Source organism: Collinsella intestinalis DSM 13280 (genome assembly GCF_000156175.1).
GTDB lineage: Bacteria > Actinomycetota > Coriobacteriia > Coriobacteriales > Coriobacteriaceae > Collinsella > Collinsella intestinalis.
This window is the reverse complement of record NZ_GG692710.1, coordinates 1,247,438-1,301,155: the sequence shown is the minus strand read 5'-3', so window position 1 is coordinate 1,301,155 and position 53,718 is coordinate 1,247,438. Positions and strand designations below refer to the sequence as shown.

The window sequence follows — 53,718 nt, the reverse complement described above, 5'->3', positions numbered from 1 at the left end:
CGTTCTGTAAACTGGTTAAGGAAAAAGTTGAACGGGGCCTGACTAAGTCAGACCTTACACAACTGTTCTTGAAAAGTACATCACTGCTGACACCTTCTAAATGGTGTCTCCACTTGTTCCGTCTCTTCGCGGTATCCGGTTCTCAAGGTACCCGCCGCGGGTCTTCCGAGCTCGTTCGCTCTCGGCCACCCGCGCGGCGAAGAGATATATTGCCAGAGTCCCGCCGCCTCGCAAAGGGTTATTTGCGTATCCATATTTTGCACATATCTTACAATCGTTGACCGTCTTCTTACACTACATATAGTGTTCTTAAGACGCTCACCGCCCTATTAGTACCGATTGCCGAAGAGGACAGCACCTCTTGGACCATTTGATTTATTTAGAACTCGTATTTGGAGGCCACTTCTGCCGCTGCGTATTAACCTCAACCTCACCTCAATAAGTCTGAACATGACACCTTCTTGAGGGCAAGTGGACTCACAAGAACGATCGAAGCATTGCGGACCGCAGTATGGCTCATCGCCACCCGCGATATCTACTTTATACATGCCCGCGGTATCTACCTATATATGTACGTATACACATGGGGCTCGCTTCAGCTTGCTATCAAAATGCCGTTCTTCCTCGACATGACAGCCTGGGCAAGTTGCTTTCCTTCAGAAGGCGCAATGTTTTGGGATGCCGATGCGGGAGGATTGGGGCAAAGTTGAGCTTTTTCGTATTCAGATCGGTACTTGGTAAGTAGCGTCGCTTTGCGACCTTTCGTCACCTGCTGTTTTGCCTGCGGCAACACCCTTTGTACTTGGCCTTTTCGAAAACGCATACGAAAAAGCTCAACGAGCCTCACTCGCCGCTGGTTCGCTACGCGCCGCGGATTCGCCATGGGTTTGCTTCATTGTTGGTTAGCTATCGTTTGCCTTAACCCATGTAAAAAAAGCCGGAGCATATGCCCCGGCTCTCTAAGTCTATGTGGTGGAGGTTAGGGGGATCGAACCCCTGACCTCAGGCTTGCAAAGCCCGCGCTCTCCCAGCTGAGCTAAACCCCCACGTAGTAATAAACACCCCAGCGGCGACTCGGCTCTCGCTGGGGTGTTTATTGCGAAAGAAGTGGTGGACCTGACAAGGTTCGAACTTGTGACCTCCCGGTTATCAGCCGGACGCTCTGACCAACTGAGCTACAGGTCCAACGCGGGGATTAATATAGCCCACAGGGGGAAGCCTCGTCAACAACTTTTTTCAAATTACTTTCGAAAGATGAGACGATAGATGGCCGAGCCCACACTCCAAGCAATGAACACGCAGGTAATAGCTGGTATGTAGCCGGATGCGTCGAGAAGCAAATCGAGCTTGTCGAAGTGTCTCGCGGGCACAAATAGCTTGTGATACTGATCTGCAAAGGAAACGCCCGCGCAAGCCATCACGCCAAGAACGTACATGAGCCACGTCCGCCAGATGCGGATGTGTCCGCGCGGGCTACGGCGATGGGCCCAGCCCGACATCCACGCCAACACGTTGAGCGCAACAACGCCGCCCATCAACGCGAATTCCACCACGTGCGCCTGCTGTCGGACCGAGAGGCCGTGATTGGAGAACTTAACCGAGAGCAACAGGATATGGGCGGCCGTCCACTTGATTGGATTCTCCTCAAAGGTGGGAAGCTGGCCGGATTGAACCAGATAGGCACCGTATTCGGCAAACGAACCGGCCTCCGAAGATAGTGCCAGGCTATCTGACGCCGACTGCTCCGTGAGATAGTAGATGGTCATCGCGCCAAAGACGAGAAGGCCCAGGCAAAGAAGGCGTGCAATCCAACGGAGCGCGGATGCGCCGCGACGAGGCTGCGCAGTCGCAGGCTGCTGAGATGCATCCCGCCGGGATGATTGACGAGCTTGGCGATCGGGTTTTGCCGGCGAGGGATCGTAGGTGTCGGGGTCGTACGGCGATACAGAATACGCGTACGGCTGCCGCCCGCGCTGCGGATACGCCGCAGGCACCGTGGAAGGATCCTGCTGCGGGGCGGCGGGGCGGCGCATCTGCACCGTTGGGACATCCTGAACGATACGAGGCTGCGGAGCGGTGCTCCCCGGCGAAGCGGGCAGATAGCCATCAGTCGGCGCGTTTCCATAGTCAAACGGGTAATCGTCATTGGGCATGTTGACCCCCTTCCAATTGCCATCATTTTCCTACGCTTTTATGCCGAACGCGGAAACTGAACGGAATGGGCATGAGAGGGGGCGGTGCCCGGCGTTGCCCTTAGGCAACCTGCTGATACTCATAACTCCGTTCATACAAGGCCTCAGGCGCGATATCAACCTCGCCATCGCACCATGTAAGGATTCCGAACTCGACCTTAAAGTCCTGCACAACCGCCTCATCTTCCAACGGCTTAAACACAGGCATGTGGAGCAGACGGGTCACATCGAACAGGCGCACTTCCCCCGTGGAGAAAGTAACGAGAATAATCGAGTTGCCCACATAGCGAGCAGATGCCACCTCGATCCCCTCAACGGGCTCTCCCGCATATGCAATTCCATCCACAACGTACATGGACCCCCCTTATGCAAGCGGCGAAATCTTGTCGAACGGCATGCCCGCAACGGCGTGGTTCCAGGCCCTGTACAGCTCATCCTCATGAAGAGCAAGCCAGCCGGAAACCATGCGAAGCTGCTTGGCGGGCAGAGAGCCAGCGAGCAATTCACCGTCTATGGCAACGGATGCCTTGTACTCTCCGTAATAAACGTGAACGTGTGGCTTGTGATGCTTTTCATCATCCATGTAAATCATCTTGATAACGATTCCAAAAAAGCGACTTAGCTCCGGCATGCAATCTCCTTTCCGTTAATCTCAGGATACCCAAAGAATGTGACGCCCATTGGACTGCACAAATGTCCACTCCGGACACCACTGGGCAACGCGTGCATCAGACAAGACGCACTCTCATCAGTCACAATATCAGTCACACCGCTCACAATATCAGTCTCAACTTGAGAGTGACACTGTGATGTGCCCGACACCACGGAAACGCGCTCGCCATCTCTTCGATTTCCTGGTGCGGGTAAACCCCTGATAGCAAGAAGCGCTTCTAAAAGAAAGAAATCGCCATTTTTTTCTTTTAGAAGCTATTTTTTTCCATTAGATGAAAGAGCACTTCCCATCTTTCATGTCCATCTCGATCGCGCGCCAGTGCTCAGCCGCGATCCGCACTGCCGAAGAAGACGATTGACGCCTTTCAGACCAGCATGAGGGTGGTGTCATCTCGGAGGGCTACGGTGACGGCGGTGTCTGCGGCGGTGTAGACCAGAGGGCCCGCAATCGCGATCGCTCCGAGGGGCGGGGAATACGAACGATTCGCGAACGTGGCGTCAGGCCGAAAACTACTCCTTGAAGTACATGAAAGCGCTGCCCTCTTTACGGCGGCGACCTCTCCCTTCTCAAATAGCGCCTTAAGCCTCTTCTGGGCGGTTCTTTTCGAAATGCCTGGGAGCATCGCCATCACATCACCGACACCAAGCTCCGCCCCGGTCGATTCAAAGCACCTCAAGACGTCATTCTCACCATGCCTGATGCGTTGTTCGTCCTCAGAGGAGCCAGAGGCAATGTCTTGGTGCGGCTCGATAGGCAGAATCAAAAGCGCCCCTGACGGACCATGGGATTCACTGATCGTTGGCGAAGCATTAAAGAAGTCGCCCCACACAGACCAGATCATCTCCATGCCGCTACCGGCCCTATCCGCTGAAAGAGCATTTTGAAAGCTCGGAGTTAAAGCATTCAGAGCGGCCAAAGCACGCGCATGTCGACAGCCGGAAATGTAGCGAGTACGACCCTGCCCATGCCAAGCCTATCCAGTAAAATCAGCCGACAACTGATATGGATAGTCGGCAACGTTGGGCTCCTCGAACTTGATTCCACCACATCCCTGTGCACGCTTAATCAGATTTTTGTCAAACGTCTGGAAGACAAGCTCATCGTCTTCACCAACCATCACTTCGCAAAACTGCAATGCAGACCCAACGTGAATCGCATCCTTTGGATCGACGTTGTAATCCCATACAGCACACCGGGCCATCGAAGCAGTCTCACGATCTACATTGATGAGCAGCACGCCGTTGTCTGGACTAAAACAGTTCTCAAGATCCTGTCGCTGTTTGCGATCAAAAACCGAAAGCTCACCTTTTTCCTTAATTCTGCATTTCACCACTTCGACCATGGTAAATACAGATGTAACCAACTTCGCTTCACCGCGCCCAACAGCCTGAACCACACCATTACGCGCATCACGGCCGTATTCTTCATCTTTCAAATAGCCGATAAAGCAATTTGAATCCCAGTAGATGTATTTCATCGCTAGGCCTCCAAAATGCCGCGCAGAGAGGAAAGGCTAGGCAGCTTTTCGGGCAGCACGACAATCTTGCGCGCGTCAATAGACACAATAGTACCATCGGACCTATAGGTTAAGATGCCAGACACCGTAGCGCGACGTTTAAAAGAAGACCGAATATCATCAAGCATCCTGTCTTGAAACTTTCCTTTGATATACCTGCCGGTCCCCTCGTCTATCATTCCGAATTTATTGCCACGCTTCGAATTAAGGGTACAAATCGCACCTGTGACAGAACCAACAACCTGATAATCCCGCGGCTCGTCGACGACTTCAAACGCACGGTAAACAGGAACCTCTTTCACAGAGCAGCCGCCGTTAATTACTTTAATATGTGCTCTAGCAGAACCTTCATCTCCCGCATCCAGAGCGGATGCGAGCTTAAGGTACCCATCCCTAGCCTTCTTAGGACACACAGCAACATCTCGACCGCTTGCCAAGCGATCAACAAATCCAGATATCACCTCAAAACAGGGCCCAAGATCATACTCTTCCTCAGTGACCAGTTCCGCGTTGAAGATCATCGATCCGCGCTCAACAGAAAAGAGCCACCTCGCAAACGGGGCAGCATCGTCCGAAAGGGCCTGAATCATTTCCGCGAAAGAGTCGACGCACTTTTTGAAGGAATCCAAATCCAGCTGCTCATCATCAATGTGCAAGCGAACTGTCTTACTATCACTATGCACGGTGCACCTCCTGTTAAACGAACAGTTTAACAGGAGGTGCACCGTGCTCCCTCGTAATCAGCAATCCAATTATCGACTCATCGGAATTTCCAATGAGCAACATACACCCTCTCTAGCCACATCGAGGAGTTCAGGCGACCCGGACTCGGGAATATCTTCGTGGCTAAGTAAGTGCCTGTCGCCCAAATGCTTCTCCTCGTCGGGCGATTGAGAACACGCCAAGACGATGGGTCCTTTCGCAATGACGGCTTCGCGCTGCAGTAACGGCAATTCCACATGACATACCGCTCGCCGAACGCATTGCTTTGATTAGCTAAACCGTTTTAGTCACATCATAATTATCAAGGTTTTTGCTCTTGCTATACGCATTCTCGATATATCTTGACGGGTTCGCAAGAAAATCGTCTTCGGAAATAAAACTAATATAGGAGCCGGTTAGACGGTCAACACTTTTACAATTCTCGCATGCGTAAACTATTGGGGTTTGATTCATGCGGTTCTCTTTAATGATGTCGGGAACCTTGTCCAAATCATATGACAGGGTGTTACAACCATCATCCTGCAAGTTTGAGGTCTTTATCCATGAATACGAGCCGTTGACCTTCTTTATCACTGCTACAATCCCATTTGCATGGGAATGCAAGTCACCTCGTTTTTGCTCCTTCAGGGAATATTCGATTTCCCAAGGAATCCACTCGCTATCCAACATGTCCGGAGAAAGCACAACGATAGTCACGGATGTGCCGTAGATCATATCCTTGAGCTTCTTCTTGATTGTCTCGGTTTTCAAGTCAGCAAGATTCGGGGAATCCGAGGTCTCACCCCGGTAGTAAGATGCATCGTACCCTAAAGATTCGATAATCCTATCGCGAACGCCACGAGCATCGCTGAATTTGTAGGATATAAAAGTCTTGCGAGCCATTTGCCCCTCCTTAAATCCATCTATTAAACAAGCAAAAGAACGGAGAGTCCGATATTCAGAAAACCCAACGAAAGATAGAACCCACCAACAGAGCAACTGAACAACGCGTCAACAACCCTAGAGCGCTCCACATGGGAAGCGGCGGGCGGCGCCATATCAAATAGTTCGATTGCACGTTTGTTATCAACTACCTCAGCATATCGAACGCGATACCTCCTTTCGAGAGAAAGGTAATATGCATCAATCATCGCAAACAGCAGAGCTGAGAGAAGAATGGCAAGGAAGGAAAAATGCACTTCGGCCACGGTGAGCTCCGCCTGCTGTAAAAGCGCCAAAAGCGCCAGCAAAAACGCACCGCATCCACCCTTGAAAGCACAGGAATAACTCGCCATGCGGCCTATGCAGCCTTGAATCATGCCCAGATAAAAGCGCAGGTCCTCGGAAACACAGATCTCAGGGTCTTCCAAAATCACCATGGTCTTCCCCATCTTCGTGAAACGCCAAAACTGATAAGAAATGGCTAAACTCGTCGGAGCAAACCCCTCGTTTAGCCCTATCGGCAATGTCAATAAAGCCGTCACTCTGACGACTGACCACGATTACGGCGAGACGCGCCCTGAATCCGCCAAGGCCACGGGTAGTCTCGGCATCATAGAACACGACGTCTGCCAATATCGGGGAGGGTCGTGCATCGCCACAAGACACCTCTTACCTTCACTTTTTATGATACTCCGAATGAAACTCACCCGGACACCGCAATCCACCCCTCATAGCAAGAAGGCGTATAGAAATGGGGGACGTGTTCGAGCCTGGCCCAGGCGAATCGCAAGAGCATCACCATGCCGTCAAAAGAGCCTAAGACCGACTCGCAGCGAGCGTAGCCCTGATGAGTCTCACTCGATAACGTACCCCCTACGTTGAATTGCTCGTTGACTGCCGAGGCTCAGCGGCATCGACCGCAGAACGGTATGGAGCGAAGGCGGGATTCGTGGCGCTTTATGGGACCCACGTCGAAAGGCAAGGAGACAACCTACGATGTGTTTCTGAAGATGCGGTCGGCATAGTCAGCGGCGGGATCCCACTCACAGGGTTATAAGGGCGGGCAGGGCATGTTCGCCCGCAACGGCGACACCAGGGAGCAACCCATACTCGACACACCAAAGCGTCTCGAATATCAAACCGACCATCTCGAGAAGGAACGATAATCAGGCAACACCCATGCGCGCCGCGCTGCCGCGGTACTACCCACACGACAAGCCTTCACCATATACGGCTTGTCGTCAGCCTCGTGACTCGAGGGCCTCGGGCGGAAGCCAATCTCGCTGCAGCCCCCTCGATCACGACTAGGACCTCATGCTGATGAGCAGTGAAGTTTCCCGCAAAACGTCAATTGCCTCGATATGAATCCGATTGCGAACGTTGAGACGGTCGCCGCGGCAACGCGGGACGCTCACCGCAGATTAGGCTCATCACCTGACACAGAACGAATTCCTTCACGAGCTGACTAGGGACCGGTTCTATCCGAGCGGATGGAAACTGTGGCCCGAGAGCTACAAGTTCGCATTCAAGTGTGCACGAGCACGTCCATCGACTCTTTTGACGAGCCGTAGGTGTTGCTCAGACGGTGCAGGTTCGGCGTCACGAGGCGCCCGAGCCGGGGGGGGTCGGAGAGCCAACGCCAAACGACCCGAACGTTGGGTCGGAGCCATTGCTATTACCGCTGCAAGACTGCCCGAACCTTTCCGACCAGCATGAGGGCCGTCTCGTCTCGGAGGGCAACTGCAACGGCGATATCTACGGCACCGTATGCCAACAGGCCCGCAATCGCGATCGCTCCGGGACCGGCGGAGAACGCGGTCGCGGACAACCATGCGCAACCCGCGGACACCGCGACGGCGACCGCGTTGGACGCCGCCATGCGCGCCAGGTCGCGCGGACGCACGAAAGACGAGAGCACGTCGCGGGCGCACCAGAGCTCGATGCACAGGACGGTAGCCTCGGTGGCCAAAAGCGCAACGCCCGCGCCCACCGCCCCGAACGGGCCGTCCAACAGCAGGTTGAGCGCCACGCTCACCGGGTCCGCCGCGATGCTCGACATTGCCATCTGCCTCTCGCGGCCCAGCGGGGACAGAATGCACATCGCCACGAAGTAGCTGACGCACGACATGAGGCTCACCGCGCCGATAATCCGCGCCGGCAAACGCCTCGCCGGACACGAACAGGACCACGGGTTCGGCGAACACCAGCAGGTAGCACATCACCGCCAGGCAGATGTTCATCGTGAAACCAAAGCCCGTGCGCACCAACCTGCGAAACCCCGCTACGCCGTCAGCCATTTGGTCGTGCGCTATCCGGGTAACGAACCCCCGTCACCGCACCGACCACACTGCATTGCACATATTCGATCTTCACCGCGAGCTGATGCAGCCCAACCTGGTAATTCCTATGCGACAACACGCCAAACATCGTGCTGTTGAACGCGAGATACACCGATTGCCCGAGCGCCAAACACCATGAGCGGTCTGATGTGACGACGGACATCCAGCTTGCCAACGCTCTTGAGATCGAGCGGCTTGTGGAGACGAATCAGGTTGAACAGGTTGTTTCCACAGGTGACGAACGCAAGGATCGCACCGTATACCAGATAGTCACCTGGACGGCGGACGGACAGATGAGCTTGGCACCATGGAATGTTGTATTTAACCGGTCTTTTTTATGCCAACGCGAACCCTTCTCTCCAGTCCGTCCCAAGCAAGACAGAAAACGATAACCGCCAGTAAGGTTAAACACATTTGCATTTCAACCGAAATTGATGGAGCTACCTTGCGGACAAGCATGAATATCAATTGATGACTCATGAAAAAAGGCAGGAGATAATGAGCGATACGAGTAAAGGGCCTTGATCCGAGCAACTGAGACAAACCACCCCTTTCCGCTGAAAACTGGACAAGACTGACAAGAAGCAGCACTACGTAATATCCACGCAGCCAAGTCGAATCGAACTTACAGACGCACCACACCACTATTAAAGCAATCAGCACTTCCCAAATCGTCCAAGATAGAATGCCGTGACAGAAACGGGGACGCTCGCAAGCAACCTCATGACCATCCCTATATTCGGAGATAATTGAGCCAGCATAGTAGGCGCTGGCAAATTCGAGCATTCTGATAAATGGATTTGCATGGAAACTCAACGTGAGCAAACCTGGATTCTCTACTGAAACAAATTCTATATATACCCTGAGCGAAAGAAATCCAATTACCAGCAAAACGAGCGGATAATACCGAAATCGCGCCCTCACGATCTTCGATATGTATGCGAGCATCGGCATCATTGCATAGCAAAATATGAGTGCTGACAGAAACCATGAGACACCATTAAAGGAGAACATAAGCTTGGGGCTCCATGCTTGCGTCAAAGTTAGATTTAACAAGACGGAGAACAGCGGCGCCGAATTTAAACTTGTCCAAGCAGCTTTCATGACAAACGATGTCAAAAACATGGCGATATGCAACGGGTAAAACATAACCAATTTCCTTTTTAGGATACTGGCCTGCTCTGCAACCGTACAATCAAATTCATCCCGATGTCGATAACCCTCCAACAATCCCGAGACCAGAAAAAACAGCTCACAGCATCGAGCCCCCAAATCGGGAAGTTGAACACCGAGAAACGCGCGCGGAGGGTATGTGTGCCAAACGAAAACGCCAATCATCGCAAGCACACGTACTCCATCGAATACACAGATTCTATCCATTCGCTCCGTCATTCTTACGCTGCACTCCATCTCATTATCCCGAAGCGATTTCAAACAGGAATCATCCAGCATCCGACATGAACCTCTTGCACATTTCTATGGAATCCTCCTTTGACATCGTTCATCTTTCCTTATCTAGAGACAGCCTTTGATCAAGGCGCAATCCAAGACTGGATGAAACGAAGGTAGAAGCGACCTTATCCCAAACCCATATCAAAAATGTTGTATACAGCAGATTTGTTAGCTGAAAATCAAAGGCAGAATGCATAGAAATCATCAGCAGGATTAAGCTTATCCACCTGTCACTTTCATACCGCATCGCTATCCAGAAAGCCAACAGGACAAGCAACAAGGTCACATAGCCCTTTGTAATTAATATGTTAAGGAATGAGCTTTCGACAATGTTGGGGTCGCCTTCTGGGTTCGTCTGTTGTTCCGTTTTATCCCTTTCCCCCATCGCAATCGTTCGGTTCGAAAACTCGATTTCCTGACCGAATGGAGCGGCACCATATTTTATAAGTGACGCGTGGTCTTGAGCTATCCGATTGCTCGTAATCTTGTTAAGCTTCCTCCATGCCTCATTCCCAGGGTCGTATGCCAGAGCTGCGATGAGCAGCAGGATTGTAAAGACGCCGAAAGAACATCGAGAAATCATTGCCAGCAAACGGTCGAGCTTTTCATTTCTCACCATCTTGAATACACAAGAGATAACCAGTGCAATCGCAACCAGTCCGCATGAATTTCTCGAATCAGTAAGAATAAAAATCAAGATATCAATGGAGAACAGCAGCAAGCACTCAGAGCAACGGATACTATCTCTTCTTACAAATAAATACAGGAGGATGATGTTTAAGTACAAGTGACTTAAGTTTGTGCTGTATAAGAACCCAAGGCCATGACGGATCGTCTCGCCCCGGCTAAATAAGTAGTCGGGTACGATGCCGATTACCGAACAAAAAACAATGGCAATCGAACCAACGCCAAGCAAGGCAAGTGAAAGTTGAGCAATCCTATCGAACTGCGTGCAGCGGGAAGCATAGAATATGAGAGCAAGATCAATAAACAGGATGTTGCCAGAATTGACTTTTATAAGTAAGCCGAATGCGCAAAACACCAAAGCGAAAATTGTTTTGCTATCAAATATTCTCAATGATATTGATGATGCGAAAAAACATAGCAGTGAGATGCCGTGCAGGATTGTGTTAACCATAGACCCTTCGGCAAATGAAAACATCGATATCGAAATTAGCTTCCATACTAACCAGACAACATAGCCGATATAGAATAAAAGGCGCGATAAATTCTCTCGATCTAAACTCGCGACATTTACTGCCCTTCCAGTCCCCTTGAAATTTGTCAATTTCATCTATCTCCCCCTCCGGCTTAGGCGGCAAAAGATTTGTTCAAATGAACTGTTTTTCGTTGCAAACCCATAAATAAAAAAACAAATAGAGAAAATGACTGCCCCGATAATTACCTCAAGGCCAAGCCCAACCACACTTGACTGCACATAGGCATGCATCACCGGAGAAAGCGTTCGTATCGCAATGAACATAAGCGTGCCCATCGCAACATAAGGAATTGAGTCACGCCAATAGACCAGCAGAGGAAGCTCCCCGCGAACGCAAATTACCTGCACGATCAAAATGCTCACCTCGGCAACAATGGTGCCGATTGCAGCACCCACCGCACCCACGCGTGGAATCAGGAGCACGTTAACAGCAACATTTAGTGCGGCACCCACAATGAGAGAGAGTGTATATTCCCGATCCCTCGAAAGCGGCAACAAATATTGCTTTCCAATCACGTTTGTCATCGATATTACAGGGATAATCACGACGAGAAACGTCATGATGCCAACGCACGGCTCGTACCCTTCACCAAGAAAAACGGGTACGAACTCGGGAGCGACCGCAGAAATGCCAAATGCCAGCGCCATTGATGCGGCGAGCATGATCCAAATCGAGTTTTTAAGCAGCCCGAGCGCCTTCTCCCGCTGCCCCTCCATGAGTAGATAGGACATCCGGGGCATCATGACCACCCCGAGCGCCTGGAGCACGCTAAGCGGCAGGCGAGAAATCCTCTCCGAATATGAGAAGAAGGCGACCTGCTCCTCTGAGGACATCACACCGAGCATGATCTTATCCAGCGTTGTGTAGACCGACACCGCGATAACGGGCACAAACAGGCCGATATTGCCCCTCAGATGGCGCTTAACCTCGCTGGCGGACGGTCGGACATAGTCAACATACCGTCTTACAAAGGGCCAAACGATGATTCCGTTCAGGAAAAAACTGCCCGATATCGCCAAAACATAGAGCCAAAGATCATCCCTCGTCTTCACGAACGCAAAGATGAATACGAGGGAAAGCAGCTTAGTCGCCGTACTACGAATAGTCGGAACCTTGAATTCCTCGCACCCAAACAGCAACCAAGACACATCCATCGCGGCAAAAATCAGCCAAAGCGACCACAGAAGCGTGATGAGCATGCCGCCTTCATGGATAAACACGGCATAGGCGACGTACACGAGGGCGGCCAGACCACCGGAAATCAACTGCGAGGCATAAGCGCCCCAAAACACCTTGGAGCGCAGCCTTCTGTCGTCACCACATTGAGCGATCGCGCGCACCCCGTAGGTCGAGATTCCCAACGTTGCGAACAGAACGAAGTAGTTTGTAATCGATTGCGTGTAGGAAAACACACCGCTCTGCTCCGGACCCAAGACGCGTGCGAGATACGGCGTGGTGACGAGCGGAGTGATGACCTGCAGCAATTGGTAAGCGGAGTTGAAGGCAAAATTCTTTTTCAAGCTTCCCTTACTCATGCGCCGATTCCTCAAGATAGGCGACGAGCCTGGTCATTGCGGTCGGCAAATCAACCCGCGGCTCCCATCCCAATGCGCGCAGCTTCTCGGAACTCAAGAACAGCTTGGCGTCTGCCGCGAAACCGCTTGCATTCGATTCGTCCACGTCGAACACGAGCTTCGCGTCGGGAGTCCCGACGGTATCGATCGCAAGTTGGGCCATTTCCGCAATCGTCATATGACAGGCCTCGTTTGCGACGTTATACGCCTCGCCCTCTTTACCGCGGAGCAAGATGGTAAGCAGCGCGCTCACTGCGTCGGAAGCATAGACGTAATTCGCCTCAGAAAGGCCCTTGGTTTTCAAGCAAACGCGCTCTCCCTTAGAAGCCGCGCGGGAGAAGGCAACCACGGCTCTATTCTCCCCGGGAAGCACGCCAGCGCCGAACGTCTGCGCGAGCCTCGCCACACGCGCGTCGACCCCGAATTCGGCACCGTAGGCAACGCACAGGTTCTCGCAGAGCCTCTTGCTTTCGGGATAGCATGAGCGAACGTTAGAAAGGTCGATGTAGCCGAGCGAACGCTCTGTCGTACGTCCACCGTCGGGCATGGTCCCATATACTTCCATCGATGAAAGATAGAGGAGCACCGCACCCTTTTCCCGCGCAAGCTCGAGCATGGCGCGTGTTCCTTGAATCGAAAGATCAATGACCTCGACGGGTCTCTCCACCATTGTTTTCGACGTCGTTACCGCCGCGCCATGGACAATAAAATCAATAGAGCCGGAATATTCAATCTCATCGGAGGCGAGATCGGCAAAGACCCACTCGATATCGCCGTAAAATCGCCCGAAAATTGAGCGAGCTTTCTCCTGATTCCGAGCAACGGCGACGAGCTCGACATTCAATCCGCCTGTCTCGCGAACATACAGAAGGTATTTGAGCAACAGGGACCCGACAAGTCCCGTAGCACCCGTCACCAGCAATGTTGTGTCGGAAAACGATTCGGCAAGCCCCTTCGGAATCGAACGGAAGTCCTCATCGAGGACCTCGCTCCAAACCACTTCCTGATCCATCTTCTTCATATCTACTCCAGGCCGTAAATCTGCTCATTTTCCCGGGCATTGAGAATCGCCTGCATGGCAAAGAAATCCCCCGGAGTGGTGATTTTCATATTCTCGTCCGGTCCAACCACCGTATGCAAAGCATTCCCCTTTGCCTGCATGAGGCTCGCCGAATCGATAAAGTCATGCCTGCCTTGGGCGCGCGCCCATTCCTGCGCATCGAGCACATCATCGAGCCAAAAGCTCTGGGGCGCCCGAGCAAGCTGGATTGAATCGCGCGGAGGTATCTCCTCGATATCACCCGAATCTCCAACGGACAGTATTGTTTCTTTGGCCCGCACGACAGTAATAGCCGAGCCATACCGCTCAACCGATTCGATGTTGTCGGTGATGGTCTCGGCCTTGATAAGAGGACGCACCCCGTCGTGAATGAGAACCACCGCGTTGGCGTCGCCAGCGACTCGCTTGGCGGCAAGCAACCCTTGGTAAATTGAATCCTGCCCGGTTTCCCCGCCCTCAACGACGGCACTCAACTTCGTTATGCCGAAATCGCGAAGAAGTGACGAGCAATGGTCGATCCAATCCTGCACGCACACGACGACGATTGCATCTATGCTGCTGTGATTTTGAAACAACTCGGCCGTCCGAACGATGATCGGCTTGCCGTGAATTTCCAGAAACTGCTTTGGAACGTCCTTCGAGCGCATACGACTGCCGACGCCTCCGGCAAAAAGCACTGCAATATTCATCATCTATTCCTTCTCTTCATTGCCAAAGCAATGAGTCTCAATTAACTTTGCTACCGTTTCGCATGCATGGCCCTTTTCAAACGACCCTAGCTGAGCGTGGTGAGTCTCCATTGCGGAGCGGAATCCCCGTTCGTCGAACTTGTCAATTGCTGCGATAAGCTCTTCGTTGCTCTCGCAAACCGGAAAACCCCACTCATGGATATCAACATCGAACCCGCGATCAACCTCGTACTTGGCAAGGTCGGGGGCAAACAGAAAGCAAGGGCGATAAGTAAATGAATAATCCCATATCACCGATGAGTAATCCGTGATGACGGCATCGGCCGCAAGTAGAAGCCCCTGCATGTCCGGGTAGTCATCAAGGTCCATGTCGAAAGAACCCTGCTGCCTGCCGGAAAAATAGTGTCCACGCTTAGCCATGACGGCATTGCTGCCGCCCAAACGCTCGAACGCCCGCTTGACCCCCCTGACATCGAGACAAGGGAGGTCATCCCCAAAGTCACGCCACGTGGGAACAAACAGCACAAAGCAATCTGACTCGGCAAGCCCAAGAGCGGTGCGAATCGACCTTCTCCCTATTTCATCGCCGTTCACAAGCCGGTCATTCCGAGGCATCCCGCATTCGAGCAGGTTTCCCGTGAAGCGGTAGTGCCCGCGTGCAACCGTTTGGGAAAAAAAGCTGCTACTCGATATGAAGTAATCGTATTGAGCGAACTGTCTCGACGTGATGAAGCGATTTACTGGGGCGCCTTCATTGAGGGCAGTTCCCACTTTTTTGTAGCAGCCCCCTCCATGCCACGTCTGTATCTTCAACTGGCTCTTTGGGAAAGGAAGCTCATTTGATCTTGGGCTATTCGTAATTAGAACATTGGCTATACAGGCATATTTCAAATGATCCGCCGAGCGAAAGCGAACGACTTCAGTGTCTTCAGAACCATATAAATCTATCCAGTCTGAAGGTCTTTCGGCAACCCAAATATACCTATACTTGCCCGGATATTCTTCTCTGAGAAAGTCATATATCGCCTTGGGATTGCAGTCGAGGCGCTTTCCCAAGAAGCTCTCGAAAAGAACGGTGTTCCCTTCAATCCCAAAGCGCGAACACGCCATTTGGGCAACGTGCGAAATGACCCTTGCTCCACAGTATTTCACTGCACGAGCGCATTGATCAAGCAGTCCGGTGCTACGCATAAAATTCTTCTCAGCCATTAGCCCTCTTCTCGACCAGAGCATAGATCGCAATCTGCAGAGTAGTCGCCCAAGTCGAACTCGTAGACGACGTGCTTCTCACGATTGCCCTCGGAGGGCGGGGTCATGTAGCCCTCCCCATAGAGAGACCTCATATACGAATCGGTGTTCTTGGGCAACGGAACCGTCAGACCACCAAAGCTCCCGTGCGACACGGGAAAGTAATCGCTGCGAGGTCGAAGCTCACCGAAATAGTGCTTGCGGCCCACCGGGACGGTCACGTGGCTGGAACTCTCGTCATGGCAGTGGGAGTTCCAGCGGTCCCATGTCCTCGTCCATGCCTCGACGGAACGGAAGGACAGCAGCTTACCGATGACGATCTTCTTTTTGAACGCGGAGGTCGCCGCGGCGTCTCCCTCGACGAGTGAGAGGTAATCGGCGGCGTACGCGGCGAACCGGCGACACGAATAGGCGAAGCCGAGCGCCATGGAGATGAATCCGTGTGCGTTTCTCAGCAAGGCGTTGGACGGCGCGTTGTCGATGATAAAGATGTCGATGTAGGCGCCGCATTCCTGATTGTCGAAGTCGTCCCGCGTCCTCACCGTAGTGCCCTTAAGGCGAAGCCTCGGGAAGGCAAGGTCGTAACCAGGGGTGCGCTCGCAATCGTGCAGCCAGTACTTTTCTTGGAGTTCGGCTCCATATGCTTCCGCAAAACGCCGGTAGCCCTCACGCGTCATATTGATATCGAGGTCATCATCCCAGGGAATGAATCCCTGGTGCCTCACGGCGCCCAGGCAGCTGCCCCCGCCGAGCGTATACGGGATGCCGTGCCTGGAGCACACGCTGTCTACATCGCGGAGCATCTGCAGAAGCACCCCCTGGAGAGCGCACAGCTTCTCCCCCGTGACCTCAATCAGGCCTTCCGAGTCGACTTGTTTGAAAACATCAAAGGTAGACAGACCCATTAAAAACTCTTCTCATACTTCTTACCGAGGAACTTCGCAGCCAAGAAGCCCTTAATCTTCGAAGGCCAATCGACCGGCTCCGGACTCACCACGGGGAGCTCCGCGTACCCTACCCCGTTGACCTCCAGCCACGGGTCGAGCAGGCGCTCGCTCACACGACCGGGCCACCTCGCCTCGAAGGACGTCATGCCGGACGCGTCGACGCGGCGGGCAAGCTCCTCTAGGACGGGGAACAGCCAGGCGCAGTAGGCGTCGAACAAATCCGCCCTCATGGCGAACATGTTGTAGATATGCGCCGAACGGGATCGCATGAGGCGATCCCACGCTGGGACGTACTCCGGGCACATGTCGGAGAGCACACCGCGACACGCGTCGAACTGCGATCCGTCGAAGGTGTGAGAGTAGTGGTCGTAGACGGTCTCTATGTAATAGTTCCGGCGCTTCGCCAGGACAACCCCTTTGGCCTCGACCAGGGACCTCAGCTCCTCCCCCGTCGCAACACGGTCGAACGGGTCCTCGGCGCGGCGGCGGGCGGGGTCCGGGCTGCCGAGCAGGCGGCGATAGTGGACGAGTCCCTTCACGTCCGCGTCGACGTTCCTCCACAGCCAGTAGAGGCCCGTGAGCTCGGAGTAGCTGGCGTTGAGTGCCGAGATGGACTCTCCCTCGTCGTCGGGCTGGAAACCGGGGCATGCCCCCGGGTTGAGCGCCGCACCGACGTGGACGGGCAGATAGGCCGCGTCCGCGGGCATGCGGTAGGGCTTATGGGCGGCAATGCCGATGACGACGTCTCGATTTAAGGCGATTCTGTCCATCACTGCCCCCTCCCCATAGCCTTAAAAGTTCTGACAAAGATGCGCATATCAAGTGCGAGGCTTGCATGCCTCACGTAGAACAACTCCAGCATCTGCCTGTCGCCGTTCTCCCATGTTGCGTTGTTTCGCTCGGTCACCTGCCACCACCCGGTAATGCCGGGCTTCACCGACAAAAACTCGTCGCGAGCGTTACCAAACTCGTACGTTTCCTCAATCGTTACCGGCCTGGGCCCAATCACAGATAAATCGCCGGTTAGCACGTTGAGAAACTGGGGCAGCTCATCCAAGCTGGTGTTACGCAGGAATCTGCCAATGCGCGTGATACGCGGATCGTCATCGACCTTCTGCTCGCGCTCCCACTGCTCCAACTGCTCGGGAGTCATATAACGCTGGGGGTTTGTATGCGCGTCCGTCACCATGGTGCGGATCTTCCAAATGCGAATCTTCTTGCCATTCAGACCTATACGCTCCTGGCGGAAGAACGGAGCACCCGGAGAATCGAGCACCACGAACAAGCACAGAACCGCGACGGGCAAGGCGAGAACCGCGCAGACCACAGCACTGAACACAATGTCGAACAAGCGCTTTACAAAACGATATCCCGCGCCGCCAGGCTTGGGCGCGGGGACCGTATCGTCAGGCGGCGGGACGCAGAAATCTCCCCGCTTTGCCACGCGGGAGCGAGTGGCTTGTTCTTCACTCATGCCCTCACCCCTCGCTAGATCTCTCGATTCGGCCACTGACCCTTCCCCCTTTGATCAATTCAAGCCCTATTTCTTGGATACAATCTCCAGCCCGACTCGAATCGCTTTATGTCGTCCAAACATGTCCATATCCACCCATGCCAGGCGCTTGTGCCGGTCTATCCGCGTAATCCGTGCCTCGTGACCCTTGAGCGGCCCACGAATCACCATCACGCAATCTCCCTCGATGACGCCCTCGCTCATCTCCATCACATGGGTGTCCACGTTTGTGATGGCGTTAATCCAGGCGACCTCGTCGGCGGTAAGGGGCAAACACGTATCGCCTGCAGATGTGAGCATGCGGGTAAATGCGGGCACGCGCCCGAGGGCCTCGCGGATTTGTTTCGGTGCGCTCGTCCGCACAAACACATAACCTGGAAACAGCTTTTCCAATATGCGATGCCACTGGCCAGACTTTCGATGCGTGACCTCACGCTTGGGGACAAAGCAGTCATCAACAGCCCCTTGCGCAATCTTGGCTATCAGCGCCGCGGCCCTGTCCTCCTGGCCACCGACCACCTGAACTACAAAAACACCCATTGCAGCAACACCATTTCCGTACGGCTGCGCCCGAGCCCGTGAAACCACAAGCTCGAACTGCCATACTGCAGCGATACATATTCAAACCCCCAACCACTCGCAGCAACGCGCTCTCAGCGACGATTACCGGCAATCGGGATATGTGTGAGAAATAGTGTAACTCATAGGGCAGTATTTCCTTTTTTTCCATCCGAGGGGGAAATATGTAACCGCGCGTCCACACATATCGTGCGAAAGCGCAGCTACATGAGCGAGTACAATGTCTGACACCTATATATCAGTGTGGAGGACTTATGCCTGTTGACAACAACATGCCTCACGGCAACCACTTTGCCTCGAATGGACCGCGTCCGGGCAGCGCGGGATCAAGCGCTAACGGCAATCGCCATACGCCTGCTCCGGATACCACCGAGGCTTTTATGATGGCGAGCCGTAGCGGTAGGACCGCCAAACCGGCTCCGGCGCAACCCGTAGCCAACCCCGGCGCGGGGGCGAGCATGGGCGGGCAGAGCTCTTATCATCAGCAAAGTAATACGTACCAGCAGCAGGGCCGCGCATACGCGACCGGCGGCTCACCGTACGGCGCCGCCCAGGCTAGTTCGACCAGAAACGCGTACTCCACCGGTGGCGACTCTGAGCCCAAGAAGGGTAAGGGCAAAATTGTCGCCCTGGTTGTGGGTCTCGTCATCCTCGCCATCGTGGCGTTTGGCGGCACCACGGGCTTTTTCCTTTATAAGGACGCGAAGAATCTTCAGGCACAGGCGGGAACACTGATCTCTGAAGTCAAATCCATGAAGGATTACCTCAAGGAAGGCGAGGGAGAGCAGCTCAACGCCACCGCTGGCACCGTTGCCGAACAGATTTCCTCCATGCGCAAGACCGTGAACGGCCCCGCATGGACCATCGCGAGTTTCATCCCCGTGTACGGCAACGACATCAAGCTCGTGCGCGGCATGATGGAGCAGGCAGATATTCTGGCGCAAGACGCCATGCTGCCGGCATGCGCCCAGCTCGAGGACTTCAAGCTTGGCAACCTACTCACCGACGGCGCCGTGAACATCGAGATGCTCAAGGGACTCATCACCACCATCCAGGACGTCGAGCCCGTTGTGGTCTCCAGCATCGACGCCATCGATGCCCTCCCCGAGCCGCATATTGGCAAGATCAAAAGCCTCATGGACAAGGTCACCGGTCCTATGGACACTGCCAAGGGTGCCCTCAAGCAGGTCAACGGCATTCTGCCGCTGCTCCCCCAGATGCTCGGCGCTGACGGCCCGCGCAATTACCTCATCACCGCGGAGAACAACTCCGAGATCCGCGCGTGCGGCGGCTTTATTGGCTCCCTCGGCGTCATGAACGTGGACAACGGCAAAATCTCCCTCGGAGATTTTGAAGGCACGCTGCGGTCGAGCAACGGCCCCAAGCCTCAGATCACCATCACCGATGAGGAGATGACGCTCTTCCAGCCCTACGAACCCACCATGAACTTCATCTCGGGCGACGCGTATTTCACGCCCGACTTCCCCAAGGGCGCGAGCAACGTGAGCACCCTGTGGTCCCTCGAGCACGGCGGTCAGCACATCGACGGCGTTGTAGCGCTCGACCCCGTGTTTCTGCAGTACCTCCTGCAGCTCTGCGGCGGCGTGACCGCTGCCGACGGTACCGTGGTTGACGGCTCGAACGCCGCCAACGAGCTGCTTTCCGGCTCCTACTGGAGATACCCCGAGGGTGGCGACGCCCAGGATGCCGTGTTCGCGTCCGTTGCCTCCGGCGCCTTCAACCAGCTGCTCGGCGGCCTAGGTGAGGTTGGCTTTACCAACCTCTTCAAGGTTATCAAGCGCGGTGGCGACGAGGGCCGCCTGCTCATGTGGATGGCCAACGAAGCCGAGGAGAACGCCGTGGTCCAGATGGGCTTTGGCGGCACCCTTAACGCCGACCCCACCAAGCCCCAGGCCGGCGTGTTCGTGAACAACTACAGCTACTCCAAGCTCGATTGGTACCTCAACCTCGACGCCGTGAAGGGCGAGGGCGTGAAGAACGCCGACGGCACGGTGTCCTACCCCATGACCGTCACCCTGACCAACGAGATGAGCGCCGCCGACGCAGCCGCACTGCCGGCCTACATCGCCGCGCACAACGGCACGGCCGACGCCCCCACTCAGGAGATGCTCCGCACGCTGCTGTACGCCCCGGCCGGTGGCACCATCACCGACGTTGTTACGAGCTCGGGCAGCATGAAGGAAGCAACGCACAACGGCCTGCAGGTGTACTACCAGGATGTTCGCCTCATGCCTGGCGAGAGCTTCCAGGTCACCTACACCGTCACCGTCTCTGCCGAGGCGGCCGAGGAACTCGACGTCCGCGTGACCCCCACGGCGCAGCATGCGCGCAAGGGCGAGATCGGCGACATCCTGGCTGACGCGGAGTAGCACTGTGATTCGCGTTGATATCGAAAGCATTGTGATGGCCGCCGGTCCCGTGCCCTCCGTTGTTGTGCTGCGCGAGCGCAAGGGCGGAGCCGGGTCGGGCGCGCCGCTGCGCGCACTGTCCATCCAGACGGGAGCGTACGAGGCAGCCGCCATTGGCGGCGGCATGGACTCCGACAAAGCCGCGCCGAGGCCCATCGCGCACGACGTGATGTTGCGCACGGTGCAGGAGCTGGGCGCCAAGATCGAGCGCGTTGAGATCAACCGCTGGGAGGCGCCCGTGTTCTACGCCGATGTGGTGCTGGACCGCGGGGGCGACTCGAGCGCTGAGGGATGCGAGGGCGATGGCGATACTGTTGAGAGCCGCGCTCGCGAGATCAAGATCGACGCGCGCCCGAGCGATGCGCTCGCCCTGGCGGCGCGCTCCAACGCCCCCATCTATGTTGAGGACGAGGTCATGAACCGCGCAGGGAGCATCTCGCTCCAGTCCGACACCGACCCGGACTCCGCAAAAGAGGAGCTCGAGCGTTTCGACGAGTTCGTGCAAGGCTTATCCCCCGATGACTTCTAAGTCTCACTTGGGGACAGGTACAAATTGAGCCGTTTTGCCGGGGCTGGGTTGCCAGCCCCGGTTTTTCTTTGGCGCAAGAGCGGCGGGCAAGGCTACTTGCGAAAGAGATTTCTCACTGCGTAGATAAATCCCGTCAGATAATGGCCGTTCAGCATCGAGACAAAACCCTTCACTGACTCCAAAGGGACGCCGCTCGTGGTAAGAGACCGCAATGGCATGTCGGCCGCCATCTCCTGCATCATCGCCTTTTGATCGCGGTTCATCTTGCTTGCTGGCTCGGCCATGACCCAATCGATGATTCGATATAGACGACGCCCCAACCAGCAGGTACCCATGTCGCTCACAGTCGAATCGATGGTAAACGGTGTGACGGGCGGACGCTCAGGGAGCGGTCGGGCATACAATTCCGCAAACGCCTGGGCGGATTCCAGCTGCGAGAAGCAGCCAGGGATCGGTTGACGATACATCTCGGGAACCTGCGGGCTTGGCATAGGAGCCTGTTCGAACATGAGCTGTTCCTCGGCGATGCTGAGGCGATGCAGCGCTTGCTCCAGATTGAACGCGGACTGACCGTCGGCGACGATGATGGACGCCGTTAGGCGAATATCGCGACTCGATGACGCCACGCGGACCTCGTACTCACCCGGATACACGCGCCAGCGGTGAAGGCTCGCGTCCCATTTCCGGAAGGCGGTCTCATCCAGGTGCAACACCACCTGGCGCTCCCCTCCGGGCTCCAACTCAATCTTGGCGAACCCGGCGAGCCATTGCACTGGGCACGGCGGTGGGACAACCTCCGATGTGGGCGCGATGTACACCTGGGCAACTTCGGCGCCGATGCGGGGACCGATGTTCCGCAACGTGAACGAGACATCGAATTCGAGAGGGCCCTCGGTCGACGCACCCTCGTGCGCTTTCACCTCGAGCCCTTCATACGCGAACTCGGTATACGACTCGCCATGACCGAACGGGAACGCCGGCTCAACGTCCACCGCATCGTAATAGCGATATCCCACGAACGGGCCCTCGCGATAGAAGACCTCGTTGTCCATATCGGGATACGTCGTGCCGAGCGCGGTCTGAGCCGAATCGACGGGCCAGGTCTCCGCAAGCTTGCCACTGGGGTTCACGTCGCCCACCAGCACGTCGACGGCAGCGCCGCCTCCCTGGCATCCGGATAGGTACATGAGCAGAATCGCGGCGGGGTTATCGCACCATGGCATTTCCATGGGCGCGCCGCCCTGCAGGACCACCACCGTGCGCGGGTTTGCAGCGCATATGCGGTCGATGAGCTCACGCATGCCGCGCGGCATGACCATGAGCTTGCGGTCGAACCCCTCGGATTCGTATCGCGCGGGAAGCCCGGCAACCACCACCGCCACATCCGAACGAGCGGCAAGCGTCTCCGCCTCGAGCAGCTGTCTTTCATCCGCATCACCCGTCGTGGGATCGCAGCCGTCGGCATACTCGGCAGCCACGCCGCGCTGCTCGAGGCGATACCAGATGTTGTCGATGATCTTTGGGTTGATGCGCGACGAACCCGAACCCTGATATCGCGGCATGCGGGCGAACGCGCCAATCACCGCGACCTTTGCATCCGGGTTCAGCGGCAGCACGCCATCGTTCTTGAGGAGGACAGCGCTTTGGACCGCTGCCTCGCGAGCCAAATCCGCGTGCGCACGGTAGAATTCCTCGTCCGTGAGAGAGGGGGCGGGGGCGCCGCCGATTGAGCCCTCGGCCTGGCAGGCCTTCACCCTGCGGGCGAGCCGCTCGATCTGCGACGCGGCCTCGCCCACGCGGCTTTCCTCCAGATCCCCCGAGCGAACAGCCTCGACAAGGGCGCGAGCATGGTCCCCGCGCGGTCCGGGCATACACAAATCGAGTCCAGCGCGAACCGACGCCACGCTCGAACTCATGGCGCCCCAGTCGCTGACAACCGCGCCGTCAAAACCCCACTCGCCACGCAGGACCTCGCGCAGCAGCCATTCGTTCTCGGAACAGTAGACGCCGTTCAACTTGTTGTACGCCGTCATCACGCTCCACGGACGGGCGCGGCGCACCACATGCTCGAACGGCGCGAGATACAGCTCGCGCAGCGTCCGCTCATCGACGACGGAGTCGGACACCATGCGTGCATGCTCCTGGCTGTTGGCGGCAAAGTGCTTGAGGCACGCGCCAACGCCGCGGCTTTGGATGCCTCGCACCATTGCCGCGCCGAGCTCGCCCGAAACAACCGGGTCCTCGCTGAAATACTCGAAGTTGCGACCGCACAGTGGGTGGCGTTTGATATTTACCCCTGGGCCGAGAACCACGTCAACGCCCTGCCGACGCGCCTCCTCGCCAATCGCGGCGCCAACACGCTCGACCAGCTCTGGATCGAACGAACAGGCAAGCGCAGAAGCCGTGGGAAAACACGTCGCCGGGCGGCTTTCCGCAATGCCCATGCAATCCTGGGCGCTCTCTTGCTTGCGCAGTCCGTGAGGTCCGTCGGAGAGAAATAGGCTCGGGATGTCCGCACTTGGGGCGGCATGGGTTTTCCAATGCGACTCGCCGGCGAGCAACTGAACCCGCTCTTCGAGCGTGAGCTCGCGAGCACGCGAATGGCCCGCCGACTGGCGATCAGTCAAGTTATCCCGTTGCCCGTCCCACGTCATCGCGCCATCTCCCAAAACTGCTGGCCGCGATATGCAGCCTGGCCCCAGCCTTATACCCGCATGAGGGCCGGAAGGCCCACGGCGCACCCGCCGAAGGCAAAAGGCGGCCCCGACCATTTGGTCGAAGCCGCCTTGTCAACGAATATGCTCCCGCGAAAAACCCTACTCCTCGAGCAGGTCCTCCAGCGCCTCGTCGCCAGAACCGATGTCCGCGCGGCCCTCATCACCAGGGACCTCCGCAACGGCGCCGTCCGGCAGGTCAGCCGGCTGTGCGGTCGGCTCCCCACCCTCGGCCTCAACGGACTCCTCGCCCTCGGCAGAATCCCCATCCTTCTTCTTGGCCGCGGTCATGCGAGCCACGGCAGTGACGCGGTCGCCCTCATCCACGCTCATCATCTTCACGCCCTGGGTGGCGCGGCCGGTCTGGGAGATCTCGGCGGTCTTCACGCGGAGGACGGTTGCGCCCTCGGTGATGATGAGCAGCTCGTGTTGAGGACCCACAACCTTCATGGCGGCCAGCGCGCCCTTGCGATCGGTCATCTGGATCGTGTACACGCCCTGACCGCCGCGATTCTGCTCGGGGTAGTCGGCAACCGGGGTGCGCTTGCCGTAACCGCGCTCGGTGATCACAAAGAGCTCGCCGCTACCGTTGGTGATCTCCATGCCCAGGACCTCGGCGTCGGCCTTCATACCAATACCGCGGACGCCGCTCGTGTCGCGGCCGGTGGCGCGCACCTGGTCCTCGCTAAACATGATGGCCTTGCCGGCGGTGGTTGCCATGATGATCTTGTCACCCGGCTTTACGCGGCGCACGCCGAGCAGGCGGTCGCCGTCCTTGATGTTGATGGCGATAATGCCATCGCGGCGGGAGCGGTCGTAGGCGGCCATGGCCGTCTTTTTCACCATGCCGTGCGCGGTGGCGAACATGAGGTACTCGTCCTCGGGGAACTCGCGGCAGGAAATCACGGATGCGATCTTCTCGCCGTCCTCGAACGGCAGCAGGTTCACGATCGCGGTGCCGCGGGCCTGGCGCGTACCCTCGGGCAGCTCATGCACCTTGAGGCGGTACACCTTGCCCTTGGTGGAGAAGAACAGTACGTACTCATGGGTGCTGGCGATGAACATCTCGTCGATGACGTCGTCTTCCTTGAGGTTGACGCCGGAAACGCCCTTGCCGCCGCGCTTCTGGGCGCGATACGACTCGACCGGGATGCGCTTGACGTAGCCGGTGTGGGTGATGGTGACGACCATGTCCTCGTCGGCGATGAGGTCCTCGACGTTGAGGTCCTTCTCGGCGCCGGTGATCTGGGTGCGGCGCTTGTCGCCGAACTTGCGGGCGATCTCGCGCATCTCCTCCTTGATCACGCCGAGAATCTTCTCCTCATGCGCAAGCAAGTCCTCGTAGTAGGCGATCGCGCGGCGCAGGCCCTCGAGCTCTTCCTCGATCTTGTCGCGCTCCAGGCCGGTCAGACGGCGGAGCTTCATCTCGAGGATGGCCGTGGTCTGCTCGGGGGAAAAGCCAAAGCGCTCGATGAGGCGGCTGCTGGCCTCGGCGTCCGTCTGCGAGGAGCGGATGATGGAGATGACCTCGTCGATATGGTCGAGGGCCTTGAGATAGCCCTCGAGGATGTGCGCGCGGGCCTGGGCCTTCTTGAGGTCGAAGCGGGTGCGGCGGGTCACCACGTCGACCTGGTGATCGATGTAGTGCTGCAGCATCTCGCGCAGCGACAGGCGCTTGGGAATGCCGTTGACCAGCGCGAGGTTGTTCGCGCCGAAGGTGGTCTGCAGCGAGGTGTACTTATACAGGTTGTTGAGCACGACCTGCGGGATGACGCCCTTCTTGAGCTCGATGACGAGGCGCAGGCCCTTCTGGGTGGACTCGTCGCGCATGTCGGAGATGCCCTCGATGCGCTTCTCGTTCACGAGGCTCGCGATCTTCTCCTGCAGGGTGCCCTTGTTCACCATGTAGGGGATCTCGGTGAACACCAGGCGGTTGCGGCCCGTCTTGGTGGACTCGACATGCGCCTTGGCACGCACGGTGATGGAGCCGCGGCCGGTCTCGTAGGACTGGCGGATGCCGTCGGTGCCCATGATGAGGGCGCCCGTGGGGAAGTCGGGCCCGGGCATGATCCGCATGAGCTCGTCGACCGTCGCGTCGGGGTGGTCGATGAGATAGCAGGTGGCCTCGACGGCCTCGCCCATGTTGTGCGGAGCGATGTTGGTGGCCATGCCGACCGCGATGCCCTGGGAGCCGTTCACCAGCAGGTTGGGGAAGCGGGCGGGCAGCGCCGTGGGCTCGGCGAGGGACTCGTCGTAGTTGGGCTGCCAGTCGACCGTGTCCTTCTGCAGGTCGCGCAGGAGCTCCATGGCGGGCTTGGCCAGGCGGGACTCGGTGTAGCGCATGGCGGCGGCTCCGTCGCCATCGATGTTGCCAAAGTTGCCGTGGCCGTCGATGAGCGGAGTGCGCATGGAGAACCACTGGGCGAGGCGGACCATGGTGTCATAGACCGCGGAGTCGCCGTGCGGGTGATACTTACCGATAACTTCGCCGACCGTCCAGGCGGACTTCTTGTGCGGGCGGTTGGGGAAGATGCCGCTCTCGTTCATTGCGTACAGAATGCGGCGGTGAACCGGCTTGAGGCCGTCGCGCACATCCGGCAGGGCACGGGCAGTGATGACCGACATCGAGTACTCGATGAAGGACTGCTTCATCTCACGGCCGAACTCGCTGATCTGCAGCGAGCCTCCGTTCACATCCGTGCCGGCGGCCTCGCCGCGGTCGTTGGCGCCAAAGCTCTCCTCGAGCTCCTCGTCGTCATCCTCGTCCTCGTCTGACTCGGCGTCCGGGTCGTACGCGGAGGCGTCGTCCTCGTTGGCACGAGCGAGCAAGCGCTTGAGGTCCTCGGGCATACCCTCGGACGCGGCCCCCTGCTCGAGCTCGTCGTTGTTCATATCGTCAGCCACGGGTTCTCCTTATCGGTCGTGGTCGCAGATGCGTAATTGGGAACGGGCTAGGCGTCCAGGAAGCGGGCGTCGTGCGCGTGCTTCTCGATGTACTCGCGGCGATACCCCACCTCAGAACCCATAAGCTCGCGGACGGCGCGATCGGCCACGATGGCGTCCTCGATGGTCACGCGCTGCAGGATGCGGGTCTTGGGATCCATGGTGGTGCTGGCCAGCTGCTTGGGGTCCATCTCGCCCAGACCCTTGTAGCGCTGGACGGTGTAGCCCTTACGCTTCTTGGTGACCTTGCCGTTGGACTGCTCGTCCTCAGACTCGTCGGGGTTGAGGCCAAGCGCGGCGATGGAGTCGCGCAGGATCTCGTCTTCCGCCTGGCGGCCGTTGGGGTAGACGTAGTGGATCTTGTTGCGGACCTTGATGCCAAAGATCGGCGGGCAGGCCACGTACACGTAGCCGGCGTCGATGAGCGGGCGCATGTACTTGTAGAAGAAGGTCAGCAGCAGGATGCGGATGTGGGCGCCATCGACGTCGGCGTCCGTCATGATGATGATCTTGTGGTAGCGGGCCTTGGTGATGTCGAAATCGCCACCGTCGCCGTTGCCGGTCGTCACGCCACAGCCGATGGCGGTGATGAGCGACTGGATTGTCTCGGAGGAGAAGGCGCGGTGATCGCCCACGCGCTCGACGTTCAGGATCTTGCCGCGCAGGGGCAGGATCGCTTGGATGTCTCGGCGACGGCCGTCCTTGGCCGAACCGCCTGCCGAGTCGCCCTCTACGATGAAGAGCTCGGTCAATTCGGCATTGCGCTCCGAACAGTCGGCGAGCTTGCCGGGCAGGCTCGCGGTCTCCAGCAGCGACTTGCGGCGGGTCGCCTCACGCGCCTTGCGGGCAGCGTTGCGGGCCTTGCTCGCCTGCTGGGCCTTCTTGATGATCTCGCGCGCCTGCTTGGGGTGCTCCTCGAGATATTCGGCCAGGCCCTCGGAGACGATCTTGCGGGTGAGCGTGCGCATGAAGGAGCTGCCGAGCTTGGCCTTGGTCTGACCCTCGAACTGCGGGTCGGCGAGCTTGACGGAAACGACGGCGGTGAGGCCCTCGCGGATATCGTCACCCGTGAGGTTGCCCTCTTTCTCCTTGATGATGCCGTTCTTGCGGGCGTACTCGTTGATCACGCTGGTGAGGGCGCCGCGGAAGCCCTCCATGTGCATGCCGCCCTCGATGGTGCGGATGTCGTTGGCAAAGGAGACCACGCTCTCGGAGTAGGAGGTGTTCCACTGGATGGCCACCTCGACCTCGCCGGTCTTCTCAACCGGGGCGCCGTCCTCGGACGCGCCGGCCAGGTAGATGGGATCCTTGAGGCCGTCGGGCACAGTCTTGCCCTCGTTCAGGAATTTGACGAAGTCGATGATGCCGCCGGCGTAGCAGAACTCCTCGACCTGGGGCTCCACCGAACGCTCGTCGCGCAGGACGATCTTGAGATTCTTGTTGAGGAACGCCGTCTGCTGCAGACGGTCGTGCAGGATGTCGAAGTCGTAGACGGTGGTCTCGAAGATCTCGTCATCCGGCCAAAAGGTGACGGTGGTGCCGGTCGTACTGGAGGTGCCGATCTCGCGCATCTTCTGAGTGGTCTTGCCGCGAGAGAACTCCATCTCGTAGACTTTGCCGTCGCGGCGGACCTTGACGTTCATCTTCTTGGAGAGCGCGTTGACGACGGAGACGCCCACGCCGTGCAGACCGCCGGAGACCTTGTAGGCCGAGTTGTCGAACTTGCCGCCGGCGTGGAGGATCGTCATGACGACCTCGAGCGTGGGGATCTTCTTGACCGGGTGCATATCGACCGGGATGCCGCGGCCGTTGTCCACGACGGTGATCGAGTTGTCGGGATGGACCGTGACCTCGATGCTGGAGCAGAAGCCGGCCATGGCCTCGTCGACGGAGTTGTCGACGATCTCCCACACAAGGTGGTGCAAGCCGGTCGAGCTCGTGGAACCGATATACATACCAGGGCGGACGCGAACGGCCTCAAGGCCCTCGAGGACCTTGATCTCGCTTCCGCCGTATTCGTTCTCATTCGCCACGTGGTTCTCCCTTTTTAGTGTGAAGTATGGCTAACCTTTACAGTTTATCGCATGGAACGAAGGTAAAACGCGCGATGGACGAGGTTCCAAATACCTCTACAAGCCCCTGAGAGGCCGTTTGCGGGGACTTTAGCTCGGATGTGTAATCGGGGACGGTCCCGCTACTCCCGAGGACCCTTGGCGAAGCCGGGGCGGGTGGTCTTGACCACGATGTTGCCCACAGCGCCGCCGCACGCGTCCATGCGGGCGCGGATGATTTCGCGCATCATGGTGAGCTCCTGGGTCCAAGAGGCGCCGTCCGTGTAAACGATGAGCTCATCGCGCTCGGCGACGTAGTGCAGGCCCGTGACATGCTTACCTTCGCGCGTGCCGGCGCACACCCTGTTCCACGCCTGGAAGATGACATGGCGGCGCTCAGCACGGCGGAACTGCGCCTGGCGCTCGGGGGTGGCACCGTCGAACAGGCGCATCTTCTCGGAGTTGATGAATTCGCCCAGGCCGGCCGTGGCCTTGAGGCGGCCCTTCTTGGTCACTTTGCCCATATCGTTTCCCTTCGCCTCCACGTGCGGATGTGCAATTTGCACCCGTCCCCATTTACACATCGCCGATACGGATCACGCGGGCGCGAGCGAGCATGTCGTCGGCGAAATAGCCGAGGTTCGTGGTGGTGATCACCGTCTGAATCTCGTCGGCAATGAAGCCCACGATGGCGTCGCGGCGGGCGGCGTCGAGCTCGCTCATCACGTCGTCGAGCAACAGGAGCGGATACCGCCCCAGGATATCGCGCGTCACCTGGACTTCGGCGATCTTCCACGCGAGCACGATCGAGCGCTGCTGTCCCTGACTCCCAAAGTCACGGGCGGAGCGGCCGTCGATGGTGAACAGCACTTCGTCGCGATGCGGTCCCACGAGCGTGCAGCCGCGGCGGAGCTCGTCCTCACGGCGCTGAGCGAGCGCGTCCAAGAACTGCGCCGCGATCGCCTCGCGGCCGCCGGCCAGCTCCCCAAAGCTCGGCACATAGCGGACGTCGGGCTCCTCGTGCGGAGCAATGGCGCGGTAGACCTCGATGAAATGCTCGCGGATGCGCTCGAGTAGGGCCGTGCGATGCAGCAGCAGCTGGGCGCCGGTTGTGGCGAGCGACTCGTCCCACACCTCGAGCAAACCGGGGGCGTAGCCGTCGCGAAGCAGGTTGTTGCGCTGTTCGACCGTTCGCTCGTACGCGGCCAGCAGCTTGGCGTAGTTCTCGTTCAGCTGTACGCCAAAGGAGTCGAGCGCCTCGCGGCGTCGCGATGCGGACCGCTTGACCATGTCGAGGTGATCGGGGCAGAACAGCACGCTCGGCAGCACGCCGCGGATACCCGCGGCGCGAGCCTTCTTCCCGTTACGCGTAAACGAGCGTTTACCCTCGGAAAAATCGAGCCCCATCTCGATGAGGCGCCCCTCCCCCTCGAGCATCAGGCGGATACGGCCCGAGCCCTCGCCATCGCGCAGCAGCTCGGAGGCCGTGGGCTTCCTGAACGAGGCTCCCGCCGTGAGCAACTGCAGCGCCTCGACGAGGTTGGTCTTCCCCACGGCGTTGCGGCCCACGAACACCGTGATGCCTGGGTCCAGCTCGATTTTGCGGTCATCGAAGCTGCGGTAATGGAGAACGGAAAGCTCCGTCGCGGCGATGGACATGGGCGGCGGGGACTAGATGCGGACCGGCATGACCAGGTAGAGGTAGTTGATCTTGTCATAGGACTTGAACACGCCCGCCTGGTTGTAGCTCTGCAGCTCGAGCGTGATCTCCTTCTCGCGGGAGAGCACGTTCAGGCAACCGAAGATGTAGTGATAGTTGAACGCGATAACGCCGCTGGCACCCTCGGCCTCGACCTCGACCGTGGCCGTTGCTGCATCCTGGTCGTTGGAGATGGCGGAGAGCATCATCTGGCCGGTCTCGACGGAAATGTCGAACTTAACGGCAGAGTTGGCCTGAGCGACCGTGGAGACGCGCTTGAGCGCGGAGGTCAGGGCGGCCACGTCGATCTTGACCGTGGTGGCGCAGGACGCGGGCAAAAGCGCCTTGTAGTTGGGGTACATGCCCTCGATGCGGCGGGCGACGTAGGTGGTGTTGCCGGCAACGAACACGACCTGCGTATCCGTGGAGCCAATCAAGATGGAGCCCTGGCCACCGGTGATGGCGAGCGCGTCGTTGAAGGCGTCGGCGGGGACGTTCAACTCGAAGCTGCCCTCCAGCGAGGAGGTCTCGACCTGCGTGTCGCACACGGCCAGACGGTAGGAGTCGGTGGCAACGAGGCGAATCGTGTTGTTCTCGACGGTCATGTACACGCCGTTGAGGACCGGGCGGTTCTTGTCCGTCGAGGTGACGCGCCAGACGCGGCCGACCATCTCGGTCAGGATGTTGGCGGGCAGCTCGACCGAGCGCTCGAGGGCGAACGTGGGGAACTCAGGGAAGTCGCCGGCATCGAGCGTGTTCAGACGGAAGGTGGAGCGCTCGCAGGTGATAGTCACCTGGCGCTCGGCCAGTTCAAAGGACACCGGCGCATCCGGCAGGGTCTTGACGATGTTGGAGAGCATCTTGCAGGGAATGACGACCTGCCCCTCCTCGTCCACGCGGGCCGCGATGCGGTGGCGGATCGAGATGGTGTAGTTGGACGTCTGGAACTCAAGGACCCCGTCGGCGGCGCGCACGAGCACGCCGGAGAGGATGGGGAGCGTAGATGAGGGGGCGATGCCCTTCATCACGACGGCGATGGCATCGGAAAGGGCCGACTGGCTGACCGTGAACTTCATCTCTTTATTATTCCTCTCTTAAATATATATAGGTAATAACAGTAATAACGCAGTGGATGGTGTGGACTACTCTCGTTTGCCCAGGTGTTGGGCCGTTTTTCTTTCAACAATCCATTGTAGACAACACGCTTGTTTTCCCCCGCGAGATATCCACCTATTTTCCCTCCACCGGTTTACGAGTTTTCCACCCAGGTTTTCCACAGGCTTCACCCATGTTTTCACGACGTGTTCTCACGACTTCAAAAGGATGGTGTTCTTGAGGTTCTGGATGTCCTCTACGATGCGGCGGTCCTCGCGCATCTTGTTCTCAACCACCTTGAGGGAGTTGAGGACCGTGGAGTGGTCTCGCCCACCGAATTCGGCGCCGATGGCCGGGGTGGTCATCTCGCAGAGGTTGTTGGCGAGGTAGACCGCCACATGGCGTGCGAAGGCGATGTTGGCCGTGCGGCGCTTGCCCACGAGCTCCTCATGGCTCACGTGGTAGAACTCCTCCACCACGCGCTGAACCGTGTCGACGTGAATGATCTTGTGCGCGGTGTTGAAGTAGATCTTGGCCACGCGGTCGATGTCCTCGGCAGTGAGCTCGGCGCCTGCGGCCTCGCGCTCCGAGGAGAGGTTGGCGCAGCGCTCGCAGAAGCTCTCCAGCGAGCGGATGTTGTTGCCCGAGATTTCGGCCATGTGGCGCAGGTGCTCGTCGGTGAGCCTGCCCTCGGATGAGGGCAGGGCCTGGAGCAGCGATGTGTCCACGTTCATGGAGGTGAGGTCCTCGTCCTGCTGGATGATGCTCTCGTAGTAGCGCTTGAGGATGACGTACTTCATCTCAAAGCCCGGCTCGGACACCAGGCAGAGCATGCCGCTGCTGAAGCGGCTGGTGAGGCGCTCGTCCATGGCAAGGTCCTTGGGCGCGCGGTCGGATGCCAGCGCGATTTTCTTGCCCTCGCGGATGAAGCTGTCCACGAGTTGGAAGAAGAACTCGACGGATGCCTGCTTGCCCACGATGTTTTGGACGTCGTCGATGATGAGGATGTCCGCATCGCGGTATTCGCGCATGATGAGGTTGCCGGGGCCGCGCTGGGCGCCGAGCTCGTTCATGTAATCGTCGAGGTAGGCCTGGGAATTCGCGTATTTCACGCGGATGTAGGGCTTTTCCTTGGCCAGGTAGTTTCGGATGGCGAAGAGCAGGTGCGTCTTGCCCAGGCCCGAGTTGCCGTAGATGAACAGGCTCGGGCACTGCTGCGGCTCCTCGGCGTAGGCGGCGAAACGCATGGCGCTGTTGAAGGCGTGGCGGTTCTCGTCACCTGCGACAAAGCTCGCGAACGTGTACTTGGCGTTGATATCCAAGGCAGCGGCGTCGGGTTCTGGGGTTGCGGCGGGCGCTGCCGCCACGGGGGTATGGGTCGCAGCAGGCTGTTGCGGCGCGGTGACGTTTTGGCGCTTGCCGGTGGGGTCCTGGCTGCGCATCTCGTCCATCATCTTGCGGAACGCTTCGGGCGAGACGGTGTTGCGCACCGTGACTCCGGACTTGGAGGTGGGCTCGGACTTGGTGGGGGCGGCGACCGTGGGCTCGCTGGCTGTGACGGGTTCCGCCGGCGCAATCGGGCTTGCGGGGGCCTCGGCAAAGCTCGTCGGCACTTCGGCGGCTCTCTGCGGCAGGCCATCGCCTGCCGGCGCCGTCGGCGCTGCTGCCGCCGTCACCGGCACGGTCGGTGTGGCCGCCGCCGTGGGCGCCTGCGTCTCACTCGGCGCTCCGCCCTCGGCTACCACTACGTTGAGGACCATGGGCATGAACGAGATCTCCTCGAGATAGCGCTCGATGAGCTCGCGCTGTTTGACGAGGTAGTTATAGGCAAATCGGCTGGGGACCTGGATGGTCAGGGATTCGTCGTCAAATCCCGTTGCCCCGCACTGCTCGAGCATGTTGATAAGGCGCGTCTCGCGGCCATCGCGGCGGCAAAACGCTATGACGTCGTCCAAGAGGATGCGCGCTTCGTTATCCATGTCTCACGATTCCTTCTCGTGTCGCGGTTGCTCGCGGTTGAACCCTGCGGTGTGCATTGGGCGCTACTGCGCCCCCGTGCTCTGCTCGACCCAGGCCTTACCCATGTCGGTGAGCACATACTTCTGACGGGGCTTATGCACGAGGCCCGTGCTCGCCAACGCGTCGAGCTCGCGTGACCACGTGGCGTCCGAGCGCCCGAGCGCGCGCGTGAGGTCGGTTGGTCCGCCTTTGCCGTTCTGGTAGATGAACAGCAGTGCCGCCGCGCCGCGCTCGCTTACGTATGGACCCTGCTGCGCGGGTGCGGCTGCAATCTGCGTGTATCCCTGGCCTGCCGCGCCTGCCTGCGGGAACCCGGGCTGGGGGTAACCCTGGTGTTGTTGAAAACCTTGCATGGGATATCCCTGCTGGTATCCGGGGTAGTAGGCGGGTTGCTGCGGGAATGCGCCTGGCACCCCGGGCATCTGGCCGTAGCCTGGCATAGCTCCGGGATAACCAGGTGCTGCCTGGGTTTGTGGGGGATACGGGGCCTGGGTCTCGACGGGCTGGTTCTCGGATGCGGAGGGCTGCGGATTTTGCATCATCGCGCCCGGGAATTGCGCACCGGGCACCACTCCTGCCGGAACCTGAGTTCCGGGAAAACCGCCGGGTTGGGCCTGGCTTGCGCCCTGCATCTGGCCGGCCATCATGCCGTAAGGCATCTGCCCTGGGTACGCTCCGGCTCCGTAGGGTTGTTGCGGATATCCGGTTTGAGCCGGGTAGGTTCCAGCCGGATACGCCCCGGCGCCCCAGGGATCCGTTGGGCTTTGCATGGGCGCCGCTGTGGGTTCCGCCTCGTGCGCGCAGCCGCTGCGTACGGCCGCTCCACGTGAAACAGCGTGCTCGAGCTCGGCTGCGCGTTTGGGGTCGACGCTTACGGTCACGACTGTCCCGGCGCCCAGGTTGTCCTCCACGGCTATCGCGCCGCCGGCGTTTTCAACATACTGCTGGACCATGGGCAGGCCCGCGCCCGTGCCTCGGATATAGCGCTTCTTCTCTCGGTCGGCGCTTGTGACGCCGAACTCGAATGCGCGCTCTTTATCTCCGATGCCCGGTCCCTGGTCGGCAAAGCGGATGGTGTTGCCGTTATCCAGGATGGAGATGACGGGTTCTGAGAACTGTGCGTGGATGAAGTTCTCCACGAGCTCTCGAATGATCATGAGTGAAAGTTTTCCACCCTGCTCTTTCATGGTGCGGTAAACCGTGTTGGTAACGTCTTCGAGGTAGGTTCTCACGTCGCTTTGCTCGACCACGATTACGCGCGGGGTGGACAACATGTCGTCGTACACGGATATGCGGATGGTGTAAGAGACCTGGTTGGGCGCGTTTTCCACCGCATCGGCCGCAGTCGCGGCCGCGGATCCCCCAACGAGGTGCGTGTTGTCGGGGGCGGGGTCCCCGGAATCCACAAAGGGATAGAAATCTTCTGACATGCTGCATTCTTTCCACGATTGTCGTGAGCCTAGGATACCAGCTCACAGCCCGCGTATTCAAAACTTTCAACAAGTTTTCCTTCCGTGTTGAAAAGTGTTGGAAATCTCGGAAAAGTTATCAACAGACCTAGAACAACCTGTGGAAAAGTCGATGAAAAAGTCTGAAAGAATGGGCGAATGGTGAGAGGTGCTGTGAAAAGCACGCCAGGCTCCTCAGTAAACTATGCGCATTTCATGGTTCTGAGATTGACATTCGCGCACCGTATTCCCTACAATCTCCTAGCTCACGCGTATTTTTTCGAGTAGTCGAGTAGTCAAAACGCACCAGGAGGATGTTTACCATGAAGCGTACCTACCAGCCGAACAAGCGCAAGCGCGCCAAGACCCACGGTTTCCGTGCCCGTATGGCCACCAAGGCCGGCCGCGCCGTGCTCGCACGTCGTCGCGCCAAGGGCCGCAAGCGTCTCACGGTGAGCGACAACTAAGCTCTCATGCAGACCATCAAGTCCCATCAGGACTTCGAGCGGGTGTTCACTCAGGGGAAGCGCTTAAATCATCCTCTGATTCGCATGGTTATATGTGATTGTGTCAGCGAAGGCGATCCGGCTAGGGTCGCCTTCGCTGCTGCCAAACGGCTAGGAAATGCCGTTGTGCGCAATCGGAGCAAGCGCGTGCTGCGTGAGGCGGCGCGCGCCTGCTGCTTACCGGTCGAGGGTCGCGAGATCATCTTGTTCGCCACCCCGCGTACGCGCACGGCGTCTCCCGAGGATATGCAAGTTGCATTGCAGTCGCTGCTCCGCCGCGCGCACGTGAGCACGTCCGGGCTTAAAGATGGTTGTGAAGGGCGTGTTTAAACGCGCCGTCATCGCCGCCATCCACTGGTACCAGCGGTGCGTTTCGCCCCTTTTGCCCGATGCGTGTATATACATACCCACCTGTTCACAGTATGCTGTTGAGGCAATACAGGCATATGGCGTGATCAAAGGCTGCTGGCTCGGGCTGCGGCGCATTTTGCGCTGCGTTCCCACTCATGCTGGCGGCTATGATCCCGTGCCATAACTATCAAATTCTTAAGGTAAGGATTATTCGTATGTGGGACTGGATTGTTCAGATTCTCTTCCAGGCGCTCGAGCTCATTCAGCGCTTCGCAGGCGACTGGGGCCTGTCGATCATCATCCTGGTGGTGATCATTCGCCTGCTGCTGACCCCGATGATGCTCAAGTCCATCAAGTCGACCGCCCGCATGCAGGTCCTACAGCCCAAGCTTCTCGAGATTCAGGAGCGTTACGCTGCCGATCCGCAACGTCAGGCCGAGGAGTTGCAGAAGTTCTACTCTGAGAACAAGTTCAACCCCTTTGGCGGCTGCCTGCCCCTGTTGATCCAGATGCCCATCCTGGTCGCGCTGTTCAACCTTTTGCGCGACCTTGGTCACTATTTCCCGGATGCGGCTGAGAAGGGCTTCTCCTTCTTCAACATCCTGCCGAACCTCGTCACTTCGCCTGCCCAGGCCTTTGCCGACGGTTTCGGTGCAGCGCTGCCGTACCTCATCGCGCTGATTCTGTTCGGCGTCCTGACCTTCATTCCCCAGATGTACATGACCCGCAACCAGACGGGCGCTCAGGTGCAGAGCACCAAGATGATGATGGTTGTCATGACTGTCATGATGCTCGTCATGGGTTGGGGTATGCCCGCCGGCGTTCTGCTGTACTACGACGTTTCTTCCGCCTGGCAGGTCGTTCAGCAGATCTTTGTGACCCAGAAGGTCATCGACAAGGCCAAGGCTGAGGAAGAGGCCCGCATGGTCAACGCCCCGATCGAGGTTGACGTTGTCCGTCACGAGCACAAGAAGCGCCCGCACAAGAAGCGCTAGTCACACACCTGGTATATATACCAATTAGGTACCTAACGATGGAGTTGGACATGTCTGAAGAGCTTATTGAAGAGATTCCGGCTGAGGAGTCCGTAGAGGAGATCGCCGGGGAGTATCCCGAGATCGCTCGTCGCTATAAGGCTGGCGAGGAGCTGACTGACGAGGAGCTCGACACTATTGCCGACGTGGCCATCTCCATTGTGCGCGACCTGCTTGGATTCTTCGATGCCGCCAACTCTCCCATCGATGAGTATGAGGGCGACGAGGGCGAGCTGATTCTGGACATCACCGCTCCCGACTTGGCTGTTCTTATTGGTCGCCATGGCCGTACGCTCGAGTCCCTTCAGGCGATCGTCTCTCTCCTGGTGAGTCGTAAGCTTGGTTTCCGTTATCCGGTTTCCATTGATGTCGAGGGTTACAAGAGCCGCCGTCATGACAAGGTTGTTAGCATGGCACACTCTGCAGCTTCCCGCGCCGTTGCGCAGGGCCGCACCGTAAACCTTCCGCCTATGTCTGCATATGAGCGTCGTCTGGTTCACATCGCTCTGCGTGACGATGACCGTATCGACACGCACTCTGAGGGCACTGACCCTGAGCGTCGCGTTGTGATTACCGTTCGCTAAGGTGCTCATATACACCTGACAGCAAGGGGCGCTTATGCGCCCCTTTTTTGACTCAACTTCACGTTCCGTGGTTTTCAGTCATTGATTGGATTGATACATATGGCTAATGAAACGTCCCGAACCATTACTCTGCGTCCGTTTGACGAGTCTGTTGATGAGATCGCCGCTCTTGTCACTGAGGTTGTCGGCCTTGCCTCTGAGCTCGACATCGAACTTGATTCTGAGACTGCCGAGCGCTGTGTGCAGCACCTTCTATATGTGAACCAGGTTAACCAGGTCATGAACCTTACTCGCATCAAGGATATTCATGACGCCCTGATTCTGCATATTGTCGATTCTCTTGCTCTGTATCGTGACCTTCCTATTGACCCTGAGCATTTCCTTGATATGGGCACTGGCGCTGGATTTCCCGGTATCCCCTTTGCTCTTTATAGTGGATGTTCTGGTGTTCTGCTTGACTCTGTTGGCAAGAAGATCGATGCCGTGAATGCCTTTATTGACGCTTTGGGTATAGAAGATGTTGAAGGCATTCATGATCGCTGTGAATCGTATGCGATGAAGATGCGCGGTCGGTTTGACACTGTGTTTGCCCGCGCTGTTGGTCAGATGTCTATGATTATTGAGTACGGTACGCCGTTCCTTGAGGATGATGGATATCTGGTCGTTGCAAAGGCAAACCCTGAGGCCTCTGAGTTGAAGCTTGCCGAGAAGACTGCTGCCATTTGCGGTTTAGAGCTTATTGGCTGTGATGAATTTGACTTGCCTCGCGGACTTGGCCATCGCTCCGTTTTCCTCTATCAGAAGGTTTCTGAGCCTCAGATAAAGTTGCCTCGTGCAGTTGGTCTCGCTAAGAAGCAGCCCTTGGTCTCCTAGAGCGCTATTAATTCTGTTGACGTTGTTCCACGACCGGGTGTTTCACGTGAAACACCCGGTCGTTATTTTTTACATACAGTGCTACTTCAAACAAACTACCAATTATTGAATTGCAAGCTGATAGACAGGTACAGTATGCACTTGTAATTGGATTCATATTTCGACTTATGGTGTGTGGTCGTATGGAAGAGCGGCTGTGATCCATACAATGAGTGACTCTATATGATGATTAAACGCCTGTTGCTCTGAAGGGTAACACGCGTTTAGATTTCAATTGAGCAGTTCGCTTTTCATCATGTTAATGGATGCCTGGGATAATTCTGTTCTCGAGAGCATCTATGCATATTAGCGTTAAGAATCAGTTGATCATTCTCGCTGCTTAGCAAAAGCTCGTATTTGAGGTGATTAGGACGAATTGAGCCTGTGTCGGTTCGGCCTCAGGCATACGACGTGTAAGTGTGTTAAGGGTACCGGTCACTTTGTATGGTCCGCACGCAATGTTAGATTGACGATCTCAGTAAAGTTACGTTGAGTTAAGCGAGATTTGTTCTCATGGTACAAAGTAGAGCTTGAATACTGGTTTCACGTGAAACATAATGGAATACAACCTTAGGTTTCACGTGAAACTTCACCTACAAGAGACCTGAAATGCAGAACAAATAGAAGATAACAGGAGGTAATGTGGGATTTCGCGACGTAAAGCGCTCGAAAAGTGCGAAACCTCTTCATACCATTGCAATCATCAACCAGAAGGGCGGCGTGGGTAAGTCGACCACGACTGTGAATCTGGCAGCTGCACTTGGTAAGCAAGGCCGTAAGGTTCTGATTGTTGACTTTGACCCGCAGGGAAACAGTACGAGCGGTATCGGCGTTGATAAAGAGGGATTGTCTCAGTGCATATATGATGCATTGCTTCATGATGTTCCTGCTGAGAACTTGATTCACGATACTGTGAGTGAGCGTGTCTTTATTATTCCTGCCACCATCCAGCTTGCAGGTGCTGAAATTGAGCTTGTTTCTGCAATGGCGCGCGAGACGCGATTGAAAGATCTCCTTGAACCGGTTAAAGACGAGTTTGATTTCATCTTTATTGACTGTCCGCCGTCACTTGGCCTTCTTACCATCAATGCACTTGCTGCAGCAGATAGCGTTTTGATCCCCATTCAATGCGAGTACTATGCGCTTGAAGGTGTTACCAAGTTGCTTGAGTCCATGCGCATGGTTAAGGGTCGCATTAATAAGGATCTGGATACGTATGGCGTCTTGATGACGATGTATGATTCGCGCACGTCGCTCTCAAACCAGGTTGTTGAGGAAGTTCAGAACTACTTTGGCGATATAGCGTTTAAGACCTGTATCCCTCGCTCCGTGAAGGTCTCTGAAGCTCCTTCGTACGGAATGCCCGTGATTGAGTATGCGCCTTCAAACAAGGGGGCTCGTGCGTATATGGATCTGGCAAAGGAAGTGATTCGTCGTGCCTAGCCCCAAGAAGAAGCCGGCTCTTGGCCGTGGTCTTGGTTCCTTGATGGGTGAAGCTCAGTCTGAGACTGGTTATGCAGCCACTGAGACCCAGATGTCGATAGAGGAGATTTTTCCGAACCCTAATCAGCCGCGTACACACTTCAATGAGTCGGAGCTGGAAGAGCTGAGTGAGTCCATTCGTGAAAACGGTGTTCTCCAGCCCCTGCTTGTTCGCAAAAATGGAAGCAAGTACGAGATTATCGCCGGTGAGCGACGGTATCAGGCGTCCAAGATTGCTGGACTTGATAAAGTCCCGGTTATTGTTAAGGACGTCGATGATCAGAAGATGCTCGAGATTGCTCTCATTGAGAATCTTCAGCGTTCCGATCTGAATCCAATTGAAGAGGCCAAGGGCTATCGTCAGCTTATCAAAGCCAGTGGGATGACGCAGGAGGCTTTGTCGAAGGCAGTGTCCAAGTCACGATCTGCCATCACGAACTCTCTGAGGCTTCTTGATCTGCCAGAGGCTGTTCAGCAGATGATGTATGAGGGAAAGTTGACCGCTGGGCATGCTCGCGCGATTCTTGCCGTTCCATTTGAAGAGGCTCGCATCAAGTTGGCTGAGAAGGTCGTAGCGGAGGGTTTGTCGGTTCGAGCGACTGAGAATCTTGCTCCACTGTTTTCTGTCGGAGATACGCCTCGGGCACCTCGTCCGGTTACTCCGCAATCGTACAAGAAGGCTGCACGCGTCTTGCGTCAGGTGTTTAACACGAACGTGAAGGTTCGTGCGACTCGCGGCAAGAACAAGATTGAAATCGAGTTTAGGGACGAGGACGATCTGCAGCGTATTCTCGCCTCTATGGTTGAATCTGAGTAAGGCTAGGCGATTGTTGTGAAACGCTCTCACCAGGCACTGATCTTTGCGACCTCAATAGTTGCCGGTTTGGGAATCGGGTTGTATCTCGTGAATAAGACTGAGCTGGGATCAGTTATTAAGGGGAAACTTGAGCAGCTCAATCCGATTTCGCATGATGCGATGCAGACGATGAGTGAAGAGGTTGCAATGAGAACAGCTCAAGCAACTCATAATCCGAAGATCAATCAGGCTTGGGTCGAACGACAGTGGGAGGAGCTAGGATACTAAGGTACCTAAACAATATTCCATGCCATTGTCTGAGCCTAGGGAAATGACCAGATTTCACATGCGGTTATCGTCATGAAAAAAGACCACCCAAAATATGGGTGGTCTTTTCGTACCTGAATGACTAGAGAGAGTGGAAGGCGAGTCACACGGTTTCACATGAAACGGTCTGATTGATGTTGCTCTTCCCTATCGAGCGCGGAAGCGGCGCTGCTTGAGCTGGCCGCATGCCGCATCGATGTCACCGCCACGGGAGTTGCGGATGGTGGTCTCGACGCCGTGCATGGTCAGACGACGCTGCAGCGCCTCGACCTTATCGATTGGCGACGGGCGGAACGGGCTGTCGGGAATGTCGTTCAGCTGGATGAGATTCACATGGCAAAGCGTGCCGGCACAGAAGTCGACAAGCGCCTGCATCTCGGGGCTGGTATCGTTAATGCCGTCGATCATGGCGAATTCGTATGTCGGGCGGCGTCCGGTCTTCTCGACGTACTCCTGGATGGCCTCATGCAGGCGCAGAAGGGTGAACTTTTTAACGCCGGGCATAAGTTGATTGCGCGTGGTCTGAATCGCAGAGTGAAGCGAAATGGCAAGCGTGAACTGCTCCGGCAGCTCGGCAAAACGGCGGATGCCAGGGATGACGCCGCAGGTAGAGACCGTGAGGTGACGTGCGCCGATCGCGAGCCCCTCGGGGTCGTTCAGCATACGAAGTGCCTCAACGGTGTTGTCGAAATTTGCAAAGGGTTCACCCTGGCCCATGAAGACGACGCTCGTAACGCGCTCGCCAAAGTCACGAGAGACGTGGAGGACCTGGTCGACCATCTCTTGGGCGGTGAGCGAGCGGGAAAGACCCGCAAGACCCGTGGCGCAGAAGGCGCAGCCCATGGCGCATCCGGCCTGCGAGGAGATGCAGACGGCAAGCTTGTTGCGATTGGGCATGCCGACCGTCTCAACAGAGACACCGTCGGAGAATTCGAGCAGGTACTTGCGGGAACCGTCCTTGGAGACCTGTTTCACAAGCTCGGTAGGGACTTTGAAAGCAAAGGTTTCGGTAAGAGACTGGCGCAGGCCGGCAGGCAGGTTGGTCATCTCGTCAAACGAACAGACGTTCTTCTCGTGAACCCACTCGTAAAGCTGCTTGGCGCGAAACGCGGGCTGCCCGAGCTCCTTCATGAGCTCTTTGAGGTCATCGAGGTCGAATTGACGAATATCGCGAGAACGATTGGTGCGTTCCATTTGTCGCCTTTCGGGTGATGGGGTGATCGGCCCCCAGGTGCATAGTTACCCTATACAATAGGGTATTGTCGTGCGCTTCATGGCGAAGCGCACGGTTATTGCGTGAAATAGACACCTCGCGTTGCAGGTTGCGCGGGGAAAATGGTGAAAGGCGGCGACATGGCTGGCAAAGAGCGTCATGAGATGAAGGTGGCGGTTCTGGCAGGCGGCATCTCGGATGAGCGGGAGATCTCGCTTGCGTCGGGCAAGAACGCCGCTGCTGCCCTCACCGAGGCTGGCTACGGCACGGTTGAAATGGTCGATCCCGGCGAGCGGGGCTTCCTCTCTCGTTTGGAAAACGGCAATTACGACGTTGCTTTTATCGCCTTGCACGGCTTTGGTGGTGAGGACGGCATGACCCAGCACATCCTGGAGTTCCTCGGCATCCCCTACACCGGGTCAAACTCCCTGGCGAGCGGTATCGCAATGGACAAAGACCTTTCCAAGCTGCTGTATCGTCGCGCAGGTCTGCCCGTTGCACCGAGTGTCACCTTCACTCGCGCCGATATGCCGTCGATTGACGAGATCGTCGAGATCGTGGGCCCCCAGAGCTTCGTCAAGCCGGTTGTGAACGGCTCGAGCTATGGCATCTCTCTGGTGAAGGATCCCTCGGAACTCACGGCCGCCATTGAGCTTGCTTTTGAGCATGGTGACAAAGTCATGGTTGAGCATCGTGTCTTTGGTGTTGAGTGCTCCGTTGCCGCTTTGGGCGATGGTGAGACCCTGCGCGCGCTTCCCGTGGTGGAAATCATGATGCCGCAGCAGTCGGAGTTTTACGACCTCGAGGTTAAGTACGCCGACCCCAACGACATCCATCGCATTCCGGCTCAGTTGCCCGAGGATGTGTACGCCCAGGTCCAGGACATTGCCTGCCGTGCACACGAGGCGCTCGGCCTGTTCGGCATCTCTCGCACCGACGTCATCGTGACAGAGGATGGCCCGATCATTCTCGAGACGAACAACATTCCCGGCATGACATCCGAGTCCCTCGTTCCCGACGAGGCTCGTCACGCCGGCATCGCCTTTAGCGACCTGTGCGCCGAGCTGGTCGAGCTGGCCCTCGAGCGAGCCGCTCGATGAGCGTCGCCGCGGCGGCTACGCCGCTCGAGATGGCTGCCGCGGTATTGCCCGGCACGCCGGCGGCGATTGTGGAGCGTTATGCGACACTCGCCCAGCGCGCTGAAACACGCTCGTTTGGTCTGATAGAGGACGACGTCATCGTGCTCGACACGGAGACCACGGGATTGTCGCACCGCGATAGCGAGTTGATCGAAATCGCGGCCGCCCGTTTGCGCGGCCGCGAGATCGTGGATCGCTTCGACACGTTCGTGAAGCCGAGTGGATTGATACCCGAGGAAATAACCAAGCTGACGAGCATCACGAATGTCGATGTGGCGCATGCACCCTCGGCAGTTGACGCTGTGGCGTCCTTGGCGGAGTTCGTTGGCGGGTGTCCCGTGGTCGCGCACAACGCGGCATTCGACCGAGGGTTCATAGAGCAGGTTCCAGGTGGAGCCGATGTTTCCGATATCTGGATCGACTCGCTCGCGCTCTCCCGCATCGCGCTGCCGCGCCTGGCGTCGCATAAGCTCGCCGTCATGGCCGAGCTCTTTGGCTGCGAGAGCGTGTCACATCGCGCAAATGCCGATGTTGAGGCGCTGTGCGGCGTGTGGCGCATTCTTCTGTGCGGTCTGGCCGACCTTCCCGCCGGTCTCATGCGTCGCTTGGCGGATATGCATCCGGACGTTCCATGGTCGTATCGTCCGATTTTCAGCTTCTTGGCCGCTGAGGAGCCCGACGCGGTGTTCTCCCTTGTCGATTCTCGATACGAGCTTCTCAAGGGTTACGAGGAGGCGGAGATCGGCTCCGCGGCCCGCGCGGATGCAGACGAGCTCGCTGGAGTTTCAGTCCCCTCGCGCGAGGAGATTGAGGAGCGCTTTGCGCCTGGTGGCCTGGTCAACAGAATGTATCCCGGATACGAGCCGCGCTCAGAGCAGGTGCAGATGGCCGTCGAGGTGCGCGATGCGCTCGCCACCTCCACACATCGCGTTATCGAGGCCGGCACCGGCGTTGGCAAGTCGATTGCCTATCTCGTGCCGATGGCGGAGCTCGCCCGAAGGAATAAGGTGACCGTCGGTATTGCGACGAAGTCGAACAACCTCGCCGACCAGCTGATCTACCACGAGCTCCCGCGTTTGGCTCGTGAGATGGACGGCGGTCTCACCTATTGCGCCCTCAAGGGCTACGACCACTATCCCTGCCTGCGCAAGCTCGACCGCCTTGCGCGCGCCCAGGAAATCAAGACCAACCGCGATCCGGCGGACACCCTGACCGCCATCGCCGTTCTATATGCGTTTGCCTGCCAGTCTCCCACGGGGGACTTTGATGGGCTGGGTATTCGCTGGCGCAGTGTGAACAAGGCCGACCTCACCACGTCTTCCCGTGAGTGCGCGCGCCGCCTGTGCCCGTTCTACCCGGATAAATGCATGGTTCACGGCTCGCGCCGTCGTGCGGCCCGCGTCGATGTGGTTGTGACGAACCACTCCCTGCTCTTCCGCAACGTTGCCGCTGAGGGCAAGATATTGCCTCCCATTCGTCACTGGGTGGTTGATGAGGCGCATTCCATCGAGTCTGAAGCGCGCCGCCAATGGGCCATCAAAGTGTCTGCCGACGAGAGCCGTGCGGTGTTTGAGCGCCTGGGAGGCGATCGCGCCGGGGCACTTGGCAAGATCGCCCGTGACCTGGCGTTGAGCGACGCAGCAACGCTGTTCATGGGCCTCACTGTGAAGGCGTCCTCTAGCACGCAGCGCGCCTCTCTTGCCATGGCCGAGCTGTTCGACGCGGTGCGCGAGCTCGCCCGAGCCGCTCGATCCGAGGGCGGCTACGACAACGCGAACATGTGGATTGGCAATGACTTGCGCGATTCCATGGTATGGACTGGGTTTGAGGAGGTGGGTCGCACCGCGCTCGACGCTCTGGACGAGGCGACCAAGAACCTGGCATCACTCGTGGAGACCGTGGCCGAGGAGAAGCCCGACCTGGTGACCGATGTCGCGGATGGGCAGCGTCGCATGCGCGAGCTTCGCGATGGCCTTAGGCTCATCCTCGATGGGGCGGACGACCGCTACGTATATTCTTGCCAGGTCAATCGTCGTCTCAAAGCGGGCGGCGAATGTTTGACCGCCGAGCGACTTGATGTGGGCGAGGCTCTTGCGGAGGAGTGGTTGCCGGAGGTTCACACCGCGATTTTCGCCTCTGCGACCGTGACGGTTTCGGACAGCTTCGATCATTTCCAGCACGCCGTGGGTCTGGACCGCATTTCGTCGTCGAGCTCTCGTTCCGTGCACCTCGATTCGAGTTATGACTTCGAGCGCAACATGGCGGTTGTGGTGGCATCGGATATGCCCGATCCGCGCAGCCGCGATGCGTACCTCTCGGCGCTCGAAACCTTGCTCGTCGATGTTCACCTCGCCATGGGCGGTAGCACGCTCACGCTGTTTACCAACCGACGCGACATGGAGGAACTGTACGACCGCGTAGAGCCCCGGCTCGCGCAGCGTGGCCTCGCGCTCGACTGCCAGCGTCGCACGACCTCCGCAAAGATCCTGCGCGACCGCTTCCTCTCGAATGAGAAGAGCTCGCTGTTTGCGTTGAAGGCGTTTTGGGAGGGGTTTGATGCGGCCGGCGACACGCTGCGCTGCGTCGTCATCCCCAAGCTTCCGTTTGCCAGCCCGAGCGACCCGCTCTCATGCGAGCGCGGTGCCCGCGAGGATCGCGCATGGGCGCGTTACTCATTGCCGGAGGCGGTGCTCGAGGTGAAGCAGGCTGCCGGCCGTCTTATTCGCACGTCGACCGATGCCGGCGTGCTGGTGCTGGCCGATTCGCGTCTGGTGAGCAAGGGGTACGGAAAGAAGTTCCTGAATTCCCTGCCCGCCCCGCATCAGCGGATCGAGGTGCGTCAGGTCGGCAGGTATCTGGAGATGTGGCGCGAGAGCCATGAGCGTCGCTAAAGAGCACGGCGCATTGGGAATTGCGTAATAAATGGGGCGCCCATGAGCGCCCCATTTGCTTATAGCAGTGATTTCGCCCACGTTCTGAAGTCGTTTTTCAGGCTCTTGGGCTCTTCGATGACGATGGCTCCCGCCGCGGCCGCGATTTGTGAGAAAAGCCAGGGCGCGGACGTGTAGCTGATGTGGACCAGTACGCTGCCATCCTCTTGCTCGTCCGCGGTGTCTCGGTGGATGCCCTCCCAATCACGAGATGCGAGCTCGCCGCTGTTCACGAAGCGCAAGGTCGCGTTTGCACCATGGGCGCGCAGGCTTTCGGCGGCAGAATACGGGGAGAAATCGTGGCGCTCAATGGAATCGTCGGTGAGCTCGGCATTTGCGATGCGATCGAGGCGGTAGCTGCGCTGGGCGTCCTTTTCAACATTCCAGGCCACGAGATACGCGGCGTCACCGGAAACCTCGATGAACTTGGGGTCGACCAGGCGCGTGCTCGGGCTACATTCGTCGCTGGCGCGGTAGGAGATGGCGAGACGCGCTCCGATGGCGATGGCCTCGGATATAACAGGGTAGAAACCGCCGAGCAGCCGATCGCCACTCATGGTTTTATCGACCGTGGTCTCGAAGTCCGCTTCGGGGCCGGCGCACAATGCCGCCTCGACGCGCCCGCGCACGTCGTCGCCGATGTTGCAGGTCGTGAGTACGCGGCGCAGGGCCAGCGACTCCGCCGGCGTGAGCCGCACGGGGTCCAGGCGGCCTGCGTCCCCCGAGAGGGTTATCGCTCCATCCTGATAGTCGAGGGCTATGTGCGATCCGCTGCGTTCATCGGCAACGCCTTGCAGCAGTTCGACAACCTCATTTGTCTGCTCGAGGGAAATGAATGCGTCGCGTGCGAATGACGCCGCGTCGACGCTGGCGTTTGAGGCGGTCGTTAGGCGCTCCATGAGGTTGAGCGCGGTCTGCAGCAGGTCTTCGGATGAGAGGGCGCGCTTGTTGACGCTACTCATGAGCGCTCACCGCCTTTTCGATGTGGTCGCGAACTAGCCCGGCGAGCTCGCTGGGGGCCTGCGCCCGCATGCCCAGGTTGGCGTGCTCGAGGGTGAAGGATGCCGCGGCGTTGAGGTCTCGCACCGCGATATTCCAGGTCCATGCGTCGTCGCTTTGTGTCAGTTCGCCCCTGCCCTGGGTGATGAGCGTGAGTTCCTCAGCCGCGATTCCCGCGGGGAACGTGAAGGTGCAAGGCCTCGCGGCCGCCCGGGAGAAGTCGAACGGCAGGAATTGGTGACCCGTGACATCGAATTCGGCGGGGATTGCATAGGAAGGGCGCGTGTCGGGGGCGTGCTTCGCGGAGAGGATGCGGTCGGTGCGGAAGGTGCGCAGGTCTTCGGCATCGTGGTCGAATCCGACAAGGTAGGAATGCGTTCCATGTGTGAACATGCCGTAGGTGTCCACCATGCGCTTCTTCTCGATGCCGCGTGCGTCGCGATAGATGAACTCGACGGGCTTGAGTCGGTCGAACGCGTTCCAGATGGATTTCAAGTCAGCCCTGCCTTCATTTGCCCGCTCGGGTGACGACGGGTCTCTGCCGGCGAGTTCGCACAGCTTGGTGCGCGCCGTCTGCAGCGGCCATAGGGTCGGGTCGTCCGCGTGGAGCTCGAAGACCTGGTCGATGGCGCAGACGATCTCCTCGGCGTCATAAGGTGAGAGAACTCCTTGGGCGGCATGTGTTCGCTCGCGGTCGATCGCCCAGGCGCTTTCCTCGTTTACCGCGATGCCGCCCGCAGACCGTGCCAGGACCTCACGGATGTGAACCCCGTGTTCGGCGAGGGTCTCTCGGTCGCGTCTAAACGCCTTGCAACGGCTGTCGCGCGTCGCCGATTTTTTGCCAAGGTATCCGATTTCGGGGTCATCGACGATCTCGCTCGTCGTGAGCGGACGCGGGGAGACGTGCAGGGAGAATAGGAGGTTGAGCATCCTGCGCGCGCCCTCGACCCGCCTGGACGGCTTCGGCATGTCAGGATGTGTTTCGCTTGTGTGCGCGGTTGTGCTGTGCACGGCGGTGCTTCCCTTTCGGCTTGATACTGCTTTGGGCACAATTATGTATCCACCCACCCATTTTAGTGCAAGACAAATGGCCTGCAGCTGGTGTGGAGGGTCCGCGATGCACCTGTTCGAGAGGCCTTGCCAAGTCAAAATTCGGCAGGTAGGGCGCAAGTAAGGGTATACTGGCGACTATACATGCGCGTTGTCCTTACAGCGCGTTTGCACGCATACGAGTTCGATGTGGAGTCCACATGGCGAATACGAAGAAATACCTGAGCCATCTGCTTCAGAACACCGGTATCACCCCTGCTTGCAGCGAGGAAGAGCGCGCCGCCGCGGATGCGATCGCGAAGATCTTTTCCGACCATGGCTTCGCGCCCGAGGTGCAGGAGTTCAGCGCGAGCGGTTCGGCGAAGGTCGTCCAGGCCGGCCTCGGCATCGCGGTGTTCGTCGGCGCCGTGCTCGCCGGCATCGGCGGGCCTGCCGGCATTGTGGGCCTGCTGCTCGCTGTCGCCGCTGCGGTCCTCTTTGTCCTCGAGCGCTCCGGTCGTCCTGTTCTTTCCAACCTCGGTTCCGGCGGTCTGAGCCAGAACGTCATCGCCTACCACAAGGCCACGGGTCCGCTCGCATCTCCCCGCAACCGTCCGGTGGTCGTTGTGGCGCACTACGACTCTCCGCGTGCCGATCTGCTGAGCTCCGAGCCCTTCGCCGCGTACCGTCCGCTCATCGTGAAGCTCCTTCCCGCTTGCATGGTCGCCCCCGCTATCTTTGCCGTCGTGCGCATGCTTCCGCTGCCCGATCCGGCAAAGGTCGTCCTATGGGTGCTCGCCATCGTGGCGGCCCTGATTCCGCTTGCGAACGGCATCGCCATCATCGCCAATCGCTTCTTCCTGCCCTACACCACGGGCGCCGTGTGCAACAAGTCCTCCGTCGCGGCCATGCTCGGCGTCATGGACGCCGTTGCCCCGTACGAGATGGGCGAGGAGTTCCCTTCCGATCAGCCGGCCGACGAGTACTTTGCCGAGCAGCAGCGCATCCTCGAGGAGGCCATCGCCGCTGCAGAGGCCGCTGCTGCCGCCCAGGCCTCCTATCCGCATGAGATGGAGGAGGGCGCAGAGGATGAGCTGGCCGTCGAAGGCGTGGAGGGCGAGCAGCCCGAGCAGTCCGAAGGTGAGGACACAGCTGAGGCGGTCGATTTCGGCTCTACGTCCACAATGAGCGCCGCCGAGCTCGAGGCCGGGATGACGGCTGTCAACCTGACCGAGGCCGATCCCGCCGACGAAGATGCGGATGTCGAGGGGGTTGTCGTCGAGGAGGAACCCGTCGAGCAGGGGACGGCGGTCTTCGAGATCGTCGAATCCGATCACACCGCCGTTGTGAATGCCGAAAGCGCCGAGGAGGCTCGTGTCGACGAGCCCGCCGCCGCGCAGGTCGTGGCAAATGAGCTTCCCGAAGATGAGATGGGCCAGGTCGAGCTCGACTTGGACGTCGCTGCTGAGGATGAGCCGCCGTTCCGCGTGAACTCCGAGGGCAACATCCGTTTCGGTGCCGATGTCATTCGCGCCCTGGGAATGATGCCCGAGTCCTGCTCCTTCGTGTATGAGAGCGACGCCCCGGCTGCCTCCGTCGTGGTCCCGGCTCCTGAATTCGCCGAGCACGAGTCCATCGAGGCTGAAGAATCCGCGCCCGTTGCAATCGAGGAAGTCGCGGAAGAGCGCATCGATGACGCCGAGGAGGTGTTTGTCGAGGAAGACGTTCTCGAGTCCGCCGATGAGGTTGAGGACGATGCTGCTTTCGCCGAGGCGTTCGCGCCCGTCGAGGAGGATGACTATATCCTCGAGGCCGAGTATGAGGTCATCGAGGAGGAGCCCCTCGCGGAGAATGCGGCGGCTGAGTCCGAACCTGAGGCTGAGGTTGACCAGTCCGAGGTCGAGCAGCCTGAGACTGGGGACGATGGCTCCCAGAATGACTCCTTCGACTCCGGTGCCGACATGGAGGATGTTACTAATCCCGATGTCGCTTCCGCTTCCGATGACGACGTTCCTGCAATCGAAGACACCTTTGTCGCCCCCTCCCCGAACGGATCGGTCGAGGAGGCTTCCGCCGACGGTGCGACGCAGATGTTCACCATGCCCGCGGAGGAAAGCTCGGTCGATCTTTCCGGTACCGTGGCCATGCCCGCGCAGCTGGTCGAAACGGTCGACTCGCTTATGGCCGAGGTCAGCCGTGCCGTTCCCGCCCGTCCCCAGCGTGTGATCAACGTCCCCAGCACCGCATCGGCGCCCAAGCCCCGCACGCCCGAGACCGCCAATCGTGCATCCCTGTTCGATCTTCCCGATCCGTCGGCGACCCCGGTGGATCCTTTCGCCGCTCCCATGGCCGCGCCCGCTCCCGCCGCTCCTTCTGTGACGGCCCCCGTTCTCGACGAGCAGGCCGCTGAGGCCCGCAGCGCTTTCACGGTCATCAGCTCCCCCGCTCCGTTTGAGCAAGGCTACGCTCCCGAGGGTGCATTCGAGACCATCAGCGCTCCGGCACCCGAGCCTGAGAAGCCGCGTCGAGGTCTGTCCCGTCTTTTCGGTCGCAAAAAGAAGGACGAGGACAGCATGAGTGACTGGCTCGGCGTTGACGATTCCTTCGACGCCAAGCGTAGCGGTCACGATATCGGCTCTTGGGACAACTTTGACGACGATGACTGGAAGGGCGGTGCCGCCCCGTTCGGCGATGCGTCTGAGGAGGAGCTGCGCGAGGCCATTGCGGACATGGGCGACGACGAGCTGCTCGGTCACGACATCTGGTTCGTCGCGACCGGCGCTTCCGAAAACGGGAACGCTGGTATGCAGGCCTTCCTTGATGCCCATCGCGATAAGCTTCGCGGCGTGTTCCTCATCAACCTCGAGAGCGTCGGTGCCGGTCAGGTCGCGATGCTCTCCACCGAGGGCGAGGAGCGAGTTCTCAAGGGAGATAAGCGCATCACTAAGCTCGTCCAGCGTGTGAGCTCCGATTTCCATCACGAGTACCCCACGGTTGATATGCCGTATGTCACCACCGATGCTCAGGTTGCAATGAACATGAGTCTCCGCTCGCTGACCATCGGCGGTGTGGAGGGTACCGGCTTCGCCCTTGCTCGCACCGAGGAGGATCAGCCCTATAACGTCGACCTTGAGAACGTCGCCGTCGTGTCTGACGTGGTGACCGAAGTCATCCGTCGTTCGTAACGGTTTATGCCTGAGGGGGACGTGTGATTCAGTTCATCAAGGAACATTGGGTCCAATATCTCATAGGGGCCACCGTTGCCGTTCTGCTCGGTCTGGGTCTCTCGTTCTTTTTGGGCGGCATATGGTCGACGCCCGAGAGCATCCGTGCCGAACGTGTCGAAGCTGAACAGCAGAAGGGCGAAGAGCTGGACGAAATCGATTTCGAAACGCGAGCCGCCTCGAGGGACTGACATCGAATCATCGAAGGGCGAACCCCGGGGAAACCCCGGGGTTCGTTGCATCGGGGGGCCGTTCGCAATACCTTATCGAGTGGCAAACACAATAAGGGTCCGTCGCCGCCCGCCGCGCCGTGCCTCCGCACATGTCACAAGAGTGAGAGCCCGTCGAGCTTCCAGAGCGATGTCGGACGCGTTTCCTGTATGCGCGGCGGAGCGGGCCAGCAACTCGGTCAACCAGTCTCGCAGCTCCGAAGGCGAATCGAATTCGAACCGTTGTATGAGGGCGTCGTCTTTGTCGACAACAAGCGAGAGAACCGGTTCGAATACCTCGCTTCCCGCGCGGCTATTCCAGGTTGCGTTTCCGATTGCATCGAAGGTGGATTGCTCATGAGTTCCTGCGAGCTCGGTGAACATGTGGCGCGATCGGCCAAGTCTGTGCCCGAACACGAGCAGGTGCGCCCCTCGTTCCTTGCATCTCACGTCAAGGTAGGGGCAGCCGAGTTCGCTGCGCTTCCCCCATGCGTCGTGATCGAGGTACCAATCGCGCGCCTTGTTCTTTGACGGCAGGGCAACGGGCAAGTCGATGCTTGTTCCCGAAACCGTGATCCAACCCACGATTTCGGAGTTGATTTGAGCAAGGGACCTCCAATCCAGCTCGGCGCATCCTCTCTCCTTAGACTTTGGCAGAAACCGAATTCTTTCACGCAGGTCTCTCGTCTTCCATTCAGCGGATGCGAGTGATTCGGCTGCAGAGAGTCCCGCGCCCGCAATCGCGCTTAGGACGCAAGCCAGCAGAACTCGCCGTTCGACCGCTTCGCCAGCGCTTTCGTTGCCATGCGTATCCTGCGGCGACGATGCTTGCGATGGAGAGGCCAACTGCAGTTCTGAGCAAAGGGGCGGCTCCTGTCTGATCGAGGCTGATGATTGGATGTGCCTGTACCTTTGCCGCCTCTTGATGGACGGTGTCGCTGTCGCGCGCTTCAAGGCCTTCACCACCTCCATTGCGGTAGAGCGAAACATGAGCGCGGTTGTCTATCGAACTGCCGCCGGTGTACGCGGGCAGCGCGCGCATATGGATCAGCGTTGGCGCATATACGTCTGTCGACTCCCCGTCTGCATTCTGCTTTTTCCCATGTGTTGGGGGAACGGGGTTCCAATCGTCATGCGGATGTTTGATGTCCGCGCCATCCCATTGGCTCGGTCTCGACGTAAAGTCCTTGTTCACACACCCGTACTCGAGACGGATGTCGGTGATGGCCTCGCCCGATTCAAGGGGCAGGTCGGAGGCGGACAAGAAGGTGCTCTCAGTGGCCGAGACCCCCTCCTTCCACAGTCTCCAGCCCCCATAGTCCTTCACTCGACCATCTGCGCCGACGATGTTCGCAACTGCCGCATCGCCAAGCCAAGGGTTCACGTGCCCATCTGCAAGCGTTGCATTGG

At 58.2% G+C, this 53,718-nt stretch carries 46 protein-coding genes and 2 tRNA genes (1 of these 48 running past the window's edge); 15 read left to right on the top strand and 33 right to left on the bottom strand.

Features of this window, described 5'->3' with window-relative positions; all coding sequences use genetic code 11:
• Window positions 1-970: 970 nt before the first annotated feature.
• The 21 genes from COLINT_RS05880 to loaP form a co-directional block, all read right to left on the bottom strand.
• Window positions 971-1,046, bottom strand: a tRNA-Ala gene (locus COLINT_RS05880).
• A gap of 62 nt (window positions 1,047-1,108) precedes the next feature.
• Window positions 1,109-1,185 (bottom strand) — tRNA-Ile (locus COLINT_RS05875).
• A 56-nt stretch (window positions 1,186-1,241) separates the two neighbouring features.
• Complete coding sequence (locus tag COLINT_RS05870; protein ID WP_233418352.1) at window positions 1,242-2,153, bottom strand: VanZ family protein; 912 nt, start codon at window positions 2,151-2,153, stop codon at window positions 1,242-1,244.
• Window positions 2,154-2,253: 100 nt separating this feature from the next.
• Window positions 2,254-2,547, bottom strand: a complete 294-nt coding sequence (locus COLINT_RS05865) for a DUF2442 domain-containing protein (protein ID WP_006723520.1) — start codon at window positions 2,545-2,547, stop codon at window positions 2,254-2,256.
• Window positions 2,548-2,556: 9 nt separating this feature from the next.
• Complete coding sequence (locus COLINT_RS05860) at window positions 2,557-2,823, bottom strand: DUF4160 domain-containing protein (RefSeq protein WP_006723519.1); 267 nt, start codon at window positions 2,821-2,823, stop codon at window positions 2,557-2,559.
• Window positions 2,824-3,229: 406 nt separating this feature from the next.
• Entirely contained in the window at window positions 3,230-3,712 is a 483-nt protein-coding gene (locus COLINT_RS05855; protein WP_006723518.1) for a hypothetical protein, read from the bottom strand.
• 126 nt (window positions 3,713-3,838) lie between these two features.
• A complete protein-coding gene (locus COLINT_RS05850) occupies window positions 3,839-4,342 on the bottom strand; it encodes a type II toxin-antitoxin system VapC family toxin (protein WP_006723517.1) in 504 nt (167 codons plus the stop codon).
• Between the two features lie 2 nt (window positions 4,343-4,344).
• Window positions 4,345-5,064 carry a hypothetical protein gene (locus COLINT_RS05845; RefSeq protein WP_039910406.1) on the bottom strand — a complete coding sequence of 240 codons (720 nt, stop codon included), beginning with the start codon at window positions 5,062-5,064 and terminating at the stop codon, window positions 4,345-4,347.
• A gap of 313 nt (window positions 5,065-5,377) precedes the next feature.
• Window positions 5,378-5,986: a TIR domain-containing protein gene (locus COLINT_RS05840; protein ID WP_006723515.1), complete on the bottom strand. Its 609-nt coding sequence runs from the start codon at window positions 5,984-5,986 to the stop codon at window positions 5,378-5,380.
• Window positions 5,987-6,009: 23 nt separating this feature from the next.
• Complete coding sequence (locus tag COLINT_RS05835) at window positions 6,010-6,474, bottom strand: hypothetical protein (protein WP_006723514.1); 465 nt, start codon at window positions 6,472-6,474, stop codon at window positions 6,010-6,012.
• A 1,226-nt stretch (window positions 6,475-7,700) separates the two neighbouring features.
• Window positions 7,701-8,153 carry a polysaccharide biosynthesis C-terminal domain-containing protein gene (locus COLINT_RS05830; protein ID WP_039910404.1) on the bottom strand — a complete coding sequence of 151 codons (453 nt, stop codon included), beginning with the start codon at window positions 8,151-8,153 and terminating at the stop codon, window positions 7,701-7,703.
• A gap of 532 nt (window positions 8,154-8,685) precedes the next feature.
• Window positions 8,686-9,744, bottom strand: coding sequence for an acyltransferase family protein (locus COLINT_RS05825; RefSeq protein ID WP_267878533.1), 1,059 nt, complete (start codon window positions 9,742-9,744; stop codon window positions 8,686-8,688).
• A 121-nt stretch (window positions 9,745-9,865) separates the two neighbouring features.
• Window positions 9,866-11,110, bottom strand: coding sequence for a hypothetical protein (locus tag COLINT_RS05820; protein WP_006723509.1), 1,245 nt, complete (start codon window positions 11,108-11,110; stop codon window positions 9,866-9,868).
• Window positions 11,111-12,571, bottom strand: coding sequence for a flippase (locus COLINT_RS05815; RefSeq protein WP_006723508.1), 1,461 nt, complete (start codon window positions 12,569-12,571; stop codon window positions 11,111-11,113). It abuts the gene before it with no gap.
• Window positions 12,564-13,631, bottom strand: a complete 1,068-nt coding sequence (locus COLINT_RS05810) for an NAD-dependent epimerase/dehydratase family protein (protein WP_006723507.1) — start codon at window positions 13,629-13,631, stop codon at window positions 12,564-12,566. The genes COLINT_RS05815 and COLINT_RS05810 overlap by 8 nt, the downstream gene beginning before the upstream one ends.
• A 2-nt stretch (window positions 13,632-13,633) precedes the next feature.
• Entirely contained in the window at window positions 13,634-14,359 is a 726-nt protein-coding gene (locus tag COLINT_RS05805) for an IspD/TarI family cytidylyltransferase (protein ID WP_084743360.1), read from the bottom strand.
• 3 nt (window positions 14,360-14,362) lie between these two features.
• On the bottom strand, window positions 14,363-15,568 hold the full coding sequence (locus tag COLINT_RS05800) for a CDP-glycerol glycerophosphotransferase family protein (protein ID WP_006723505.1): 1,206 nt from the start codon (window positions 15,566-15,568) through the stop codon (window positions 14,363-14,365).
• Window positions 15,568-16,512, bottom strand: a complete 945-nt coding sequence (locus COLINT_RS05795) for a LicD family protein (RefSeq protein ID WP_006723504.1) — start codon at window positions 16,510-16,512, stop codon at window positions 15,568-15,570. Before COLINT_RS05795 ends, COLINT_RS05800 begins: the two co-directional genes overlap by 1 nt.
• Entirely contained in the window at window positions 16,512-17,324 is an 813-nt protein-coding gene (locus COLINT_RS05790) for a DUF4422 domain-containing protein (protein ID WP_006723503.1), read from the bottom strand. Before COLINT_RS05790 ends, COLINT_RS05795 begins: the two co-directional genes overlap by 1 nt.
• The gene (locus COLINT_RS05785) at window positions 17,324-18,028 is read right to left on the bottom strand and encodes a sugar transferase (protein ID WP_006723502.1); all 705 of its coding nucleotides are present in this window, start codon (window positions 18,026-18,028) and stop codon (window positions 17,324-17,326) included. Before COLINT_RS05785 ends, COLINT_RS05790 begins: the two co-directional genes overlap by 1 nt.
• Window positions 18,029-18,094: 66 nt before the next feature.
• Window positions 18,095-18,607, bottom strand: a complete 513-nt coding sequence (loaP, locus tag COLINT_RS05780) for an antiterminator LoaP (protein ID WP_006723501.1) — start codon at window positions 18,605-18,607, stop codon at window positions 18,095-18,097.
• A gap of 293 nt (window positions 18,608-18,900) precedes the next feature.
• Between loaP and COLINT_RS05775 the strand changes: the two genes are divergently transcribed.
• Window positions 18,901-21,036, top strand: coding sequence for a DUF4012 domain-containing protein (locus COLINT_RS05775; RefSeq protein WP_084743344.1), 2,136 nt, complete (start codon window positions 18,901-18,903; stop codon window positions 21,034-21,036).
• A gap of 4 nt (window positions 21,037-21,040) precedes the next feature.
• Entirely contained in the window at window positions 21,041-21,604 is a 564-nt protein-coding gene (locus tag COLINT_RS05770; RefSeq protein ID WP_006723499.1) for a bifunctional nuclease family protein, read from the top strand.
• Between the two features lie 92 nt (window positions 21,605-21,696).
• Here the strand turns inward: COLINT_RS05770 and COLINT_RS05765 are convergent, their stop codons facing one another.
• The 8 genes from COLINT_RS05765 to COLINT_RS05730 form a co-directional block, all read right to left on the bottom strand.
• The gene (locus tag COLINT_RS05765; RefSeq protein ID WP_233418351.1) at window positions 21,697-24,231 is read right to left on the bottom strand and encodes a glycoside hydrolase family 3 C-terminal domain-containing protein; all 2,535 of its coding nucleotides are present in this window, start codon (window positions 24,229-24,231) and stop codon (window positions 21,697-21,699) included.
• A gap of 189 nt (window positions 24,232-24,420) precedes the next feature.
• The gene (gyrA, locus tag COLINT_RS05760) at window positions 24,421-27,210 is read right to left on the bottom strand and encodes a DNA gyrase subunit A (protein ID WP_006723497.1); all 2,790 of its coding nucleotides are present in this window, start codon (window positions 27,208-27,210) and stop codon (window positions 24,421-24,423) included.
• Between the two features lie 59 nt (window positions 27,211-27,269).
• A complete protein-coding gene (gene gyrB, locus COLINT_RS05755; protein WP_006723496.1) occupies window positions 27,270-29,294 on the bottom strand; it encodes a DNA topoisomerase (ATP-hydrolyzing) subunit B in 2,025 nt (674 codons plus the stop codon).
• Window positions 29,295-29,455: 161 nt separating this feature from the next.
• Window positions 29,456-29,836, bottom strand: a complete 381-nt coding sequence (locus COLINT_RS05750; RefSeq protein ID WP_039910402.1) for a DciA family protein — start codon at window positions 29,834-29,836, stop codon at window positions 29,456-29,458.
• Window positions 29,837-29,888: 52 nt separating this feature from the next.
• A complete protein-coding gene (gene recF / locus COLINT_RS05745) occupies window positions 29,889-30,971 on the bottom strand; it encodes a DNA replication/repair protein RecF (protein WP_006723494.1) in 1,083 nt (360 codons plus the stop codon).
• Window positions 30,972-30,983: 12 nt separating this feature from the next.
• Window positions 30,984-32,087 (bottom strand): DNA polymerase III subunit beta, encoded by a 1,104-nt coding sequence (gene dnaN, locus COLINT_RS05740; RefSeq protein ID WP_006723493.1) that lies wholly within the window; start codon window positions 32,085-32,087, stop codon window positions 30,984-30,986.
• A 231-nt stretch (window positions 32,088-32,318) separates the two neighbouring features.
• Entirely contained in the window at window positions 32,319-34,085 is a 1,767-nt protein-coding gene (locus COLINT_RS05735; RefSeq protein ID WP_006723492.1) for a DnaA ATPase domain-containing protein, read from the bottom strand.
• Window positions 34,086-34,148: 63 nt separating this feature from the next.
• Window positions 34,149-35,555 (bottom strand): ATP-binding protein, encoded by a 1,407-nt coding sequence (locus tag COLINT_RS05730; protein WP_006723491.1) that lies wholly within the window; start codon window positions 35,553-35,555, stop codon window positions 34,149-34,151.
• A gap of 341 nt (window positions 35,556-35,896) precedes the next feature.
• On the opposite strand from COLINT_RS05730, the gene rpmH reads away from it, so the two are divergent.
• The 9 genes from rpmH (at window position 35,897) to COLINT_RS05690 (ending at window position 41,526) form a co-directional block, all read left to right on the top strand.
• The gene (gene rpmH, locus COLINT_RS05725; RefSeq protein ID WP_039910401.1) at window positions 35,897-36,040 is read left to right on the top strand and encodes a 50S ribosomal protein L34; all 144 of its coding nucleotides are present in this window, start codon (window positions 35,897-35,899) and stop codon (window positions 36,038-36,040) included.
• 6 nt (window positions 36,041-36,046) lie between these two features.
• Window positions 36,047-36,409, top strand: coding sequence for a ribonuclease P protein component (gene rnpA, locus COLINT_RS05720; RefSeq protein ID WP_006723489.1), 363 nt, complete (start codon window positions 36,047-36,049; stop codon window positions 36,407-36,409).
• Window positions 36,387-36,614: a membrane protein insertion efficiency factor YidD gene (gene yidD / locus COLINT_RS08330; protein WP_084743343.1), complete on the top strand. Its 228-nt coding sequence runs from the start codon at window positions 36,387-36,389 to the stop codon at window positions 36,612-36,614. Before rnpA ends, yidD begins: the two co-directional genes overlap by 23 nt.
• A 31-nt stretch (window positions 36,615-36,645) precedes the next feature.
• The gene (locus COLINT_RS05715) at window positions 36,646-37,425 is read left to right on the top strand and encodes a YidC/Oxa1 family membrane protein insertase (RefSeq protein WP_039910400.1); all 780 of its coding nucleotides are present in this window, start codon (window positions 36,646-36,648) and stop codon (window positions 37,423-37,425) included.
• A 50-nt stretch (window positions 37,426-37,475) separates the two neighbouring features.
• The gene (locus tag COLINT_RS05710; RefSeq protein WP_039910399.1) at window positions 37,476-38,048 is read left to right on the top strand and encodes a Jag family protein; all 573 of its coding nucleotides are present in this window, start codon (window positions 37,476-37,478) and stop codon (window positions 38,046-38,048) included.
• A gap of 99 nt (window positions 38,049-38,147) precedes the next feature.
• Complete coding sequence (gene rsmG / locus COLINT_RS05705) at window positions 38,148-38,921, top strand: 16S rRNA (guanine(527)-N(7))-methyltransferase RsmG (protein ID WP_006723485.1); 774 nt, start codon at window positions 38,148-38,150, stop codon at window positions 38,919-38,921.
• 681 nt (window positions 38,922-39,602) lie between these two features.
• On the top strand, window positions 39,603-40,403 hold the full coding sequence (locus COLINT_RS05700) for a ParA family protein (RefSeq protein ID WP_006723484.1): 801 nt from the start codon (window positions 39,603-39,605) through the stop codon (window positions 40,401-40,403).
• A gap of 43 nt (window positions 40,404-40,446) precedes the next feature.
• On the top strand, window positions 40,447-41,259 hold the full coding sequence (locus COLINT_RS05695; protein WP_006723483.1) for a ParB/RepB/Spo0J family partition protein: 813 nt from the start codon (window positions 40,447-40,449) through the stop codon (window positions 41,257-41,259).
• Between the two features lie 15 nt (window positions 41,260-41,274).
• Window positions 41,275-41,526, top strand: a complete 252-nt coding sequence (locus tag COLINT_RS05690) for a hypothetical protein (RefSeq protein WP_006723482.1) — start codon at window positions 41,275-41,277, stop codon at window positions 41,524-41,526.
• 186 nt (window positions 41,527-41,712) lie between these two features.
• Here the strand turns inward: COLINT_RS05690 and rlmN are convergent, their stop codons facing one another.
• Window positions 41,713-42,759: a dual-specificity RNA methyltransferase RlmN gene (rlmN, locus tag COLINT_RS05685; protein ID WP_006723481.1), complete on the bottom strand. Its 1,047-nt coding sequence runs from the start codon at window positions 42,757-42,759 to the stop codon at window positions 41,713-41,715.
• A gap of 159 nt (window positions 42,760-42,918) precedes the next feature.
• On the opposite strand from rlmN, the gene COLINT_RS05680 reads away from it, so the two are divergent.
• Together COLINT_RS05680 and COLINT_RS05675 are read left to right on the top strand one after the other, a co-directional pair.
• Window positions 42,919-43,878, top strand: a complete 960-nt coding sequence (locus tag COLINT_RS05680) for a D-alanine--D-alanine ligase family protein (protein WP_039910398.1) — start codon at window positions 42,919-42,921, stop codon at window positions 43,876-43,878.
• The gene (locus tag COLINT_RS05675) at window positions 43,875-46,808 is read left to right on the top strand and encodes a helicase C-terminal domain-containing protein (protein ID WP_006723479.1); all 2,934 of its coding nucleotides are present in this window, start codon (window positions 43,875-43,877) and stop codon (window positions 46,806-46,808) included. Before COLINT_RS05680 ends, COLINT_RS05675 begins: the two co-directional genes overlap by 4 nt.
• A 59-nt stretch (window positions 46,809-46,867) precedes the next feature.
• Here COLINT_RS05675 and COLINT_RS05670 read toward each other — a convergent pair whose 3' ends face one another.
• Together COLINT_RS05670 and COLINT_RS05665 are read right to left on the bottom strand one after the other, a co-directional pair.
• Window positions 46,868-47,809: a helix-turn-helix transcriptional regulator gene (locus tag COLINT_RS05670; RefSeq protein WP_006723478.1), complete on the bottom strand. Its 942-nt coding sequence runs from the start codon at window positions 47,807-47,809 to the stop codon at window positions 46,868-46,870.
• Window positions 47,802-48,815 carry a helix-turn-helix transcriptional regulator gene (locus COLINT_RS05665; RefSeq protein WP_006723477.1) on the bottom strand — a complete coding sequence of 338 codons (1,014 nt, stop codon included), beginning with the start codon at window positions 48,813-48,815 and terminating at the stop codon, window positions 47,802-47,804. The genes COLINT_RS05670 and COLINT_RS05665 overlap by 8 nt, the downstream gene beginning before the upstream one ends.
• 281 nt (window positions 48,816-49,096) lie before the next feature.
• Between COLINT_RS05665 and COLINT_RS05660 the strand changes: the two genes are divergently transcribed.
• Both COLINT_RS05660 and COLINT_RS05655 read left to right on the top strand, forming a co-directional pair.
• Complete coding sequence (locus tag COLINT_RS05660; RefSeq protein WP_006723476.1) at window positions 49,097-52,060, top strand: M28 family peptidase; 2,964 nt, start codon at window positions 49,097-49,099, stop codon at window positions 52,058-52,060.
• Between the two features lie 23 nt (window positions 52,061-52,083).
• The gene (locus COLINT_RS05655) at window positions 52,084-52,290 is read left to right on the top strand and encodes a hypothetical protein (protein ID WP_006723475.1); all 207 of its coding nucleotides are present in this window, start codon (window positions 52,084-52,086) and stop codon (window positions 52,288-52,290) included.
• A 712-nt stretch (window positions 52,291-53,002) separates the two neighbouring features.
• On the opposite strand, the gene COLINT_RS05645 is transcribed toward COLINT_RS05655, so the two are convergent.
• Window positions 53,003-53,718, bottom strand: the end of a protein-coding gene (locus tag COLINT_RS05645) for an MSCRAMM family protein (RefSeq protein WP_039910396.1). The gene runs 3,919 nt beyond the window's last position; only the last 716 of its 4,635 coding nucleotides appear in the window; the start codon falls outside the window, past its right edge; it ends in the stop codon at window positions 53,003-53,005.

Excerpts from the sequence above, each read along its gene's own strand:
- COLINT_RS05870 (WP_233418352.1), bottom strand. The coding sequence starts at position 2,153 with ATGCCCAATGACGATTACCCGTTTGACTATGGAAACGCGCCGACTGAT.
- COLINT_RS05865 (WP_006723520.1), bottom strand. The coding sequence starts at position 2,547 with ATGTACGTTGTGGATGGAATTGCATATGCGGGAGAGCCCGTTGAGGGG.
- COLINT_RS05860 (WP_006723519.1), bottom strand. The coding sequence starts at position 2,823 with ATGCCGGAGCTAAGTCGCTTTTTTGGAATCGTTATCAAGATGATTTAC.
- COLINT_RS05855 (WP_006723518.1), bottom strand. The coding sequence starts at position 3,712 with ATGGAGATGATCTGGTCTGTGTGGGGCGACTTCTTTAATGCTTCGCCA.
- COLINT_RS05850 (WP_006723517.1), bottom strand. The coding sequence starts at position 4,342 with ATGAAATACATCTACTGGGATTCAAATTGCTTTATCGGCTATTTGAAA.
- COLINT_RS05840 (WP_006723515.1), bottom strand. The coding sequence starts at position 5,986 with ATGGCTCGCAAGACTTTTATATCCTACAAATTCAGCGATGCTCGTGGC.
- COLINT_RS05835 (WP_006723514.1), bottom strand. The coding sequence starts at position 6,474 with ATGGGGAAGACCATGGTGATTTTGGAAGACCCTGAGATCTGTGTTTCC.
- COLINT_RS05830 (WP_039910404.1), bottom strand. The coding sequence starts at position 8,153 with ATGTCGTGCGTCAGCTACTTCGTGGCGATGTGCATTCTGTCCCCGCTG.
- COLINT_RS05825 (WP_267878533.1), bottom strand. The coding sequence starts at position 9,744 with ATGGATAGAATCTGTGTATTCGATGGAGTACGTGTGCTTGCGATGATT.
- COLINT_RS05820 (WP_006723509.1), bottom strand. The coding sequence starts at position 11,110 with ATGAAATTGACAAATTTCAAGGGGACTGGAAGGGCAGTAAATGTCGCG.
- COLINT_RS05815 (WP_006723508.1), bottom strand. The coding sequence starts at position 12,571 with ATGAGTAAGGGAAGCTTGAAAAAGAATTTTGCCTTCAACTCCGCTTAC.
- COLINT_RS05810 (WP_006723507.1), bottom strand. The coding sequence starts at position 13,631 with ATGAAGAAGATGGATCAGGAAGTGGTTTGGAGCGAGGTCCTCGATGAG.
- COLINT_RS05805 (WP_084743360.1), bottom strand. The coding sequence starts at position 14,359 with ATGAATATTGCAGTGCTTTTTGCCGGAGGCGTCGGCAGTCGTATGCGC.
- COLINT_RS05800 (WP_006723505.1), bottom strand. The coding sequence starts at position 15,568 with ATGGCTGAGAAGAATTTTATGCGTAGCACCGGACTGCTTGATCAATGC.
- COLINT_RS05795 (WP_006723504.1), bottom strand. The coding sequence starts at position 16,512 with ATGGGTCTGTCTACCTTTGATGTTTTCAAACAAGTCGACTCGGAAGGC.
- COLINT_RS05790 (WP_006723503.1), bottom strand. The coding sequence starts at position 17,324 with ATGGACAGAATCGCCTTAAATCGAGACGTCGTCATCGGCATTGCCGCC.
- COLINT_RS05785 (WP_006723502.1), bottom strand. The coding sequence starts at position 18,028 with ATGAGTGAAGAACAAGCCACTCGCTCCCGCGTGGCAAAGCGGGGAGAT.
- loaP (WP_006723501.1), bottom strand. The coding sequence starts at position 18,607 with ATGGGTGTTTTTGTAGTTCAGGTGGTCGGTGGCCAGGAGGACAGGGCC.
- COLINT_RS05775 (WP_084743344.1), top strand. The coding sequence starts at position 18,901 with ATGCCTGTTGACAACAACATGCCTCACGGCAACCACTTTGCCTCGAAT.
- gyrA (WP_006723497.1), bottom strand. The coding sequence starts at position 27,210 with ATGAACAACGACGAGCTCGAGCAGGGGGCCGCGTCCGAGGGTATGCCC.
- COLINT_RS05750 (WP_039910402.1), bottom strand. The coding sequence starts at position 29,836 with ATGGGCAAAGTGACCAAGAAGGGCCGCCTCAAGGCCACGGCCGGCCTG.
- recF (WP_006723494.1), bottom strand. The coding sequence starts at position 30,971 with ATGTCCATCGCCGCGACGGAGCTTTCCGTTCTCCATTACCGCAGCTTC.
- dnaN (WP_006723493.1), bottom strand. The coding sequence starts at position 32,087 with ATGAAGTTCACGGTCAGCCAGTCGGCCCTTTCCGATGCCATCGCCGTC.
- COLINT_RS05735 (WP_006723492.1), bottom strand. The coding sequence starts at position 34,085 with ATGGATAACGAAGCGCGCATCCTCTTGGACGACGTCATAGCGTTTTGC.
- COLINT_RS05730 (WP_006723491.1), bottom strand. The coding sequence starts at position 35,555 with ATGTCAGAAGATTTCTATCCCTTTGTGGATTCCGGGGACCCCGCCCCC.
- rpmH (WP_039910401.1), top strand. The coding sequence starts at position 35,897 with ATGAAGCGTACCTACCAGCCGAACAAGCGCAAGCGCGCCAAGACCCAC.
- rnpA (WP_006723489.1), top strand. The coding sequence starts at position 36,047 with ATGCAGACCATCAAGTCCCATCAGGACTTCGAGCGGGTGTTCACTCAG.
- yidD (WP_084743343.1), top strand. The coding sequence starts at position 36,387 with ATGGTTGTGAAGGGCGTGTTTAAACGCGCCGTCATCGCCGCCATCCAC.
- COLINT_RS05715 (WP_039910400.1), top strand. The coding sequence starts at position 36,646 with ATGTGGGACTGGATTGTTCAGATTCTCTTCCAGGCGCTCGAGCTCATT.
- COLINT_RS05710 (WP_039910399.1), top strand. The coding sequence starts at position 37,476 with ATGTCTGAAGAGCTTATTGAAGAGATTCCGGCTGAGGAGTCCGTAGAG.
- rsmG (WP_006723485.1), top strand. The coding sequence starts at position 38,148 with ATGGCTAATGAAACGTCCCGAACCATTACTCTGCGTCCGTTTGACGAG.
- COLINT_RS05695 (WP_006723483.1), top strand. The coding sequence starts at position 40,447 with ATGGGTGAAGCTCAGTCTGAGACTGGTTATGCAGCCACTGAGACCCAG.
- rlmN (WP_006723481.1), bottom strand. The coding sequence starts at position 42,759 with ATGGAACGCACCAATCGTTCTCGCGATATTCGTCAATTCGACCTCGAT.
- COLINT_RS05680 (WP_039910398.1), top strand. The coding sequence starts at position 42,919 with ATGGCTGGCAAAGAGCGTCATGAGATGAAGGTGGCGGTTCTGGCAGGC.
- COLINT_RS05675 (WP_006723479.1), top strand. The coding sequence starts at position 43,875 with ATGAGCGTCGCCGCGGCGGCTACGCCGCTCGAGATGGCTGCCGCGGTA.
- COLINT_RS05670 (WP_006723478.1), bottom strand. The coding sequence starts at position 47,809 with ATGAGTAGCGTCAACAAGCGCGCCCTCTCATCCGAAGACCTGCTGCAG.
- COLINT_RS05665 (WP_006723477.1), bottom strand. The coding sequence starts at position 48,815 with ATGCCGAAGCCGTCCAGGCGGGTCGAGGGCGCGCGCAGGATGCTCAAC.
- COLINT_RS05660 (WP_006723476.1), top strand. The coding sequence starts at position 49,097 with ATGGCGAATACGAAGAAATACCTGAGCCATCTGCTTCAGAACACCGGT.